This is a genomic window from Anabaena sp. WFMT, assembly GCF_051781005.1.
Lineage (GTDB): Bacteria > Cyanobacteriota > Cyanobacteriia > Cyanobacteriales > Nostocaceae > Anabaena.
Window position 1 is genome coordinate 115,343 of record NZ_JBPWOA010000034.1, and the last position, 57,671, is coordinate 173,013.

General features: G+C 39.8%; 52 protein-coding genes and 3 pseudogenes. 27 read left to right on the forward strand and 28 right to left on the reverse strand.

Features of this window, described 5'->3' with window-relative positions:
* Positions 1–109 precede the first annotated feature (109 nt).
* Positions 110–427 (forward strand): DUF2605 domain-containing protein, encoded by a 318-nt coding sequence (locus tag ACSQ6I_RS23045; RefSeq protein WP_438892588.1) that lies wholly within the window; start codon positions 110–112, stop codon positions 425–427.
* 232 nt (positions 428–659) lie between these two features.
* Entirely contained in the window at positions 660–989 is a 330-nt protein-coding gene (locus tag ACSQ6I_RS23050; protein ID WP_438892589.1) for a DUF2973 domain-containing protein, read from the forward strand.
* A gap of 349 nt (positions 990–1,338) precedes the next feature.
* Here the strand turns inward: ACSQ6I_RS23050 and ACSQ6I_RS23055 are convergent, their stop codons facing one another.
* The gene (locus ACSQ6I_RS23055) at positions 1,339–3,618 is read right to left on the reverse strand and encodes an amylo-alpha-1,6-glucosidase (protein ID WP_438892590.1); all 2,280 of its coding nucleotides are present in this window, start codon (positions 3,616–3,618) and stop codon (positions 1,339–1,341) included.
* Positions 3,619–4,295: 677 nt separating this feature from the next.
* On the opposite strand from ACSQ6I_RS23055, the gene ACSQ6I_RS23060 reads away from it, so the two are divergent.
* The 7 genes and pseudogenes from ACSQ6I_RS23060 to ACSQ6I_RS23090 form a co-directional block, all read left to right on the forward strand.
* Positions 4,296–6,305, forward strand: coding sequence for a DICT sensory domain-containing protein (locus ACSQ6I_RS23060; protein WP_438892591.1), 2,010 nt, complete (start codon positions 4,296–4,298; stop codon positions 6,303–6,305).
* A 282-nt stretch (positions 6,306–6,587) separates the two neighbouring features.
* Complete coding sequence (locus ACSQ6I_RS23065; RefSeq protein WP_438892592.1) at positions 6,588–11,291, forward strand: P-loop NTPase fold protein; 4,704 nt, start codon at positions 6,588–6,590, stop codon at positions 11,289–11,291.
* A 308-nt stretch (positions 11,292–11,599) separates the two neighbouring features.
* Positions 11,600–12,019 (forward strand): photosystem I reaction center subunit II PsaD, encoded by a 420-nt coding sequence (locus ACSQ6I_RS23070; RefSeq protein WP_438892593.1) that lies wholly within the window; start codon positions 11,600–11,602, stop codon positions 12,017–12,019.
* Positions 12,020–12,109: 90 nt separating this feature from the next.
* A complete protein-coding gene (gene trpE, locus ACSQ6I_RS23075; protein ID WP_438892594.1) occupies positions 12,110–13,624 on the forward strand; it encodes an anthranilate synthase component I in 1,515 nt (504 codons plus the stop codon).
* 51 nt (positions 13,625–13,675) lie between these two features.
* Positions 13,676–13,909 carry a hypothetical protein gene (locus ACSQ6I_RS23080; RefSeq protein WP_438892595.1) on the forward strand — a complete coding sequence of 78 codons (234 nt, stop codon included), beginning with the start codon at positions 13,676–13,678 and terminating at the stop codon, positions 13,907–13,909.
* Positions 13,906–14,361 carry an HNH endonuclease gene (locus tag ACSQ6I_RS23085; RefSeq protein ID WP_438892596.1) on the forward strand — a complete coding sequence of 152 codons (456 nt, stop codon included), beginning with the start codon at positions 13,906–13,908 and terminating at the stop codon, positions 14,359–14,361. The genes ACSQ6I_RS23080 and ACSQ6I_RS23085 overlap by 4 nt, the downstream gene beginning before the upstream one ends.
* A 73-nt stretch (positions 14,362–14,434) precedes the next feature.
* Positions 14,435–14,584: pseudogene (locus ACSQ6I_RS23090) on the forward strand (chorismate-binding protein); the annotation flags it as partial.
* A gap of 32 nt (positions 14,585–14,616) precedes the next feature.
* Here ACSQ6I_RS23090 and ACSQ6I_RS23095 read toward each other — a convergent pair.
* The 8 genes from ACSQ6I_RS23095 to ACSQ6I_RS23130 form a co-directional block, all read right to left on the reverse strand.
* The gene (locus ACSQ6I_RS23095; protein WP_438892597.1) at positions 14,617–15,231 is read right to left on the reverse strand and encodes a hypothetical protein; all 615 of its coding nucleotides are present in this window, start codon (positions 15,229–15,231) and stop codon (positions 14,617–14,619) included.
* A 269-nt stretch (positions 15,232–15,500) separates the two neighbouring features.
* Positions 15,501–15,773, reverse strand: a complete 273-nt coding sequence (locus ACSQ6I_RS23100) for a hypothetical protein (protein ID WP_438892598.1) — start codon at positions 15,771–15,773, stop codon at positions 15,501–15,503.
* A gap of 108 nt (positions 15,774–15,881) precedes the next feature.
* On the reverse strand, positions 15,882–16,238 hold the full coding sequence (locus ACSQ6I_RS23105; RefSeq protein WP_438892599.1) for a hypothetical protein: 357 nt from the start codon (positions 16,236–16,238) through the stop codon (positions 15,882–15,884).
* 247 nt (positions 16,239–16,485) lie between these two features.
* Positions 16,486–16,920, reverse strand: coding sequence for a helix-turn-helix transcriptional regulator (locus ACSQ6I_RS23110; protein ID WP_438892600.1), 435 nt, complete (start codon positions 16,918–16,920; stop codon positions 16,486–16,488).
* Positions 16,921–16,995: 75 nt separating this feature from the next.
* Positions 16,996–17,421 carry a DUF6932 family protein gene (locus tag ACSQ6I_RS23115; protein ID WP_438892601.1) on the reverse strand — a complete coding sequence of 142 codons (426 nt, stop codon included), beginning with the start codon at positions 17,419–17,421 and terminating at the stop codon, positions 16,996–16,998.
* Between the two features lie 197 nt (positions 17,422–17,618).
* On the reverse strand, positions 17,619–17,969 hold the full coding sequence (locus tag ACSQ6I_RS23120; RefSeq protein WP_048868763.1) for a DUF1257 domain-containing protein: 351 nt from the start codon (positions 17,967–17,969) through the stop codon (positions 17,619–17,621).
* Between the two features lie 146 nt (positions 17,970–18,115).
* A complete protein-coding gene (gene ycf46 / locus ACSQ6I_RS23125; protein WP_438892602.1) occupies positions 18,116–19,627 on the reverse strand; it encodes a stress-responsive protein Ycf46 in 1,512 nt (503 codons plus the stop codon).
* 95 nt (positions 19,628–19,722) lie between these two features.
* Positions 19,723–20,070, reverse strand: a complete 348-nt coding sequence (locus ACSQ6I_RS23130) for a hypothetical protein (protein WP_438892603.1) — start codon at positions 20,068–20,070, stop codon at positions 19,723–19,725.
* 211 nt (positions 20,071–20,281) lie between these two features.
* Here ACSQ6I_RS23130 and ACSQ6I_RS23135 point away from each other — a divergent pair, with 211 nt between their 5' ends.
* The 4 genes from ACSQ6I_RS23135 (at position 20,282) to ACSQ6I_RS23150 (ending at position 26,316) form a co-directional block, all read left to right on the forward strand.
* Entirely contained in the window at positions 20,282–20,926 is a 645-nt protein-coding gene (locus ACSQ6I_RS23135) for a hypothetical protein (RefSeq protein ID WP_438892604.1), read from the forward strand.
* Between the two features lie 77 nt (positions 20,927–21,003).
* On the forward strand, positions 21,004–22,158 hold the full coding sequence (locus ACSQ6I_RS23140) for an NAD-dependent epimerase/dehydratase family protein (protein WP_438892605.1): 1,155 nt from the start codon (positions 21,004–21,006) through the stop codon (positions 22,156–22,158).
* Positions 22,159–22,299: 141 nt separating this feature from the next.
* On the forward strand, positions 22,300–23,436 hold the full coding sequence (locus ACSQ6I_RS23145; protein ID WP_438892606.1) for a glycosyltransferase family 4 protein: 1,137 nt from the start codon (positions 22,300–22,302) through the stop codon (positions 23,434–23,436).
* A gap of 303 nt (positions 23,437–23,739) precedes the next feature.
* Positions 23,740–26,316, forward strand: coding sequence for a GAF domain-containing protein (locus tag ACSQ6I_RS23150; RefSeq protein WP_438892607.1), 2,577 nt, complete (start codon positions 23,740–23,742; stop codon positions 26,314–26,316).
* 42 nt (positions 26,317–26,358) lie between these two features.
* Here ACSQ6I_RS23150 and ACSQ6I_RS23155 read toward each other — a convergent pair whose 3' ends face one another.
* Positions 26,359–26,643, reverse strand: a complete 285-nt coding sequence (locus ACSQ6I_RS23155) for a DUF7219 family protein (RefSeq protein ID WP_438892608.1) — start codon at positions 26,641–26,643, stop codon at positions 26,359–26,361.
* Between the two features lie 630 nt (positions 26,644–27,273).
* On the opposite strand from ACSQ6I_RS23155, the gene purC reads away from it, so the two are divergent.
* The 8 genes and pseudogenes from purC to ACSQ6I_RS23195 all read left to right on the forward strand — a co-directional run.
* The gene (purC, locus tag ACSQ6I_RS23160; RefSeq protein WP_438892609.1) at positions 27,274–28,038 is read left to right on the forward strand and encodes a phosphoribosylaminoimidazolesuccinocarboxamide synthase; all 765 of its coding nucleotides are present in this window, start codon (positions 27,274–27,276) and stop codon (positions 28,036–28,038) included.
* Between the two features lie 119 nt (positions 28,039–28,157).
* Positions 28,158–30,647 (forward strand): BamA/TamA family outer membrane protein, encoded by a 2,490-nt coding sequence (locus ACSQ6I_RS23165; RefSeq protein ID WP_438892610.1) that lies wholly within the window; start codon positions 28,158–28,160, stop codon positions 30,645–30,647.
* Positions 30,648–30,777: 130 nt separating this feature from the next.
* Positions 30,778–31,644 (forward strand): UDP-3-O-acyl-N-acetylglucosamine deacetylase, encoded by an 867-nt coding sequence (lpxC, locus tag ACSQ6I_RS23170; RefSeq protein WP_438892611.1) that lies wholly within the window; start codon positions 30,778–30,780, stop codon positions 31,642–31,644.
* A 59-nt stretch (positions 31,645–31,703) separates the two neighbouring features.
* Positions 31,704–32,219 (forward strand): 3-hydroxyacyl-ACP dehydratase FabZ, encoded by a 516-nt coding sequence (gene fabZ / locus ACSQ6I_RS23175; RefSeq protein WP_438892612.1) that lies wholly within the window; start codon positions 31,704–31,706, stop codon positions 32,217–32,219.
* 189 nt (positions 32,220–32,408) lie between these two features.
* Entirely contained in the window at positions 32,409–33,227 is an 819-nt protein-coding gene (gene lpxA / locus ACSQ6I_RS23180; protein WP_438892613.1) for an acyl-ACP--UDP-N-acetylglucosamine O-acyltransferase, read from the forward strand.
* 154 nt (positions 33,228–33,381) lie between these two features.
* Entirely contained in the window at positions 33,382–34,542 is a 1,161-nt protein-coding gene (lpxB, locus tag ACSQ6I_RS23185; protein ID WP_438892614.1) for a lipid-A-disaccharide synthase, read from the forward strand.
* Entirely contained in the window at positions 34,497–35,861 is a 1,365-nt protein-coding gene (locus tag ACSQ6I_RS23190) for a DNA cytosine methyltransferase (RefSeq protein ID WP_438892615.1), read from the forward strand. Before lpxB ends, ACSQ6I_RS23190 begins: the two co-directional genes overlap by 46 nt.
* A 35-nt stretch (positions 35,862–35,896) precedes the next feature.
* Positions 35,897–36,013 (forward strand): annotated as a pseudogene (locus ACSQ6I_RS23195) (Uma2 family endonuclease); the annotation flags it as partial.
* 49 nt (positions 36,014–36,062) lie between these two features.
* Here the strand turns inward: ACSQ6I_RS23195 and ACSQ6I_RS23200 are convergent.
* Positions 36,063–37,247, reverse strand: a complete 1,185-nt coding sequence (locus ACSQ6I_RS23200; RefSeq protein ID WP_438892616.1) for a hypothetical protein — start codon at positions 37,245–37,247, stop codon at positions 36,063–36,065.
* A 226-nt stretch (positions 37,248–37,473) separates the two neighbouring features.
* Between ACSQ6I_RS23200 and nfi the strand changes: the two genes are divergently transcribed.
* From nfi to ACSQ6I_RS23215, 3 genes are all read left to right on the forward strand, one after another.
* The gene (nfi, locus tag ACSQ6I_RS23205; protein WP_438892617.1) at positions 37,474–38,139 is read left to right on the forward strand and encodes a deoxyribonuclease V; all 666 of its coding nucleotides are present in this window, start codon (positions 37,474–37,476) and stop codon (positions 38,137–38,139) included.
* A 283-nt stretch (positions 38,140–38,422) separates the two neighbouring features.
* Complete coding sequence (locus tag ACSQ6I_RS23210; protein ID WP_438892618.1) at positions 38,423–38,977, forward strand: FHA domain-containing protein; 555 nt, start codon at positions 38,423–38,425, stop codon at positions 38,975–38,977.
* 49 nt (positions 38,978–39,026) lie between these two features.
* Complete coding sequence (locus ACSQ6I_RS23215) at positions 39,027–40,994, forward strand: FHA domain-containing protein (protein ID WP_438892619.1); 1,968 nt, start codon at positions 39,027–39,029, stop codon at positions 40,992–40,994.
* A 96-nt stretch (positions 40,995–41,090) separates the two neighbouring features.
* On the opposite strand, the gene ACSQ6I_RS23220 is transcribed toward ACSQ6I_RS23215, so the two are convergent.
* Positions 41,091–42,314 (reverse strand): glycoside hydrolase family 10 protein, encoded by a 1,224-nt coding sequence (locus tag ACSQ6I_RS23220; RefSeq protein WP_438892643.1) that lies wholly within the window; start codon positions 42,312–42,314, stop codon positions 41,091–41,093.
* 659 nt (positions 42,315–42,973) lie between these two features.
* On the opposite strand from ACSQ6I_RS23220, the gene ACSQ6I_RS23225 reads away from it, so the two are divergent.
* The gene (locus ACSQ6I_RS23225) at positions 42,974–43,702 is read left to right on the forward strand and encodes a GDSL-type esterase/lipase family protein (RefSeq protein WP_438892620.1); all 729 of its coding nucleotides are present in this window, start codon (positions 42,974–42,976) and stop codon (positions 43,700–43,702) included.
* 191 nt (positions 43,703–43,893) lie between these two features.
* On the forward strand, positions 43,894–44,328 hold the full coding sequence (locus tag ACSQ6I_RS23230; protein ID WP_438892621.1) for a hypothetical protein: 435 nt from the start codon (positions 43,894–43,896) through the stop codon (positions 44,326–44,328).
* 54 nt (positions 44,329–44,382) lie between these two features.
* Here the strand turns inward: ACSQ6I_RS23230 and ACSQ6I_RS23235 are convergent.
* From ACSQ6I_RS23235 to ACSQ6I_RS23245, 3 genes and pseudogenes are all read right to left on the reverse strand, one after another.
* A pseudogene (locus ACSQ6I_RS23235) lies at positions 44,383–47,070 on the reverse strand (DNA methyltransferase).
* Positions 47,071–47,353: 283 nt separating this feature from the next.
* On the reverse strand, positions 47,354–47,812 hold the full coding sequence (locus ACSQ6I_RS23240; RefSeq protein ID WP_438892644.1) for a DUF29 domain-containing protein: 459 nt from the start codon (positions 47,810–47,812) through the stop codon (positions 47,354–47,356).
* An 89-nt stretch (positions 47,813–47,901) separates the two neighbouring features.
* The gene (locus ACSQ6I_RS23245) at positions 47,902–48,264 is read right to left on the reverse strand and encodes a helix-turn-helix domain-containing protein (protein ID WP_438892622.1); all 363 of its coding nucleotides are present in this window, start codon (positions 48,262–48,264) and stop codon (positions 47,902–47,904) included.
* A 374-nt stretch (positions 48,265–48,638) separates the two neighbouring features.
* On the opposite strand from ACSQ6I_RS23245, the gene ACSQ6I_RS23250 reads away from it, so the two are divergent.
* Complete coding sequence (locus ACSQ6I_RS23250) at positions 48,639–49,085, forward strand: hypothetical protein (RefSeq protein ID WP_438892623.1); 447 nt, start codon at positions 48,639–48,641, stop codon at positions 49,083–49,085.
* Between the two features lie 9 nt (positions 49,086–49,094).
* Here the strand turns inward: ACSQ6I_RS23250 and prfA are convergent, their stop codons facing one another.
* The 13 genes from prfA to secY all read right to left on the reverse strand — a co-directional run bounded on the left by prfA (position 49,095) and on the right by secY (position 57,622).
* On the reverse strand, positions 49,095–50,189 hold the full coding sequence (prfA, locus tag ACSQ6I_RS23255) for a peptide chain release factor 1 (RefSeq protein WP_438892624.1): 1,095 nt from the start codon (positions 50,187–50,189) through the stop codon (positions 49,095–49,097).
* A 95-nt stretch (positions 50,190–50,284) separates the two neighbouring features.
* On the reverse strand, positions 50,285–50,521 hold the full coding sequence (rpmE, locus tag ACSQ6I_RS23260) for a 50S ribosomal protein L31 (protein WP_323312332.1): 237 nt from the start codon (positions 50,519–50,521) through the stop codon (positions 50,285–50,287).
* A gap of 111 nt (positions 50,522–50,632) precedes the next feature.
* Positions 50,633–51,049, reverse strand: coding sequence for a 30S ribosomal protein S9 (gene rpsI, locus ACSQ6I_RS23265; RefSeq protein WP_015215937.1), 417 nt, complete (start codon positions 51,047–51,049; stop codon positions 50,633–50,635).
* Positions 51,049–51,504: a 50S ribosomal protein L13 gene (gene rplM, locus ACSQ6I_RS23270; protein WP_438892625.1), complete on the reverse strand. Its 456-nt coding sequence runs from the start codon at positions 51,502–51,504 to the stop codon at positions 51,049–51,051. The genes rpsI and rplM overlap by 1 nt, the downstream gene beginning before the upstream one ends.
* A 46-nt stretch (positions 51,505–51,550) precedes the next feature.
* Positions 51,551–52,378, reverse strand: coding sequence for a tRNA pseudouridine(38-40) synthase TruA (gene truA, locus ACSQ6I_RS23275; RefSeq protein ID WP_438892626.1), 828 nt, complete (start codon positions 52,376–52,378; stop codon positions 51,551–51,553).
* Positions 52,379–52,493: 115 nt separating this feature from the next.
* Positions 52,494–52,844, reverse strand: coding sequence for a 50S ribosomal protein L17 (rplQ, locus tag ACSQ6I_RS23280; RefSeq protein ID WP_015215934.1), 351 nt, complete (start codon positions 52,842–52,844; stop codon positions 52,494–52,496).
* 32 nt (positions 52,845–52,876) lie between these two features.
* Positions 52,877–53,821, reverse strand: coding sequence for a DNA-directed RNA polymerase subunit alpha (locus ACSQ6I_RS23285; protein WP_015215933.1), 945 nt, complete (start codon positions 53,819–53,821; stop codon positions 52,877–52,879).
* Positions 53,822–54,166: 345 nt separating this feature from the next.
* Positions 54,167–54,562 (reverse strand): 30S ribosomal protein S11, encoded by a 396-nt coding sequence (rpsK, locus tag ACSQ6I_RS23290; RefSeq protein WP_015215932.1) that lies wholly within the window; start codon positions 54,560–54,562, stop codon positions 54,167–54,169.
* Positions 54,563–54,616: 54 nt separating this feature from the next.
* Positions 54,617–54,997: a 30S ribosomal protein S13 gene (gene rpsM / locus ACSQ6I_RS23295; RefSeq protein WP_015215931.1), complete on the reverse strand. Its 381-nt coding sequence runs from the start codon at positions 54,995–54,997 to the stop codon at positions 54,617–54,619.
* Positions 54,998–55,108: 111 nt separating this feature from the next.
* On the reverse strand, positions 55,109–55,222 hold the full coding sequence (gene rpmJ, locus ACSQ6I_RS23300; RefSeq protein WP_015129703.1) for a 50S ribosomal protein L36: 114 nt from the start codon (positions 55,220–55,222) through the stop codon (positions 55,109–55,111).
* Positions 55,223–55,337: 115 nt separating this feature from the next.
* Positions 55,338–55,562: a translation initiation factor IF-1 gene (gene infA / locus ACSQ6I_RS23305; RefSeq protein WP_006276978.1), complete on the reverse strand. Its 225-nt coding sequence runs from the start codon at positions 55,560–55,562 to the stop codon at positions 55,338–55,340.
* Between the two features lie 192 nt (positions 55,563–55,754).
* Positions 55,755–56,309 carry an adenylate kinase gene (locus ACSQ6I_RS23310; RefSeq protein WP_438892627.1) on the reverse strand — a complete coding sequence of 185 codons (555 nt, stop codon included), beginning with the start codon at positions 56,307–56,309 and terminating at the stop codon, positions 55,755–55,757.
* Complete coding sequence (gene secY / locus ACSQ6I_RS23315; RefSeq protein WP_015215929.1) at positions 56,309–57,622, reverse strand: preprotein translocase subunit SecY; 1,314 nt, start codon at positions 57,620–57,622, stop codon at positions 56,309–56,311. The genes ACSQ6I_RS23310 and secY overlap by 1 nt, the downstream gene beginning before the upstream one ends.
* Positions 57,623–57,671: the final 49 nt, after the last annotated feature.

Here is a 57,671-nt window from a genome sequence, read left to right on the forward strand (position 1 = left end):
AGTTACAAATTCTTCATTTCACATAACCTGATGAGAGATATAAGAAAATTGTTAAGAATCGTAAATAACGCTAATATTAAAAAGAAATTAGGAAATATGCTTCTCATATATGGGAGACTCAAATTCACCAAGTACTGAATTGCTCAAAACAGTCTTGGAACCGTTGTTAGAGGATTTTCAATATTGGTTGGAGCGATCGCGTCAACTGCTGGAAAATGAGAAAATCCAATTTATGACTGAAGAAGAGCAACTTGACCTATTACAACGCGTCAAGGAAGCGCAGGCAGAACTTAGCACAGCCAAGATGTTATTTGCTGCCACTGATAGACAAGTCGGGATTGATATGGCGACATTAATGCCTTGGCATCAATTGGTAACCGAATGTGGAAATGTGGGAATGCGCTACCGTCAGTCAAAACAAGAATGACTTCACTGTGTGACAAAACTGTATATAAGTCGCAAACATAGAAAAGAAAACTTAACATTATTTTCATAAAAAAATAATGTATCCCATGTTACCGTAATCTGATATAGGATTACAAAATATCAAATCACAAATAGATAATGTAACATTTGCCAGCACGTAAATCACGGGTTAGCAAATGTCAATCACTTAACGATATAAAGTTTTAAAACCTGTTGCCCTGGAGGATAATTCGATGCTACACCTACTCTACATTTTAGCTTTCACAGTCCTTGCATTTATTGCTGTGGGTAATTTAATTCGCAATCTGGTCATGTTCAGTTTTGATAGGGAGCGTCCTTATCCAGCAAATTCCTCCTCAATGGGTAATCAAGGCAGGTATGGCTATTATGGAGCTAAACAGCAATTTGTACCCCATCCAGAACTATTAGATAATGCAGGTAATTTAATTAAAGAACCACTGTTGGTCATGCGTTCAATCAATGTGGAAGATGCACGCGAACAGTTAGATGCTCTTTATGAATCTTCTCCTGGTCAAAAAATTGAGCGTTCAGAAGAAGCCTAATTTGTAATTATTATAATTCGGTATTCAGTAGGGGTTTAGCATTGCTAAACCCCTATTTTTTTCTGCTTCATTCCCAACAGACTGGTAATACCTATAGTAAAACTTAAAAATTGGGTAATAAATCTGCTTGTTTACAAATTGCATTGGCATAGCAAATAAATCATATAGTTTGAAAATTAATTGTCCTGTTCATAGAATTACCTTAAGTTAAAAATTTGGAAATTAGAATCTAGTGCAATTATACAATCAGGAATCAATGACATCGAGATTTTCTGAAAATCATCAATATGTAATCGAAAAATAAGGGTTTAGCATTGCTAAACCCCTACAATCATTGACTATGTTCTATTTACGCTTCAATTACCACCCGCAGATTACCGCGTTTTTTCGCCACCCGACAAGCGGTAGTGCTACCAACTCGCTCAAATTCCAAATCGAGAATAGTGCCACCAACACGCAAATTATGTAAAGATAAACGATTGATTGAATCTGGCAAAGCAGGGTCAATGATTCGCAAACAATTATTTTGCGCGTCTGGAACTAAATTCACCATCATTTGCAACAATTGAAAAATGCTACCTGTAGCCCAAGCTTGGGGACTACAAGCAACGGGATACTGTACGGGAGCATTATCACCGTTAAGTTCGTAACCGCAAAACAGTTCTGGTGGACGTTGATAAGACTGATGGTTAGTCATGTCGAACAAACCTTGAAATAATTCCAAAGCTTGATCTATTAAACCGAGCGATCGCAATCCCATCCCAATCAGAGAATTATCATGAGGCCAAACAGAACCAGTATGATAACCCATAGGATTATATGCAGGAGACAAACTACTTAAAGTTCTAATCCCCCAACCATTAAACATATCAGGCGCTCGCAACCTTTCTGCCACACTGTAGGCTTTTTCTGGTGTAAAAATCCCCAATTGCAGACAATGACCCGGATTAGAGCTAATACTATCTACTTGATTTCCTTCCCCATCTAAAGCTAAAGCGCAGAAATCTTGGTCTTCAATCCAAAAATCTTTGTTAAATCTAACTTTGAGATTTTGAGCTTCTTCTTGCCAACGATCTGCCAAATCTAGACGCTTTTTCATCTTAGCAATTTCTGCTAATTTAATTTTGGCAGCATAGACATAAGCTTGCACTTCACAAAGAGAAATTGAACCATGAGCTAATTCCCCTTTTCTGTTGACAATACAATCACCAGAATCTTTCCAACCTTGGTTAGTCAAACCGCGTTTTGATTTCCGGTGATAGCTGAGATAGCCAGTTTGTTTGAGATTCCGATCAATCCAATCCATTCCTGCTAAAGCATTTCGCCAAAGTTGCTCTAGGGTGTCTTGATCATGAGTCCAAGCGTAGTAATCAGCATACAACATCAACCACAAAGGAGTCGCATCAACTGTCCCATAGTAAGGTGTATGGGGAATTTCTTGACAACGTGCCAATTCTCCCATTCGTAACTCGTGTAAAATCTTACCTGGTTCTTCTTCCCGCCATTCATCTTCTTTTTTACCTTGATATGTTGCTAACAGCATCAAAGTTTCTTTGGCAATTTGGGGATTTAACATCAGAGTTTGGGAAGCGGTAATAATAGAATCCCTACCAAACAAAGTTGAAAACCAAGGTACACCAGCCGAAACAGTTTTATACTTTCCAAAAGACTGACGCAACAAATACAAATCTTGTTCAGCCCTTTCAATCACTCGATTGAAAAGACTTTTATCAGAACTAATGCGAGTAATTTGTTGTACCCAAATTTGCTCCTCCATCAATTCAGAAGCTTTTGCTTGTACCAGAGTAATAGCTGCATTCACGGTGGAACTAGTCTGGTTATTGGTGAGCATATTCAGCCGATAACCTAGCTTTTGGGTTTCGTGAGAAGCTAAATCTAGCCGCCAAACCGCTGTGTAACCTTTGAAATAATCTGGTTGTCGGTGCTGGAATTGGATACGGGATTCCATGATTGCACCATCCAAACCTTGATAAGCCAGTGTCAGAGATTCTTCTCGGTGTGATGGATTTGCTAAAGGTGCTGCAACACCATCAGCTATTTCTTCTAAATGTGTTGGCTCTGCTAACCGCAACAATCTACCCCGTTTTTCGCGGTTATGACCACGGACTTCAAATAAGTCAACAAAATCCGCATCAAAGCTGAGACTGAGTTCAAAACTGATGCTAGTGGTGCTGTAGTTAGCTACTTCTATTTCTTCAAAAAGTGCGCCATTAAGTACTATTTCCCGACGAATGCCAATGGTATCAGCATTTAGGTGATTCTCAATTCTGGGATTAGTACACAAAACCGAGAGAGCAAAGCCCTTATCAGCGGTGCTACTCAGTAAAACAGGCGATCGCCCATCAATCTGCAATTCTAGACGACTCAAAAACCGTGTATCACAGCAAAACAGCCCCATGCTAGGATTCCCGTCATTCAAGGAACAACCAGAAATGTTTCCTATGGTATCTGTCACCAAAAATAAATCATCATCTTTAACTGTCAAAGTTGGCTGTGGTCTTTCAATAACCACACAAGGCCATTCTGGAATAGGTATCTGTTCTGCGGGAATAAAAGTCTTTCCATCCAATAAGATTTTTTCCGGGGTCATTAATGTATCCGGTGTCATGAGCTAAAATTCCCTATACAGGTCTAGATTTGCAGGACTGGGGCTTGGGATTGGGGAGGATGCGGGAGATGGGAAGAATATTTATCTTTCTCCTGACTTCTGACTTCTGACTCCTGCCTCCAATCACCAAATCCTTATCAATTTATCTGTTCTCTCTTTGAAGTCAAGGCTGGAAATTGGGGATTTTTACCTGGTTTATTCGTTGATGAGCATTAAGAGATGGTATACGTAGAAAATGCTTATCCTCGTGTTCACTTAAAAATTTTTTGAGTTTTACTAAGCCTACTAAGTATACAAAATAACCAAGCCGTTTTTTGGTTTTTTCGGCGATTCCTAGGTCGCGCTTCTCTACGAGACGCTACGCGAACCCTATCGCGCTCAAAAATTAGTAAAGCTTTAGCAACTTAGCTTTCAGCAGTATCCCATACTGTGGTATTTTTGCTGTATTTGCTGAAAAAGCTACAAGTTATCTTGGCTAGGCTAGATGATGGAAAAGCTAACCAAGAATGTATATTGGCCATAGGAACTTTGATTAATTTAAAGGGACTGGTAATGGGTGATGGGTGATGGTTAAAAGTTTTACCAATGACCAATGACCAATGACCAATAACCAGTTTTAATTTGTACAATTCATTTGTGAAGTGGATCTTGTCTAGATTGGGCGTTTAACGATATTCATGAGCATTTCGACTTCCGTGCTGAGTGATTTGCTACAGTCACTACCCTACCTGCGTCCCCAGTTATATTTCAAGGCTTCACTAACGGCGCTCTCCCATGCAATGGAAGATCAGGTTTTGGCGGCCACCTTGGATCAGCCCCTGATTATTGCTAGTTTTCAAAGAGAGCGATTCTACCGCCAAGAAGCTCATCGCTATCAACGGCTTTCACTACGAAGTAATCAAATATACGTATTGTCCGCGCCAGAAACAGAGTTTGCTAATAGCTCGGAATACTATGAAAAGGTAGCTTTTGAACCAAATGATGCTTTAAGTCAAGAGTGGCATTTGGTTGTTGTTGCCGATAATTATGCTACCTGCTTGGTGTGCCGGGAAAGCCTTGGCTCTATTGCCAAAAATCAGCAGTTACCAGAGGTTAGTCCTGGGCTAGATATGGACACAGCGCGAAGATTTGAGGGAATTTGGACTTCGGAGAGAGGAGTCAGTCTCAAAGCGGCAGAGTTGATATTAAGCAGGATTGAGGTTTATAGACCGGATTTAGCGGACAAAATTGGTCAGGCACGTCAGAGGTTTGGACTTGGTAAGTCAAGAAGAGAACTGGGAACAGTCCAAAACGAATATGCTTGTGATATTGATACTGACCCGTTTGTACAGCGCTTGGTAACTTACCTGCAAGCTAGTCAGTATAAATTGCATAAAGCCTACCGTTCGATCGCTCTCCAAGCCCGCAAAGAACGCCTGGTTAACTCGATTGGAACAGCTATTAGGCGATCGCTTGATCCGCAATCAGTTCTCCAAGTAGCTGCTCAAGAATTGGGTCAACATCTAGAAGCAGGACGCTGCTTAATTTATCGCGCTCAAGCTACTGATGACCAAGCTGTGATTGAACACGAATTTTTGAGTCCTGGTGTGGTGTCTGTACGGGGACAAACTTGGGAATTAGAACAAAATCCTCTGTTTCAGGAAATCACCCAACTAGGTGAAGGAATCTGTATTTCAGATACTTTAACTGACTATCGTGTCACCAGTTCAACTCCACTTTCTTTGATTGTCAAAAAGTTCGCCATTCGTTCTTGGTTGATGGAACCAGTGTTTTCTCAGGGAAGGCTATTGGGGATTGTCGAGTTACATTATTGTGATTTACCTATCCCAGAGTGGCAACCAGGAGAGTTGGATTTGGTGAAAGCGATCGCTACTCAAGTCGGTGCAGCCCTGATTCAAGCTGAAGCTTTCGCTAATTTAGAAGAACTGAACAAGCAGCTAGAAGCCCTAGATCGTACCCGCAGTAACTTAATAGCCATCACTGGGCATGAACTCCGTACCCCCCTATCTACCATTCAAGTTTGCCTCGAAAGCCTCGCTAGTGAGCCGGATATGCCTTTAGAGTTGCAGCAGGTGATGCTCAGTACAGCTCTTTCCGACTCCGAACGAATGCGGAAACTGGTACAAGATTTCCTCACACTTTCTAACTTAGAAAGTGGTCGAGTCCAATGGCATCCAGAAACCCTAAGTCTACAAGAATGTATAGATTTAGCTCTCAGCCGCTTGCGTACACGATCATCAACAGAAAAGATCCCCCAAATTAAAACGCAAATTCCGAAAAATTTACCTTTGATTAGGGCTGATGGTGATTGGCTAGTGGAGGTAATAGCAAAGCTGATAGACAATGCCTGTAAATTTACACCAGCAGAAGGAGAGATTAACATTAAGGCAACTACTCGCAACCGCACTCAAATGGTTGAGGTAACAGTAGCAGACACTGGACGAGGTATAGAACCCAACCGCCTAGAAATCGTCTTTGACCGCTTTTATCAAGAAGAGGGAGCATTACGACGGACTGCCGGTGGTACAGGTCTGGGTCTAGCAATTTCCCGACAAATTGTAACTGGTTGGGGCGGGAAAATTTGGGCAGAGTCCACAGGTAAAGACCAAGGCAGTAAGTTTCATTTTACCATTCCCATCGTTCAGGGTAGTGCAGAGGAAAAGCAGTCGTTTGTTAAAAGCAAATAGGTCAGGACTTACGCACGACGATGTTACCGGAAGCCTGATTCTTGAGTAGCGGTAATTCATGTAGCTCGCTTCCCCAAGGGTATTACCGCTACTTTCATTATTCAGACAATAAAAATCACGATACCAACAAACATCGTGTAAATCCTAAAATCCTGTAAATCCTGATTCAGACAAATTTGCTGATAATTACTGTAAACAAACGTATAAAAGTATTTACAACCAAACAGCGGCATAGTAAAACCAGTAACACCCACACACAACTAAACTGGTGACACCACTGGCATGGAAGCACCCCAAGGTCAACAAGAAATCAGCAACCAACAATTAATAATCCCAGAAATCGAAATTGGCATAGAAGCAGACCAAGAAGCAACAACCCCAGAACCTAAAAAACCCTTTGCCGAGTTCCAGAGTGCAGTACGGGCAGTAGCTATATCACCCCAGGGACGAAGACGCATTGTTATGGGTTTAGAAGATGGCACCATAGAAATTTGGGATGTGCTAACTGGACAAAAGTGGTTAAGCTGCAAAGGTCATACAGAACCTGTCAGGTCAGTAGCCTTTAGTCCCGACGGGAGTATGGTTGCCAGTGGCAGTCATGACCAAACAGTGCGGTTGTGGGATGTCCATACAGGAGAAGCCATAGGTCAAACATTCTCAGGTCATACAAGTTATGTTAACTCAGTAGCCTTTAGTCCCGATGGCAGTACGGTTGTCAGTGGCAGTTGGGATAACACAGTACGGTTGTGGGATGTCCATACAGGAGAAGCCATAGGTCAACCATTCTCAGGTCACACATATTCTGTTAATTCAGTAGCCTTTAGTCCCGACGGGAGTATGGTTGTCAGTGGCAGTAGAGACAACACAGTACGGTTGTGGGATGTCCAGACAGGAGAAGCTATAGGTCAACCATTCTCAGGTCATACAGAACCTGTCAGGTCAGTAGCCTTTAGTCCCGACGGGAGTACGGTTGTCAGTGGTAGTGAAGACCACACAGTGCGGTTATGGAATGTCAATACAGGAGAAGCTATAGGTCAACCATTCTCAGGTCATACAGAACCTGTTAGGTCAGTAGCCTTTAGTCCCGACGGCAATACGGTGGTTAGTGGCAGTTGGGATAACACAGTCCGGTTGTGGGATGTCCAGACAGGAGAAGCTATAGGTCAACCATTCTCAGGTCATACAGAACCTGTCAGGTCAGTAGCCTTTAGTCCCGACGGGAGTATGGTTGCCAGTGGCAGTCATGACCAAACAGTGCGGTTATGGAATGTCAATACAGGAGAAGCTATAGGTCAACCATTCTCAGGTCATACAGAACCTGTTAGGTCAGTAGCCTTTAGTCCCGACGGCAATACGGTGGTTAGTGGCAGTTGGGATAACACAGTCCGGTTGTGGGATGTCCAGACAGGAGAAGCTATAGGTCAACCATTCTCAGGTCATACAAGTTATGTCATGTCAGTAGCCTTTAGTCCCGACGGCAGTACGGTTGTCAGTGGTAGTGAAGACCATACAGTCCGGTTGTGGGATGTCAATACCGGACAAGCCATAGGTCAAACATTTTCAGGTCATACAGAACCTGTCAGGTCAGTAGCCTTTAGTCCCGACGGGAGTATGGTTGTCAGTGGCAGTTGCGACAACACAGTCCGGTTGTGGGATGTTAACACCGGACAAGCCATAGGTCAACCATTTTCAGGTCATACCAGTTCTGTCAGGTCAGTAATCTTTAGTCCCGACGTGAGTATGGTTGTCAGTGGTAGTTGCGACAACACAGTCCGGTTGTGGGATGTTAACACCGGACAAGCCATAGGTCAACCATTTTCAGGTCATACAAGTTATGTCAACTCAGTAGCCTTTAGTCCTGACAAGAGTATAGTTGTCAGCAGCAGTTGGGACAAGACAGTACGGTTGTGGAATGTCAGTACAGGACAAGCCATAGGTCAACCATTTTCAGGTCATACCAGTTCTGTCAGGTCAGTAGCCTTTAGTCCCGATGGTAGTACGGTTGTCAGTGGCAGTTATGACAAGACAGTACGGTTGTGGGATATTTCCGACCCCCAGCGCAAGCGCCAAATAGAAATAGGAAAACAAGAAAAGGTTTATTCCGTTGCTTTTGACCCACTGGGAGACTACATTATCAGTGCTGGTGAAGATGGTATCAAAGTTTGGCGTTGGCAAAGATTTAATATTCGTCGTGTTCCCCAGGCTTTCCGCAATGACCAACCCAGCGGTGAAGACTCTCTAGATGTGGCTAAGGAACTGCAATCTCTAGCTGATGTATTAATGTTGCGGAGTCTTCAACCTCCTTTAGCAGTGGCGATTTTAGGCAGTTGGGGTAGCGGAAAATCTTTTGGAATGCACCTCATTGAAAAACAAATTACCAAAATTCGCTGTCAACAAATAACTGCAAAACAGACATGGGGACAAAAGGGAGATGAACCAAATCTTTCTCCTTATGTTGGTCATGTTTACCAAATCAAATTTAATGCCTGGAGTTATGCTAAATCTGATCTGTGGGCAAGTTTAATGCAGACTATTTTTGATCAACTTGACCGCCAATTAACTTTAGAAAAGCAGCTAGAAAAAGTTTCTAATTTGCTGGCTGGAGGTGATATTTGGCGTGTTGTCAATCAGATGAATGATGGTGATAGAAAGGCAATATTAGAATCAGAATTAGGTAAAGACGTATTTGCTAAATTGGAAGATGGTAATGCGCTTTGGGATATTCTCAGTGAAGTTAGAGAGGAAGAACAGAAAAAGTTAGAACAAACGGAACAGGAATTACAAAGCTTAGAAACAGAAGTGCGAAAAGAAAATGAGAAAATAGCAAAAGAAGTAAATCAAGAATTTGAAAATAAATCAAGAATCATTGTCTTTTTAACTCAACTCAAAGAACTAAGTAAAGACAAATTTGGTAAATCTATTCTCAAAGATTTTCTTAATACCTACGATTTCAAAGATAAAAATGATTTAGAAACTCAATTTCCGATTTTTAAGAATTTGGATAAATTAGAGGAATCTCATTTAATTGAAAAAGTTGAAGATTTGATTAAAACTAGAGATAGCAGAATAGATAATATTATTAAAAAGTCAGAGAAAATTAAGAATTTTGTAGAAGAACAACCTAGTAGAATAGTTGGGTTAATAGAATTTATTAAGAAAGATAAAAAAATATTAATCATTTTTATAATTTTAACGTCTTTACCATTTATATCTTATTTTGTCATTGTTTATATTTTACCTAATCTTTTACCAGCAATAGCACGAATAACTTCAGTTTTAAAATTGTGGTTAATTACAATTTCTACACTTCCTGCTACAGGTATGGGAATTAAAATATTAAAGAAGTTAAGGATTTTTCAAGCTAAAACTAGCAGATTATTCAAGGTAGCGAAAGAAAGCGTAGAACAGGAAAAACAGAAACTTGCTGTTGAGAAGGAAAAGAAAATTCAGGATGAAATTAAAAATAAGAATTCTGAAAACCAGCAGAAAATCGAAAACCTCCAAGCACAAATCGAACGACAAAAGCAGCGTATTGGTTTAACTGCTCAATATAAATCATTATTGGATTTTGTCAACAACCGTTTAGAGGATAATTCTTATCAAAAACTTTTAGGTTTAATGCACCAAATTCAAGATGATTTAGCAGATTTATCCGACCATTTAACCTATAAATCAGGAAATACAAATCCTGAAAAACTCGAAGTTCTTAAAAAACATTTCCCCAGGGGACCAGCAAGAATAGTTTTATATATAGATGATTTAGATCGTTGTCCTCCTGATAAAGTTGTCCAAGTTTTGGAAGCTGTGCAATTATTGTTAAATACGGAAATATTTGTCATTGTTTTAGCAATAGATGATCGTTATATTGGTCGGGCTTTAGAACAAATTTACAGAGGAGTTTTAAAACGTGGTGGTACTCCTTCCGGTGTTGACTATTTAGAGAAAATTATTCAAATTCCCTACCGAATGCGACCTATTAGTAAGAATGTAACAGTTAGTTATTTAAAATCTTTGGTAGATATTGAAGAAGAGTTTAAAAAAGACTGTCGAGAAAATTCCACAATTTTACAACAAGTAACCAATCAAAGTAGCTTTTTGCAACAAACTACAGGGAAAGATATTATTTACTTACAACAACTAACTGATGAAAGTAGCACTTTCCAACAAACAACAGGAGAAGATAATATCCCTTTACAACAAGTAAATGATGAAAGTAGCTTTTTACAAGAATTAAAACAATTTCCAGAAAAATCATATCAAGATGAAATTGAGGAAATACCTGTTGATACTGAAGAACAAACAGAGGAAAATTATAATTTATCAGTATCTACTGCTACTAAAAATCTAGATGTTAAAGGTATTGCTGAACCAATAATTAAAGAAGATAATAATAGAAAAATACAATATTCTTCAAATACTGACCCATTAGTTAGTTTTGAAAGGTTTACTGCTGAAGAGTTCGCATGGATATCAGAATCTTGTCAGCACGTAGATTTAACTCCGAGAACCGCAAAACGACTAATTAATATTTGCAAAATTATTAAAATTATCTGGACTCCAGTACCTCATGATACAACATGGAAACAAGAACCCAAACCAGAATACAAACAAACATTAATTGCATTTTTAGCTTTAGCTGGTAGATATCCCAAAGAAATAAGAAAAATCATAGCAGAGATTTATTTAGAATTTGAAGAAACAGATGAAGATACGATAATAATTGAAAAAGATGATTTTCTGAACCGCTTACAAAACCAAGATGGATATATGGATAGCTATAATAAAAGGGAGTGGAAGAAGTTTAAAAATGACTTCCTAAAAATGTCACCCCAGGATAATTGTTATTTTGAAACTAGAACTTTCAATTTAGCGATTTCTTTCTGTTTTGTCGGTGATATAGGCTATGACCCCGATGATAGTTATAATCGTGAGAATAGATTTGAAGATAATAATAAAGATGATGGTTTTTATAGAGAAAATTTGTAATTCTATCGCAATTCGATAAGTATTATTCCATAATCCAAAATTGAATGACTATTATTAGATTTTTGTTGGTTATAGTTTGCGGTTTGCACTTAACAAAATGTAGCTTATGTAAAGAATTTTAAATTTATGTAATTTAATGTTAATTGTACATTGATTCTCAAAAATTGTTCTATTGTTCCTTGATGTAACATTCTGAACCCTTTAGCCAGACTCAATCACTAAAAACTGTTACAGTCTATGACGCGATCGCAATATAAGCTTGTAGGGGGTGTTAGTATGCCCTAAAAACGTTGAAGGACATTTTTTTTATGGCAGAAAAACTGACTGGAAAAACTCCCCTCTTTGGTGGTAGCACTGGTGGATTGCTCAAAAAAGCAGAAGTAGAAGAAAAGTACGCTATTACCTGGACTAGCCCCAAGGCTCAAGTTTTTGAAATGCCTACAGGTGGCGCTGCGACAATGAACCAAGGCGAAAACTTGCTATACTTGGCTCGTAAGGAGTATGGCATCGCTTTAGGCGGTCAACTGCGGAAATTCAAAATCACAGACTACAAAATTTACCGGATTCTACCCAGCGGTGAAACCACTTTCATTCACCCATCTGATGGTGTGTTCCCAGAAAAAGTTAACCCCGGTCGTGATAAAGTCCGCCACGTACCCCGCAGAATTGGTCAAAACCCCAGCCCTGCACAACTCAAGTTCAGTGGTAAAGCTACTCACGATGCTTAATTAGTAATGAGTGCTGAGTGCTGAGTGCTGAGTGAAAATCAGGAGTCAGTACTCAGCGCTTAAATCAGCAGCTAAATATAAATAATAATTATGATTTTTCCCGATTTTCACCAATTTACAGAACTAGCTAAACAAGGTAACTTTGTCCCGGTTTATCAGGAATGGGTAGCTGATTTAGATACTCCCGTTTCTGCTTGGTATAAAGTATGTGCAGATCAACCTTATAGCTTTTTACTGGAATCGGTGGAAGGTGGAGAAAAAATAGGGCGTTATAGTTTATTAGGTTGTGATCCTCTATGGATTTTGGAAGCTAGAGGTGATCAAACTACCCAAACACACCGCGATGGTTCTCAGGAAGTTTTTACAGGTGATCCTTTTACAGTTTTAGCCGAATGTCTTGCACCTTATCACCCAATCAAGTTACCGCAACTACCTTCAGGAATTGGCGGTTTATTTGGGTTTTGGGGTTATGAGTTAATTAATTGGATTGAACCGCGTGTACCAATTCATTCCCAAGATGAGCGTAATATCCCTGATGGATTATGGATGCAGGTAGACCACCTGTTGATTTTTGACCAGGTAAAGCGGAAAATTTGGGCGATCGCATATGCTGATTTACGTGACCCAGAAGTTAACTTAGAGGTAGCCTATCAACAGGCGTGCGATCGCATTCAGGAAATGGTCAGCAAGCTATCTTTACCCTTATCGCCACAAAATACTCAATTAGCTTGGACAGCGCCTGGAAACAAGCCGAAAGCGGGAATAGAGGAATACACCAGCAACTTCACTCGTCCCGATTTCTGCACCAGTGTCGAAAAAGCTAAAGAATATATCAAAGCTGGTGATATCTTCCAAGTCGTCATTTCTCAACGCCTATCTACCGAATATACAGGGAATCCCTTCGCCCTTTACCGTTCACTACGCCAAATCAATCCTTCACCTTACATGGCGTATTTTAACTTTAAGGATTGGCAAATTATCGGTTCTAGTCCTGAAGTCATGGTGAAAGCAGAATGCGACCCTGATGGGGGTATAATCGCCACAGTCCGCCCCATTGCAGGAACTAGACCAAGAGGGAAGACAACCCAAGAAGATGCGGCTTTCGCTGAAGATTTACTCCAAGACCCCAAAGAAATCGCCGAACACGTCATGTTAGTTGATTTAGGACGCAATGATTTAGGGCGTGTGTGCGAAAGCGGTAGCGTGAAAGTTGATGAATTAATGGTAGTTGAACGCTATTCCCATGTCATGCACATTGTCAGTAATGTGGTGGGTAAATTAGCAAATGATAAAACAGCCTGGGACTTACTTAAAGCCAGCTTCCCAGCCGGTACAGTTAGCGGTGCGCCGAAAATCAGGGCAATGGAAATCATCAACGAATTAGAACCAAGTCGCCGGGGGGTGTATTCAGGTGTGTATGGCTATTATGATTTTGAAGGACAATTAAATAGTGCGATCGCTATTCGGACAATGGTATTGCATAATCATACCGTCACAGTCCAAGCAGGTGCTGGTTTGGTAGCTGATTCAGAACCAGAAAAGGAATACGAGGAAACGCTAAATAAAGCTAGAGGACTTTTAGAAGCAATTCGTTGTTTGCGGTGAACTCTATTTCCTACGAAGAAGGGAAATTAAAATCAACACTGGAGCTAAACTATGATACCAGCTATTAGCAAACCTTCAACATTACTTGGTCGGATTAAAGTTGAAAAGGTAGATAAATTCAATTTATTTAAATTTAATGATGAACTCCAGAAGCGAATGGAAGAACTTTTGGATAGAAAAAAAGCTGATTTACTGACTTCAGAGGAAGTTATAGAACTGGAAGCTATTGGAGAGTTAGACAGAATTTTCACTCACATAAATGCGATGTTAGTAGCTCAAGTATGACTATTGACGATACTACTAGGGAATTAGTGCGTAAACGAGCAAAATATCTATGTGAGTATTGTCACTCTCCTGAGCGCATTTCTACAACTCGATTCACCTTAGATCATGTAATACCTAAATCTTTGGGTGGTGCTGATGATATTGATAATCTAGCTTTAGCTTGTCGTCGGTGCAATGAACGCCGCTACAACTTTTTAGCAGGAATTGACCCAAAAACACAAGCCATTACCCCTTTATTTAATCCCCTTCAACAAAAATGGTCTGATCATTTTATCTGGAGTGCTGACGGTAAAACCATTTTAGGAACAACTCCCACAGGTAGAGCTACTTGTAAACGACTTGATCTTAATGATGATCGATATACAGAAGATGATTCTATCCGCAGTGCGCGAGGTTTTTGGGTAAAAGCTGGTTTACATCCTCCTGATGAAGATCCGCGTCAGGTATTATAGAGATGATTTTGAAGGATAATTGAATAGTGCGATAGAGTTCGCGTAGCGTCTCGTAGAGAAGCGCTCCTAAGGAATCGCAATTCGGACAATGGTATTGCATAATCATACCGTCACAGTCCAAGCAGGTGCCGGTTTAGTAGCTGATTCCGAACCAGAAAAAGAATACGAAGAAACGCTAAATAAAGCTAGAGGATTATTAGAAGCAATTCGTTGTTTGCGTTAAATCAGTTATCAATGGGTAAATGTTGTCATAATTCATGATCCAGAAATAATACTTATAAGGATTTTCATAAGTGTTGATAAATCTTCTGGAACTCGATAACGTTTTTGATCTTGAGTTACTTGACGACTTGTGCGGTTATAAACTCCAAAACGCCAATCTTCACCAGTCGTAACTGCTCCATAAATAAGCTCAGAAGTAGATTTTGTCCATTGATCAAGTGCGATTAATTCAATAGCAAGTTGAGTAAATCCCCTCACTAAATCTGATTGTTTTGCTTCAATAACTAATAAATTTTGAGGTGCAGCAATATAATAATCTACAGTTCCTTTCAAATAATCATTTACTGCAATGGAATATTCTATATTCAGTCGCTGATTAGTTAAATCACATACCTCAAACAAAATGGGACCAATTAAAGCCTCACGTCTAGCAGTTTCATTCACTAAATCTATGTGAGATAAATTACGCTGAATCTGGTGCTGTAAAAACTCTAAATTTAAAGTTTCTGAAGATTCAGGTAATGTTAAATCTTTCCTTTCAATAGTGCAGTTTAATTCCGCTACAATATCGTCAATAGTAAAAGATAACTCAAAATATCGGCTGAAAGGATAAGATTCACCAGCTTTCAGAATGCGACGGGAACTCATAAAAAACCTAAGCCAGATTTACATTCATCTATTTTATAACAAAATAAGTATAGTGATATAAACTGTCCTTTATTTATTTTTTAGTAATACCATAAATATAATAATCATGCTGTTGCGCTGCATCATAGGGTAATTGCTGAAGTTCATCTTCAGTAATTTCTTGAGCAATTTTCCAAATATTTTTATTAGTTAATTCTTGATTTTTAACTTTATCATTAGGTTGTAATTGAATAATATTTTTTAAAAATCATTAGTGTCTAAAAGATACATCACTCAAAAGGATTAATACGATTATTAATTTTCACTTTACCTCTGGTTTCAGAGACTAACTCCAGACATTCTTCTAAGTCGTCCCCTACCCATGTACCAGCATGACGTAAAATTGAAAGTCCTGAAGCTGGCCTATAGTTAGTTTTTTCTGATAAATTTGTTTCTTGTTTATATTTAATAAATTCGACAAATTCATCAATCAATTTTAAATTTTCGGGTGAAATAGTTAATAAATTTTGTTCAATTTTTTGTCTTAATTCAAGAGAGTTCATAATTTTGACCTCCTAATTACAATTAACATATTTTAAAAAAATTCCCTATAATTTTACTATTAAATAAAGCGGTGAGTAATCATTTTCGTAAAGTTCTGTTTATGTCACTTATGTTAATTCATTTTTAATTTGATTTATTGCGTTTTTTAGATCACCTGAATTACTCCAATTTACAAAACCACCATAAATTAAGTGTCCATCATTATCAGCTAGAAAAATATGGTTAAGTCCAATTACGTTTTTACAAGTTTTAACTACAGTACCATCTTTAAGCACAAATATAGGTCTAGACCATTTAAAATCTCTGTCGTGACACTGCACTATACTAGGTACAGCATCTAAAATTTCTATAGCTTTCTGTGCAAATTTTGAAATAGTAACTGCTTTTTCAGCTTCATAAAGCACATCATCAGTAATGTAGTTAATTACTTTCCCAAATACAGATACTTCAAAAACTTCCCACATGATTTTTTATCCTATTACATTAATTAGATTTTAAAATTGTGGCAATATTATCCTTATTAAGGATTACTACTTGCATAAGGTATATAAAGTAAGTAAGATTTTTACTAGAAACTTTGCAAATAATGCCTTTTCATTAATGCACTTAGTAGCTATTATTGAAATAATTTTTTATTATAGGAGATAGCAAATAAACAATTTTTATTTGCAAAATTTATTTATACAAAGCTGTGATCAAAAGTGGAGGAAGTTATTTAAAAATTACCTCCTCCCGAATTTCAATATTCAAAGCGCGTTGAACTTTCAAAATCTTTGTGAAACTAGAATTAGCATATTGATTAGCCTCATCACGTTGTACCTGTTGTTCCTTAACATTTAAACGTTCAGCTAATTGTTCTTGAGTTAATCCACGAAAAATCCGTGCTTTAATTAATGCTTCAGGCAATTCTTCTAAAGAACTACATTCCAACCTATCTATTTTCCTTGCTTTGAGGTTTTCATATTCTTCGACTTGTTCTAATAGTTCTTCTATTTCACCATTAAGTGAACCTAAATATGATTGATGTCGTAACTTTTCATTTTCATTATCTTGTGGAGGTACTTTTTTTTCTAGATTTTCTATTGCTAATTGAAATTTTTTAATCTGAGCTTTAGTAATCATATATTGGCGTTCATTTAAAATCATAGTCAACTTCCTTTTTTACTATTAATTTTAGTCAGAATATTACCCAAATTAGAGTAATATTCTTTGGTTAATGTTCTACAAATCTATTGCAATTATCCCTCTATTATTAAGATTTTTGTCTTTTTGAAAATATTCAATAAAAGTTTCATAATCATTGGCGTAAAGATAAGCTTGAAAAATTTCACCTCCATAAATCTTTTTTTGCGCTAATCTTTTATTTCTGCCAGCATTAAATAAATTTATATCTAAAGACTGTAAGATTTTAAAATCTACACTCTTATCATCCCATAGAAGGTCAAAGTCTTTTGGATATGTTTTTCTACTAACAAAACTACCACCAATATAAATTCTATTACATCCTGCTTGTTTTAATATTTCACTGACTCTTGTCATACCTTCTAAAAGCTGTTGACGACGTTCATTAAAAGCTAGAACATCTTTAATTTCTTCCCAGGTGGAAGGATGAATACCAGCAGGTAAATTTCCATTTTGCTCGAACATTGGGATCATTTTTAGTTGTCCTAGTGTTTTTAACTACATTTGGCATATCCATATCAATCCTTGTTTGTGTATCAGTCTAATCATAACACAATAATTTTGTTGTGTTTACTCTGATGGAAAATTTACCCATAAAAAAAGCGGGCTAACCGCTATTACATGGTTAACCCGTTCAGCTTTGGGAACGCGCAGAGAAATTATTATTGCAATACCAACTTGACATTGGCGTTTTGCAGACCGCGCTGTTTTACTTCAGCCAAAGTCTTGTTAACGGCGTATTTTTGGTTAATAGAGTTGATCAACTCGGTTTGGTTGTGCTTCTTAGCAACGCCCCACAAGTCAGCGATAAGGTCAAAAGAACCATCACTGTTGCGAGACCAACCTAAATCGTACTCGCCTTCCAATACAGCAACGATGTCGGAACGTACACGCTGACCGTTATAACCACGAACATCAGCTTCTGTCTTTACGCTAATACCTAAGTCGCGCAAAGAAGACTTCAGAATTTCGGCATCGGTGATTTTGGTACGCAGAGTGCTAAAGTGAGACATTTGGGTTTCCTCCAATGAGAAGATTGATGAGAAAAACGACAACGGTTTCTTTTCAGCCAAGCCGCATTGATTGGGAGCGGCTTTTTTCTTCTAAACTGTTAGCTTCGTAGCTAACCTTTCCCCCCTGACATTGCAGGAGAAAGCTTTTAAAACTCCATGCGCTGATATTCAGCGACGGAGGATGCTGCGGGTCTAGCACGCTGTCTGGCCCAGTCTCTTAAAGCTGTGACCTGTTCTTGCATCGTTCGTGACAGCGGTAAAGTTGACTTCAATGCAGCAATAATATCTAATTGGGTGAACTCCCGATCTTGGGCGAAGGCTTCATACATAGCCGCAATGATCGCTTGTTCAATTTCTGCCCCAGAGAAGCCGTCAGACATTTTAGCTAGTTGTTCCAAATCAAATCTAGCAATATCTTCGCGCCGTTTGGTTAGGTGAATGTTGAAGATATCCTGACGTTCTTCAGGTGTGGGCAGATCCACAAAGAAAATTTCATCAAAGCGACCTTTCCTCAAAAACTCTCCAGGTAGGCGTTCTACGCGGTTAGCAGTCGCCATTACGAAAACTGGAGATTTCTTTTCTTGCATCCAGGTGAGGAAAGAGCCGAAAATTCTACTCGATGTCCCCCCATCGGAATCACCAGAACCTGCACTACCCGCGAAAGATTTATCCAACTCGTCGATAAACAGAATCGTTGGGGAAATTGATTCTGCTGTTTTTAGGGCGTTCCGCAGATTTGCTTCACTTCGACCCACCATTGAGCCGTCGTATACCCGCCCCATATCTAACCGCAAGATTGGTAAACCCCATAAACGGGAGGTAGTTTTGGCAATTAGTGACTTACCACAACCGGGAACACCGAGAATCAACATTCCCTTGGGTTGAGGCAGACCATACTCTCTCGCTCTTTCTGTGAAGGCGTTAGAGCGTTGTTTGAGCCACTTTTTCAATTCTTCCAAGCCACCAATAGCATCTATGGTTTCATCTTCTTCGATGTATTCTAGGATGCCATTGCGCCGAATCAGTTGTTTCTTCTCAGATAGAACTATATCTACTTCATCTTCCGTTAGTCGTCCGGTAGTTACCTGCGCCTTACGGTATACTTTTTCAGATTCGTCTTTAGTTAGACCTAAAGCTGCTCTGAGAAGTTTTTCTCGGGCTTCGGTTGTGAGCCGACGGCCACGATGCTGTTCTTGGTGGTTGGTTAAAACTTTGTTCAACTCAACCATATCTGGGAGTTGGAAGTCTAGGACAACAACCTCTTTTTCTAGTTCGATGGGAACTTGTTGCATGGGAGACATCAAGATGATGTTCTTTTGCATTCCTTTGAAACTAGCGATCGCATCCCGTAGCGATCTGGTTGTTGCTGGTGCATCAATAAACGGATGTAAATCTTTAAGAATAAATATACCGGGTTCTTTCTGGCGAATAATCCACTCAATCGCTGCCTCTGGAGAAACAGTATTATGTTGAGTCACATTCCGGGGTTGACCGTACTCGACGATACCGTGAGTTACTGTCCATACATATACCCGGCGTTGGGGCTTTAATAATTGAGCGATTGTGTTAATTGCTTGCTCTGCCCGCTCTTCCTCGGAGGTCACAAGGTAGATTAGAGGGTATTGAGCTTGAATGAGGATATTGAGCTCTTCTTTCATACAATCGACCTACTTGAGACCTTATAGAGACAGTACAGTCATCGCCGCTTGTTATAGATAACTAAAACTATGAACTACTTATTCATAATTCCTATCTAGCAAGGAACTAATTCTTCCTCACCCTTGGGATGGGTTTCATCTTGTTCCATTTCGTCAATGGATAGATGATCGTGACCTATTATTCCTGGTTGATTACCTAAAGCTACTAGTTCGGCATTACGTAAGGTAAGTGAACTTTCACAAGTAGGACACGAATAAACTCTATGTGTTCGCCCATAAGCAGACGCTTCTAACTCTTCTACTAATTCTGAATTTGTCAGGTAGAAATTAAGGGCGCGTTCTGCGAGTTCTGACATCGGTTCAGAATCAACTGCTGATCGAATCTTCAATCTTCTGTGCAGTTCTGGCGATAGATACAAAGTAACCTTTTGCTTAGTTTGCATATGACTAAATAGCGGTCTTACCCGGGTATGTAACTAACGTTATCGACTCTTTGATTTCTTGTCAAGATGGTAAAACGTTTTAACAGCTATTTTGTTACATATCTTAATAACTGATGCTGACAATTACTCACAAAATCATTAACTAAGTGATTTATGAAACAATAAATCTAGTGGATAAACCGGGACTAAAAGAAATTAATTCCTCTCAAGAATGAGGATGAAAGCTGATCTAACTCTACTATCGGTAAATTGGGTAAAGGGTGTAATTATGTCTATTGCTGCGGTCAAAACATATAATTTGAGACGAATAATTGTGGCTTTAGTCTCCGGTATTAGCACAGCGATGATTTCTTCAGGGTGTAGCGGTACTAGTTTCCCAACCTCCACACTGACATGGGAGACTTACCAAAATCCTCGTTATGGGTTTGAGTTTCCCTATCCCAGTAATTGGACTTCTTTAGCACCACCAGACAACAACGATGGAGTTACTTTTATTTCACCACAAAACCAAAATACAGAAATTCGGGCTTGGGCAAGCAAGGAGTTACCAGAGTCAATTACCCAAGACCAAGAGACGATAAAACAGATAGATCATAACTTTGAAACTGCTCAAGGCGTTTCTGGAGTGATGGTTGTAGAAGTTGGTCAACAGATGAGTTCTATGACACTGACCATAACTCAAGGTCAAGTGAAATATTATTGGCAAGGACAAAGCAACAGCAAAGAATTTAAAGAACACTATCGCTTGTTTTATTACATTGCCCAGCAGTACAAGATTAAGTTATGGATGAGAAAATCCTGGCAGGATGACTCAGTACCGAGTACTCAGGACTCAGTACTCAGTACTCGGTACTGACTAATGACCAGAATTAATGAGTGAGAGGGGACAGAAACCTGATAGATTTAGCTATCAGCGAGTAAAAACTGGTAAAAATGAAAGTCCTGGTTATTGGTGGCGATGGGTATTGCGGTTGGGCAACTGCACTCTACCTTTCTAATCGAGGTTATGAAGTTGGAATTTTAGACAGTTTGGTGCGGCGACATTGGGATAATGAACTCGGTGTTGAGACTCTGACCCCAATTGCATCAATTCAACAACGTCTCCAGCGATGGCAAGATTTGACTGGTAAATCTATTGACCTATTTATCGGCGATATTAACAATTACAGTTTTCTGCACAAAGCCTTACACCAATTTCAGCCAGATTCCATAGTGCATTTTGGTGAACAGCGTTCGGCTCCCTTTTCGATGATCGACCGCGAACACGCAGTTCTCACTCAGGTAAATAATGTAGTTGGTACATTGAACTTGCTGTATGCCATGCGGGAAGATTTTCCTGATTGTCATTTGGTGAAGTTGGGGACAATGGGTGAATATGGGACACCCAATATCGACATTGAAGAAGGTTATATCACCATTGAACATAACGGACGCAAAGATACTTTGCCCTATCCTAAGCAGCCGGGTTCAATGTATCACTTGAGTAAAGTGCATGATAGCCATAATATTCAATTTGCTTGCCGGATTTGGGGCTTACGGGCAACAGATTTAAATCAAGGTATAGTTTACGGCGTTCTCACCGAAGAAACGGGGATGGACGAACTATTAATTAACCGTCTTGATTATGATGGCGTTTTTGGTACAGCATTGAACCGTTTCTGTATTCAAGCTGCGGTAGGACATCCTCTCACGGTTTACGGGAAAGGTGGACAAACTCGCGGCTTTTTGGATATTCGGGATACGGTGCGATGTATTGAAATAGCGATCGCAAATCCTGCCCAACCTGGAGAATTTCGCGTATTTAACCAATTTACCGAACTATTCAGTGTTGGTGATTTGGCAATGATGGTGAAAAAAGCCTCGAATTCACTGGGCTTGAATGTGGAGATCAATAACATTGATAACCCCAGAGTTGAAAAAGAAGAACACTATTTCAACGCTAAAAACACTAAACTGCTCGATTTAGGCTTAGAACCACATTTTCTCTCTGATTCTCTACTTGACTCGTTGTTAAACTTTGCCGTTAAGTATCAGAAACGAGTTGATAATAACCAAATTTTGCCTAAAGTTTCTTGGCATAGAAAGTAGGTGAGAGTTCTGAGTACCGAGTACCGAGTACCGAGTGGTTGAGGATTATTCCTACTCATTACTTGTTACTCATGGCTCGGTACTGACTTGCTTCTCCTGACTTGCTCCTCCTGACTCCTGACTCCTGCTTTCCAGTTTTTTATGAGAATTGCCCTATTCACGGAAACCTTTTTACCCAAGGTTGATGGGATTGTTACCCGTCTACGTCACACTGTTGATCATCTGCAACGGGATGGTAATCAAGTCTTAGTATTTGCTCCTGAAGGTGGCATAACTGAACATAAAGGCGCGAAAGTTTACGGCGTTAGTGGCTTTCCTTTACCTCTGTATCCAGAGTTGAAAATGTCACTTCCCCGCCCTTCTATTGGTTACGAATTAGAGCGGTTTCAGCCAGATATTATTCATGTTGTTAATCCTGCTGTTTTGGGACTATCGGGGATTTTTTATAGTAAAGTTCTCAAACTTCCCTTGGTGGCTTCTTACCATACACATTTACCTAAATACCTGGAACATTACGGACTAGGAATGTTAGAAGGTTTACTTTGGGAATTGCTCAAAGGCGCTCATAATCAAGCTGAATTAAATTTATGTACATCCACAGCAATGGTGGAGGAACTATCTGCACATGGGATTGAGAGAGTAGATTTGTGGCAGCGGGGTGTGGATACAGAATTATTTGATCCTGATTTGGCAGATCCAGAAATGCGATCGCGCCTGACTCAAAATCATCCTGAAAGTCCCTTACTTTTGTACGTAGGTCGTCTTTCCGCCGAAAAAGAAATTGAGCGCATTAAACCAATTTTAGAAGCCATTCCTAATGCAAGATTGGCATTAGTAGGGGATGGACCCCACCGTCAAGCACTAGAAAAACACTTTGCCGGCACAAATACTTATTTTGTCGGTTATTTAATGGGGAAAGAGTTAGGTTCGGCCTTTGCTAGTGCTGATGCCTTTATTTTTCCTTCCCGCACAGAAACATTGGGATTAGTCCTACTAGAAGCAATGGCAGCTGGATGTCCAGTAGTTGCAGCCCGTTCTGGAGGAATTCCTGATATTGTCACAGATGGGGTAAATGGATATCTTTTTGATCCAAAAGCAGATATTCAAGAGGCGATTGATGCTACAGTTTGTCTATTGCAATACCAACAAGATGTAAATATTATCCGTAAAAATGCCCGTAAAGAAGCAGAAAATTGGGGATGGGCAGCTGCTACACGCCAATTACAAGATTACTATCACAAGGTAGTCACATCTAAAAAGATTACCAAAGCTTTCTAAACGGGCTTTTTTCATTGAAGGCGGGCAAATCCGCCCCGCATTGAGCAGAAAAATGAAGAAGGAGTCAGGAATCAGAATCAAGACGCTCGTTCCTCGCTAACGCTGCGCTATCAGTCGGGGATACCCTGCGGCCAAGCTACAGACCCGCAACTGATTGTAGACCACCAAATCTACGATTTGGTGGGGTCTTAAACCCGGTTATTCATCCGCCACTCGCACAGAATACCCAACTGAATTCTGACTCCTGAATTCTGTTCGATAAATAATACATAACTCATCTAAAATCCCCAACCCTAAATTACCATGACACTCCCAAACGCAGGTAGCGTCTTGGCTACATTAACTGAACTGACTCAAGTTAATCGCACTCAAGCCCTACTCAGTCGTGTCAAAGACCTTTCTGTTAATGAATTTGTTTGCTTACTGGACTTTATCACGGCTGAGTTTCAGCAATTTCTCAGAGCTATTGATCTGATCAATAATGAGGCTCTAGAAAGTATGTTGGAGAAAGTCCTAGAAGCCATTACACTCAAAATTGGTCAAATTCTCCAAGCGGAACATACAGCTATTTTTTTAGTTGACTATGACAAGGCTCAACTGTGGTCAAAAGTTCCTCAAGATAATAGCCAAAAATTTTTAGAAATCCGCACTCCCTTAAATGTGGGAATTCCTGGTTATGTGGCTAGTACAGGCAAATATCTCAACATTGCAGAAACTATTACTCACCCTCTTTTTAGCCCAGAGTTAGAAAAACAAATGGGCTATAAAATCCGTAATCTTTTATGTATGCCTGTTGTTAGCAGCAAAAAGCAAACTGTAGCTGTAGTTCAACTGGCTAATAAAGCTGGGGATGTACCTTTTAATCAGGATGATGAGGAGTCTTTTCGAGACTTTGCCGCTTCTATTGGTATTATCCTGGAAAGTTGTCAGTCTTTCTATGTGGCAGCTCGTAATCAACGGGGTGCAACGGCTTTGTTGCGTGCGACTCAGACTTTGGGGCAAAGTTTAGATTTAGAAGCAACTTTGCAGATAGTGATGGAACAAGCCCGGATTTTGATGCAAGCAGACCGCAGCACACTGTTTTTGTATCGCAAGGAAATGGGTGAATTGTGGACGAAAGTAGCCACAGCTAATGACAAAAATTTGATAGAAGTCCGTATTCCTTCTAATCGGGGTATTGCAGGCTATGTAGCCTCCACTGGTCAAGCACTCAATATCCCTGATGCTTATCAAGATCCCCGCTTTGATCCGACTACAGATCATAAGACTGGATATGTAACTCGTAATATTCTGTGTTTGCCAGTTTTTAATTCTGCTAATGAATTAATTGGTGTGACACAATTAATTAATAAACAACAAGGTAGCTTTAGTACTTCCGATGAAGAATTTATGCGGGCTTTTAATATCCAGGCGGGAATAGCTTTGGAAAATGCTCGTTTATTTGAAAGTGTTTTGTTGGAAAGACAGTATCAAAAAGATATTCTTCAGAGTTTATCAGATGCTGTAATTTCTACAGATATGCAAGGTCAAATTGTGACCATTAATGATGCAGCACTAGAGTTACTGGGTTGTCCGTTGAAGTCCGGCAATGGTAGAAGTAACAAGCTGTTGTGGAAACAAAATTTACTGGGTCGTCAAGTTTGGGAGGTAGTACCGATTGAAAACCTGCAAGTGCGGCTGGAAGATAGTTTAAAATACGGGGCTAGGCATTATGTGCCAGAGCAAAGTTTGCTGGTGGGATTATATCAAGGAGAGAGTGGTGAAACTCAAAACTCAGAAGCGATCGCTCAGAAGTTAATTTTAGCTGTGCGCGATCGCACTAACCCAAATATTTTTGTGCCTTGGAATCAACTTCTCACTGCCCAGTCTGAATTACTCAGTGCTGATGATTGCAAAATCTTAGAACGTAGCATCAATCTTACAGTCAATCCCTTAACTAACCCCGAAGGTGGAGTTAGGGGTGGTTTGGTGGTCTTGGAAGACATCAGCCGAGAAAAACGCCTTAAAAGCACTATGTACCGCTATCTCACACCCCACGTAGCCGAGCAAGTTATGGCTTTGGGCGATGATAGCTTAATGGTGGGTGAGCGCAAGGAAGTAACTGTCCTGTTTTCGGATATCCGTGGTTACACTACCCTGACGGAAAACCTGGGAGCAGCTGAGGTGGTATCCTTGCTGAATCAATATTTTGAGACGATGGTTGAGTCAGTTTTTCAATATGAAGGAACTTTAGATAAGTTTATTGGTGATGCTTTAATGGCTGTATTTGGTGCGCCACTACCATTGACTGAAAATCATGCTTGGCGAGCAATACAATCAGCTTTGGATATGCGTTACCGACTGAATGAGTTTAACCTGAGACGGATTATTCAGTCCCAACCACAAATTCGGATTGGGATTGGTATTAGTTCTGGGGAAGTGGTATCTGGGAATATTGGTTCACATAAACGGATGGACTATACGGTAATTGGAGATGGGGTGAATTTGAGTTCCCGCTTGGAAAGTGTAACTAAGGAATATGGTTGTGATATAATTTTGAGTGAATTTACTTACAATTTGTGCTGCGATCGCATTTGGGTACGTCAACTTGATAGAATTCGTGTTAAAGGTAAACATCAGGCTGTAGATATCTATGAATTAATTAGCGATCGCTCTACTCCCTTAGATGCCAACACCGAAGAATTTTTGCATCATTACAATGCAGGACGCGTTGCTTATGTATCACGGGAATTTACCCAAGCGATCGCTTGCTTTGAAATTGCTCAACGTCTCCGACCCACCGACCAAGCTGTTGATATCCACCTAGAACGTGCCTACAATTACCAAAAAACACCACCTCCAAAATCCTGGGATGGTGTCTGGACAATGATGACAAAGTAGTTATTGGTAATTGGGCATTGGATAAAATTTTTTCCCTATTACCTAATCTTCCGAATCTTCCGATTCAGAGTCATTGTTTTGGAAAGGTTCTTCACCTATTCTTAGTTGCTTTTTCGAGCGTTTTAACTGCTTCCACAGCAGCTTGATTTGTTTGTAAGCTTCATCTGGTGGCAGTTTACCACCTGTTTCCAAGTTGCAAATATAACTTATGCGCTGGGCAAATTCTTGTAAATTGGCGTTGAAAACTAAATTCTCAGGCTGTACATGACCGTAGTAGCGACCACGAGGATAGAGAAAATCACCTTTGTCCATTATTTTTTTCTCCATGTTTTTAACACTCCTGCTGATTTTCTTGTTTGCAGCAGAACCACTAGCTACTCTTCATCTCTATTTTTTGAGGACAGGAGAAAGCAAATGATTACACTTTAAACGATGACAATCTATTTATGGCAACCCGTTACAGCTGTTGGTCAATTTTAACTTTGACAAGATAATCAAGACATAAGTTAAGTCATTAAACAGGGGTTTGTAAAAAAGTTATGTCAAAGCGACCAAAGCTATTGACGAGCAATCACCCGATATATCTTCTTGTAAAGAAATATTACAATCTCCTAAAAATTAGGTTTCACCAATGCTCCTATGCTCGCAACTATTTCATTTTATTCCTTCATCCATAAAAATGGGTTTTAATTAACTTCAACAAAAAATTATTAAAGGTATTAATCTATACTTTTTAGATTATTATATAATTTTATTTACCAAAATTACAAAAAGTTAACTAAAAATCTCAGAGGTTTTATGTAGAGTTGACCCGTTTCACTGAAAAGACAGGGGAATAGGGAACATGGAAGAGAAAACACAATGAAATTAGCACCTTGTTAACTCATCACCAATGGCTAATAACTAAAGATAAAATGGTTAAGCCTAAGATCACTGCCTAGAACTGTACCTACCATTATGTCTGTTAATACCAAGCTATACGAAGGCAAAGCGAAAATTCTATATACCACAGACGATCCTGAAGTCTTGTTGGCTGATTTTAAAGATGATGCGACTGCATTTAATGCTCAAAAGCGGGGCAGTATTCAGGGAAAAGGAGGCATAAACTGTACTATTTCCAGTAAATTGTTTCAACAGTTAGCAGCCTATGGCATCAAAACTCATTTTATTGATTGTCCAGCCCCCAATCAAATGCGAGTCAGAGCCGTGAAGATTGTGCCATTAGAAGTAGTTGTCAGAAATATAGCTGCGGGTAGTCTATGTCAACAAACAGGGCTGCAAATAGGTACAGTTTTGCAACAGCCTTTGGTAGAGTTTTATTACAAAGACGACCAACTAGGAGATCCACTGCTCACACGCGATCGCTTGCGGCTGCTGAAACTAGCCACTGAGGAACAAGTTGATAGCATTACCCATCTTGCATTGCAAATCAATGATTTTCTCAAGCAATTTTGGCAACAGTGTGGCATTACCCTAGTAGACTTTAAACTCGAATTTGGTGTGGATTCACAACAGCAGTTGCTCTTGGCCGATGAAATTAGCCCTGATACCTGCCGTTTGTGGGATATAGCAGAAAACGATCCTAACCGTCGAGTCATGGACAAAGACCGTTTCCGTCGAGACTTAGGGAATGTAGAGAATGCCTACCAGGAGGTTTTACAAAGAGTATTACAAGTAGTAGAAAACCAAAATTATAGCAAAGTACTGAGTCCTGAATCCTAAGTATAAAACCAGTTTTTTCAAGGCTTTGAGCGATTATAACTGCGAGTGAGTAGTCCTTTGTCTTTTATGGCTAAAGACTCATAACTAATTTGTAAAGGTGTGTGGTAGTGAAGAAGAATATGAAAAAAATGCATTTATCTCCTGTATTGCTGGCAGTTATTGCGATCGCTGCCCCTTTGGATAACTCAATGAGTGCGATCGCTACGCCCAACCCAAGCATCTCCCAAACGCCTAATGTCCAGCAGCAAGTAACAGAAATTTCCACTCTAGAAACAAACCAGCTGTTACAACAGGAAACTAGTCAAAATAGTGAAAACCAAGAATCTGATTTAACTGCAAAAGCAGTAGTCATCAAAACTGAACCTCATCAATCTGCGACCGAGGTCAAAGTCTTAACAGCTAACTCAACATCAATAGCGGCACCAGAGGTAATTTTACCAACGGCTACGACAACGGCAAACACTGCACAAGCATTAAAAGCAGCACTATCTTCCCAGTCAAAATCAGTAGCAACACCAGAAGTAATTATTCCAACAGCTACAACAACGGCAAACACTGGACAAGCATTGAAAGCGGCACTATCTCCCCAGTCAAAATCAGTAGTAATTTTACCAACAGCTACGACAACGGCAAACACTGCACAAGTCGCCCAAACAGAACCTTCCCCAACCCCTGACACCGTTCCTACTCAGGAAAATATCGATCCACCCATAGCCGAGCCTGTCTTCCCTGCTACTCCAGAAACGACAGAAACAGCTGAACCCCGTGTATTAGTTTCAGAGGTAGCTGTCCAATCGCCAACGGGGCCACTCTTACCCAAACTGGAAGAAGAAGTTTATAAAGCCATTCGTACTCAACCAGGACAGACAACAACCCGTACCCAATTGCAACAAGATATTAATGCTATCTTTGCCACAGGCTTTTTCTCCAACGTGCAAGCAGTTCCAGAAGATACACCTTTGGGTGTGCGGGTTAATTTCGTTGTTAATCCTAATCCCGTCTTGACTAAGGTAGAAGTAGATGCTAACCCTGGTACTGGTGTTGCTTCCGTAATTCCTGCTACTGTTGTCAATGAAATATTTGAAAAACAGTATGGACAAATCTTAAACTTGCGAGATTTGCAAGAAGGTATCAAGCAATTAACTAAACAGTATCAAGACAAGGGTTATGTACTGGCTAACGTAATTGGAGCGCCAAAAGTCTCAGAAACTGGAGTCGTCACCCTACAGGTAGCGGAAGGTGTAGTTGAAAATATTAAAGTCCGTTTCCGTAATAAAGAAGGACAGGAGACAGATGATAAGGGACAACCAATTCGCGGACGGACTAAAGAGTATATTATTACACGGGAAGTAGAATTAAAGCCGGGTCAAGTATTTAACCGCAACATAGTACAACAAGATTTGCAAAGGGTTTTTGGGCTGGGATTATTTGAAGATGTGAATGTCTCCCTTGATCCTGGTACTGACCCTAGCAAAGTGGATGTAGTATTAAATGTAGCTGAACGTAGCAGTGGCTCAATTGCTGCCGGTGCAGGTATTAGTTCGGCTAGTGGATTATTTGGTACTATCAGCTACCAGCAGCAAAATCTGGGCGGTAGAAACCAAAAACTAGGAACAGAGATACAGCTAGGTGAAAGAGAACTGCTGTTTGACCTACGCTTCACAGATCCTTGGATTGCAGGTGATCCTTACCGCACTTCTTATACAACCAACATTTTCCGCCGCCGCTCAATTTCTTTGATTTTTGAGGGCAAAGATGACAATATTGAAACCTTTGATCCAAACAATATTACTAATGAAGATCAGCAGGATCGCCCCCGCATTACCCGTTTAGGTGGTGGTATATCCTTTACCCGTCCCCTTTCCGCCAATCCCTATAAAAAGCCAGAGTGGGTTGCGTCTGCGGGCTTGCAGTATCAAAGGATTTCCGGCCGTGATGCTGATGGCAATCTCCGAAAACAAGGGGCAATATTTGATGATGATGGTAATATCATCAGCCCGCTAATTCCCCTAACCCAATCGGCAACAGGCGAAGACGATTTGCTATTATTGCAACTGGGCGCACAACGCGATCGCCGTAATAATCCTTTACAACCAAGCAGCGGTTCTTACCTCCGTGTCGGAGTTGATCAGTCTGTACCCATAGGACAAGGTAATATTTTTCTTACCAGATTACGGGGCAATTACAGCCAATATTTACCCGTTAAATTCCTCAGTTTTGGTAAAGGCACACAAACCCTAGCATTTAACCTCCAAGGAGGAACAGTTCTGGGTGACTTACCTCCCTACGAAGCCTTTACTCTTGGTGGTAGCAATTCTGTTCGGGGTTACGACGAAGGCAGATTAGCTTCTGGACGCAGTTATGTGCAAGCATCTGTCGAGTATCGCTTCCCCGTTTTCTCTGTAGTTAGCGGCGCTCTATTTTTGGATTATGGTAGTGACCTGGGAACTAGTACTAGAGCAGCTGAAGTGTTAAATAAAAATGGTAGTGGCTACGGCTATGGTCTAGGTGTACGTGTACAGTCACCATTGGGGCCAATTCGCATAGACTATGGCATGAGTGATGATGGCGATAGCCGCATCAATTTTGGGATTGGGGAAAGGTTTTAAATTAGTACCGAGTCCCTAGTACTTGCCAATTTTCACTTTTGCCTTAATACTATTTCCGTAAAGGTCATCAGGGTTTCTACTAAAAACAGTACATGAGCAATATTAACGAAAATAGATCAGTTTTTCGCCTATGCACCAGCACACTTTAGCGGCAGAAATTACCCAAACGGGTGTGGGGTTGCATAATGGTGTGATTACCCATGTGCGGATATTACCAGCAGAGGCGGGAAGCGATCGCTATTTTGTGCGGGTGGACTTACCAAATTCGCCCATTATTCCTGCTCAAGTTGCAGCTGTTAGTCAAACGATGCTTTCAACTCAATTGGGGGAAGGTGATGTCTCTGTCCGCACGGTAGAACATTTGTTGGCAGCTTTGGCTGCTATGGGTGTAGATAATGCCCGCATTGAAATTGATGGATCAGAAGTACCACTTTTAGATGGTTCAGCTCAGATATGGGTTGAAAGCATTGCCGCAGTTGGCTTGGTATCACAACCAGTTAGCAACACACAAGCACCTGTAACTATTAAAGAACCAATATGGGTTTATCACGGTGATGCTTTTATTTGCGCCCTACCAGCACAAGAAACCCGCTTTACCTATGGTATTGATTTTGAGTTGCCTGCTATTGGTAATCAATGGTACAGTTATTCACTAATTACCAATTTAGAAACCGCCGAAAATACGTTTATTACAGAAATTGCTCCTGCCCGTACCTTTGGTTTATTGCATCAGATCGAACATCTTCAGCAGTCGGGTTTAATCAAAGGTGGTAGCTTAGATAATGCCCTGGTTTGTGGATCTGAAGGTTGGCTAAATCCACCATTAAGATTTGCAAATGAACCAGTTAGGCATAAAATTTTGGACTTGGTAGGAGATATGAGCTTGCTGGGCAAATTTCCTGTTGCTCACTTCTTAGCATACAAAGCTAGTCATAATTTACACGTTCAACTGGCACAAAAAATTTTAGAATTAAACCCAAAATTAACTAAAATTTAAGATTGTATGCTATTTTTTAGCCTACTTTATTTCCCCATTCCCAATTAACTAAATTACCAATGTCAACTCTCACCCAAGCTAACTCTACTGAAGTGACTACATCTGAAGGAGATGGACTCAACAGCAATACACCTGAAATTAAAACAACGTTCACAGTTGAAGAGATTCAGCAACTATTACCTCATCGCTATCCCTTTTTGCTGGTAGACAAAATTATTGACTATGTTCCTGGGAAACTAGCAGTGGGCATTAAAAATGTCACTTTTAATGAACCTCAATTTCAAGGTCATTTTCCCGGACGTTCACTGATGCCTGGTGTCTTAATTGTGGAAGCAATGGCACAGGTAGGCGGAATTGTCATGACGCAAATGTCTGATTCACCTGGTGGTCTGTTCGTATTTGCAGGTATTGATAAAGTTCGTTTCCGCCGCCAAGTAGTTCCGGGAGATCAGCTAGTTATGACCGTGGAACTGTTGTGGGTAAAACAGCGTCGTTTCGGTAAAATGCATGGTCGAGCCGAAGTTGACGGACAACTAGCTGCTGAAGGGGAATTGATGTTTTCTTTAGTTAGCTAAAATTTTATTTTGCTGGTCTGGGCATAACCGTGAACTGCCCTCAGTCAATCCTAAAAAAGCGTAACAGTAAAAACAAAAAACCACAATAGTATTTACTGATTTCTGGATTTTCGCCCCTCACACGTTGTTTGCCCGACACTTTTTTCACTGAACATTTAATACACAGCACTCAGTTCTGGAGAGTCACCTTTGAAAACGCTTATTCATCCAACTGCTGTAATACATCCTAATTCTGAACTCCACTCAACAGTGCAAGTCGGTGCTTATGCTGTGATTGGAGCGAATGTCAAAGTCGGTGCGGAAACTGTGATTGGCGCTCATGCAGTGCTAGAAGGCCCATGTGAAATTGGGGCGCGAAATCATATTTTTCCCGGTGCAGCTATCGGTATGGAACCCCAGGATCTCAAGTATGTGGGAGAACCAACTTGGGTAAAAATTGGGGACAATAATTCCATTCGTGAGTATGTTACTATTAACCGCGCTACTGGTCGAGGTGAAGCGACGGTCATTGGGAATGGTAATCTACTCATGGCTTATGTTCATGTGGGTCATAATTGCTTGATTGAGGACTCGGTGGTAATTGCTAATTCTGTAGCTTTAGCGGGTCATGTTCACATTGAGTCAAGAGCTAGATTAAGCGGGGTTTTGGGTGTCCATCAATTTGTACATATTGGTGGTATGTCGATGATCGGTGGTATGGCACGTATTGATAGAGATGTTCCTCCTTATATGTTGGTGGAGGGTAATCCTTCAAGGGTGCGATCGCTCAATCTGGTGGGTCTAAAACGCTCAGGAATGTCGGTTAAAGACTTCCAAATTCTCAAAAAGGCTTTCCGTATTCTCTACCGTTCTAATTTCCTTTTTAAGGATGCTTTGGCAGAGTTGGAACAGATCGGAGATACTCCACAATTAGAACATTTACGCCGTTTCTTGTTACTGGCAAAAATGCCGGGAAGACGCGGTTTAATTCCCGGAAAGGGCAGAAAAAGCACAAGTGATGAGTCTTGATCATTCATTTGATTAGGGAATATGGCAAATACTCCCTAATCATTGGAAGAAGAATATGGATTAATTGAACCACGAAGACGCGAAGAGCGCGAAGGAAGAGAAAGAGGAAGAGGAAGAGAGCAAAACACAACATCTTAAATTTAATTAAATCTAAATGCGGATATTTATTAGTACGGGTGAAGTCTCTGGCGATTTGCAGGGATCACTTTTAATTGCAGCACTTCAGCGTCAAGTTGCAGCTGCGGGTTTGAAGTTGGAAGTTGTGGCTTTGGGTGGGGAGAAGATGGCCGCAGCCGGAGCGATGATTTTGGGTAATACTAGCGGTATTGGCTCGATGGGTATCATTGAGGCTCTACCTTACTTTATACCTACTGTTCAGGTACAACGCCAAGCGATCGCTTATCTAAAGCAAAATCGACCTGATTTAGTTGTGCTGATTGACTACATGACCCCTAATATCGGGATTGGTAGTTATATGGAGCAGCATTTTCCTGATGTGCCTATAGTATATTATATTGCACCGCAAGAGTGGGTGTGGTCAACGAGTTTTGAAAGAACGAAGCGGATTATTAGCTTTACAGATAAGCTATTGGCAATTTTTCCCGAAGAAGCCCGTTATTATCAGCAGAAAGGGGCTAACGTTAATTGGGTAGGTCATCCTTTGATTGATAGGCTGGAAAATACTCCTAGTCGGGAAGCAGCGCGGACAATTTTGGGAATTAAAGGGGAACAGATTGCGATCGCTCTTTTGCCAGCTTCTCGTCAACAAGAATTAAAATACCTGTTACCAGCAATTTTCCAAGCTGCTCAAAATATCCAATCTAAATTACCAGAAACCCATTTTTGGATTCCTCTATCTTTGGAAACATTTAGACAACCTATTGAGAAAGCCATTCAAGATTACGGGTTAAAAGCTACAGTTGTATCAGGTCAACAACAGGAAGTTTTTGCAGCGGCTGATTTTGCTATTACTAAATCTGGAACTGTCAATTTAGAATTAGCTTTATTAAATGTACCGCAAGTAGTTGTTTATCGTCTGAATACCATTACTGCTTGGATTGCGCGGAATATTCTCAAAGGTTCTATTCCTTTTGCTTCTCCAGTAAATTTAGTTGTGATGCGGGAAATTGTGCCAGAATTGTTACAAGAGCAAGCCACAGCCGAGAATATTACTCAAGCAGCAATGGAATTATTATTAAATCCTGAGCGTAGACAGCAAACTTTGGCAGATTATCAGGAAATGCGGCGATGTTTGGGAGAAGTGGGAGTATGCGATCGCGCTGCAAAAGAAATTTTACAAATGCTACCCAATTAGAACTTTTTGATGAGGAATTAGTCAAAAAAAATAAATATAAAAGACCAATAGCTGTTGAATTATTTGCTGGTGCTGGGGGAATGACTCTTGGTTTTGAACAAGCAGGTTTTGATGTTCTCGCAGCAGTAGAAATTGACCCTGTTCATTGTGCAACCCACGAATTTAATTTCCCTTTTTGGCAGATTTTTTGTAAAAGTGTTGTTGAAATTACAGGAGAAGAAATTAGGAAATTATCTAAAATAAAAAATCAAGAAATTGATGTTTTATTCGGTGGGCCACCCTGTCAAGGATTTTCTTTAATAGGTAAACGGCTATTAGATGATCCTAGAAATTCTTTAGTTTTTCATTATATTCGTTTAGTTCTAGAGTTACAGCCTAAGTTTGTAGTTCTAGAAAATGTCAAAGGAATGACTTTAGGTAAACACCGTGAGTTTATTTTAGAAGTTATTTCTGCCTTTGAAGCAATTAATTATAAAGTTTGCAAAGATTATCAAGTTTTAAACGCAGCTAATTATGGAGTACCACAAAACCGAGAAAGATTATTTTTATTAGCTTGTCGTCAAGATTTAGATTTACCAAAATATCCCCAACCAATTACCATACATATTAGAAAAAAGAAAAATATTAATAATCAGCTTTTATTAACTCCTACAGTTAAAAAAGCACTACAAGATTTACCAATAATTGAAAATTATCCAGAATTATATGAGCAAGATTGGATATTAGCGGATTTTGGTAAAAGCAGCAGGTATGTTAAACGACTAAATGGGTTTAATTCTAAGTTTCAAAACTACAGTTATAAACGTATCTATGATCCCAAAATGCTCACTTCTAGTTTAAGAACCAAACATACAGAAGTATCAATTCAAAGATTTGCAGAAACTTTACCAGGCAAAATTGAACCAATTAGCCGCTTTCATAAACTTGATTATAAAGGTATTTGTAACACACTTAGAGCCGGAACTGCTAGTAATAAAGGTGCGTTTACTTCTCCTCGTCCAATTCACCCATTTATTCCCAGATGTATTACTGTAAGGGAAGCTGCACGTTTACATTCTTATCCTGATTGGTTTAGATTTCATGTCACAAAATGGCATGGTTTTAGACAAATTGGTAATTCTGTTCCTCCTTTATTAGCAAAGGCTATAGCATCAGAAATTATTAAAGCTTTAAATGTAGTACCATCTAGACCTAGAAGTATTAAACATCTTGGAAATGAGAGCTTATTACATTTTAATATGTCAGAAGCAGCTAAATATTATGATGTAAATGCAGATATCATTGAACCTAGAATCAAAAAGCAATTAACTACTTTCTGATACAATAAATTTAGCAGTTAATAGAAACAAACATTATGACTGTTAGCAAACCTGTATCATTAACACTAGATGAATTTCTCAAATTACCAGAAACTAAACCACCTAGTGAATATATCAACAGTGAAATTATTCAGAAACCAATGCCAAAAACTTGACATTCTAGACTTCAGGGTAAATTAATTAATTGTAATTTAAATTTATTCATTTACTACTATTAGCATTTTTATAAGCGTAGTTAAGATTCTGCTGGTACTCTAGAATCTTTTTTTGTGCTACTGCATAATTAGGACTAGAAACTGGGACACTTTTCATCATGTCTATAGATTTCTGCCACTCATTTGCAACTGTCTTCCAGTCATTCTGCGATTTTATTAATTGGGTAAGGTTTGCTGCATTAATTGCTTGATTTACAGCTTCTCGAAAATTATCAGAGTGCGGTGATATATCAGGTGTTAATGCTTCTGTTTTAGATGGTAATTGTATTTGAGAAGCAATAGGAATAAATTGGTTATTTTGTTGAAAATTTAGTAGTTTAGGAAAAAATAATATTCCTATGGTGACTAAAAGAATGAAGCTAAAAAAAACTATTTTTTTCTTTGAAAACAAATTATTTCTTTGAGGCTTTTTTGATAGTGGTACTATTTTTTGATATCGTAATTTACCTTTTTTTACTTCAGTTAAACCCATATCACCACGTAATCTATCAAGCTCTATATCTGTAGTATCAACACTATAAGTCTTAGGTTGACGTTTATTTTGATAGTGTTTAATTGCTAATCTTAATTTGGGTATTAATCTCTTCTTAAATAGATGTTCAGCTTGGTAAAGATATACAGTAATTAAAATCCAAATTGTAAACCAAGGTTTATTTATAAAATTATTGATTTCAATGCTAGTAAAAACTGATTTTGCAGCACGTCCAGTCATTCGTCCAGCACAACTACTTGCACTAATTTGATAAGATGATTCGCAATCTAAAAATGCTAATTCTGAAAACATAGTTAGGATTAATATAAATGATATTCCTATAACGATAGTGGCATAGAAACCTTCCCAAAGACTATTTGAATGAGGTATCCATTTTGGTAAACGTTTGTATGATTCTTGCTTCTTCCAAATAAACCAAAAAAGGTGGTAAATAAAAGCTAAAAAAATTGTTGGTATTAGCAAGCCAAATAAAACTGAAAATATAAATAATAAGGGCTTATTTCCAATAACTGATAGAATAACACCAGTAAATCCCCAAAATATCAACCGTGCGCCTGGTAAAGCTATCGGAACTAGGATAGCGGCTCTAAACCATGAACTAGGATATGGAAACCATACAGGCCAATATGATTTTTGCTCATTGTGTTTAGTTGCTTCTGGGAAGTTAGGTTTTGTCATAACCAGTCACTAATAAACTTGATATTTACATCATTTTAACATGATTTATTAAGGTAACATTTTTTAATTTAAAAATCTCTAAATATAGCAAAAACACCCAAATTAATTAGGTGTTTTAAATAAGAATGTTCTATTTGGTGGATAATATCATCATCAAAGGTGTTGTAAAATCTATACTCAGTTTCCTAGTTTATTTGAGTATGTAAATTAATTACTTGCTTTAAATATGAAAATTCAACAAATTCATTCTTGGCCTAGCACAGTTGAAGAAGCTATCACAATTCAAGAAACCCTGCAAAATCAAGTAATTACTACAGACGTACTTAAAGAACCTATCAAGTACGTTGCAGGTGTGGATATGGGTTTTCTCGAAAATGGTACAATGAGCCGTGCAGCAGTAGCAGTACTGAGTTTTCCCGATTTGCAAGTAGTCGAAACGAGTTTAGCATACCGTCCCACAACCTTTCCTTACATACCTGGGTTCCTCTCCTTTCGGGAAATACCTGCCCTTCTCGATGCCTTAGAAAAGATTCAAACTATACCTGATATAATATTGTGTGATGGTCAAGGAATTGCTCACCCTCGAAGATTAGGAATAGCTTGTCATTTAGGGGTAATCGTGGATATACCGACAATTGGCGTAGCTAAATCTTTGCTGATTGGTAAATATGAAGAATTACCAGAAGCTAAAGGTAGTTGGCAACCATTAATACATAAAAAAGAAACTATTGGCGCAGTTTTACGCACACGCACCGGGGTAAAACCTCTCTATATATCTAGTGGACATCGCATCAGTTTACCAACAGCAATTGACTATGTATTACGTTGCACACCAAAATATCGGTTGCCAGAAACTACCCGCATTGCTGATAAATTAGCATCAGACAGATAAAGTGTAGATTATGTAGATAAGTCTTTAAGGGAACACCAAAAAATAAATTACCCAAAACAAAAATTGTAGGGTGGGTATGGCTTATAGGACAGTAGTCCGTAACCCACCATAAACTTAAGGGATAATGGGTGGGTTACGCTGCGCTAACCCACCCTACAAATTAGAGCTTTGTTATCTGGAAGTCCTTAAAGTTAATTTTCAAGACTTGCTTACTAACACCCAATTATGTTAGGAATCGCACGGTAAGAAGTTGAAGTAGCTAAATAAAAGTTACCTAAGAATAATGAATGCACTAACTTTACAGTGGCACGACGCAGATCAAAATAAAACTCAGCAAATTTACGAGCAACAACAAAGTAAAAATCCTGGTAGTGTCCGTATTGGTCGTGACCCTTTACGGTGTGACATTGTTTTAACTCACCCGACTGTATCTGGATTACACGTTGAAATATTTTTTCATTCTCAACAGCAACATTTTTATATTAGAAATTTGCGGGAATCAAACCCTGCTCAAATAGATGGTAAGTCATTAATCCAAGGTGAAGTTATTTTAAATAAAGGGAGCATTATTTATTTAGGACAGCAACAACTTCAAGTTACTGAAATTTCAATTAACAGTATTCCTGCCACAGTTTTAGTTCCACCCCAACAACCACCCGCACAACCGGGATATAACCACCATAAAAAGTCACTCCCGACACAACCAAAACCTGTTTATGGTTTGCAATGTTCCAGATGTCATAAAGTTTCCCCACCAGAAAATCTACAAGTAGGTTGTCCTTGGTGTGGTACATCTTTAGCAGCGGCTGTAAGTGTACTAGTAGCACCGAAGAATTGAGTGCTGGATCAATATTCTCCAATGACCAATGACAAATGACTCATGACCAATGACTAATTTACAAATTCAATTAAGTTGGGAAGATCCAGCAACGGGAGAACGACGGGAACCTAAGTTAAGTGTACCTATCGCTTTTGGTCGAGAATTTTCTCGTTTACCAACAGAAATTAGGGGTCAACGTGTTTCGCGAATGTTACTAGATAGTAATGAAGTATCTCGCTATCACGTTCTGATTGATTGGGAACAAGATTGGGAACAAAATCATTTTTTAGTAATTGACCAAAATAGCGTTAATGGTGTGTTGGTCAATGGTCAACGTCAAACACGCTGTCAGTTAGCTAATGGGGATACTTTGCAAATTGGCCCCTATATTATGACGGTGCAATTTGGCCTTAACACTACTATTCCTACTCCTAATAACCCTTCGACAATTCAATTTAATCCTCATACTAATCTCCCAGATCCTAGTTTATCGTCAGTGCCTCCTGTCACACCTTTAGGGAGTAATTTTCCACCACCAGCTTTTCAGGATGCAAAAGTTGATTTGCAGGCGCTTCATGCTACTGGTTTACCTGTTGATGAATGTGATTATCTAGCAATTGGGGCTGGTTTGGGTAGTTTTATTTGGGTTGATTTATTAAGAGTTAGTGGAATTAAAGCTGAGAAAATTATTGCTGTGGGACTAGAAGCGGAACCCTATGCTCGTTATAAACGGCTTTGTCTGAATTCGCAAATTCCGTTACATGAAAGGTTACGTTCTAATTCTGATTCTTGTCCTGATAATATTTGGGGTTGGCCTAGTTATGCTTTAAGGGAATCTTGGCATGATTTGACTAAAGGTCAGCTAAAATCGGCTTTTAAATATTTATGGCAGGTTTTTGGTGAACCAACTTTTGCGGAAACTTATACTCCTCGTGCTGGTAATGTTTTTGATTCTATAGATAGGGAAGCAAGCCGGATTAATTGGCATCAAATTTATCGTTATGGAAGAGTAAGGGCGATTCGTAAAACTGAAGATGGTAGGTATTGTGTTGCTTATTCTCGCAGTCCGGGAAATTATGCTTTTTTAGTTTGTCGTTATTTACATTTGGCTACGGGATATCCTGCTATTCAGTTTCTCCCAGATTTGCAAGCTTATAGAGAAAAATATCAAGATTTTAAGTCTGTTGTGAATGCGTATGAAGCACACGATCATGTATATGAACAGCTAGAACGCCAAGGTGGTACTGTTTTGATTCGGGGACGGGGTATTGTGGCTTCGCGGATTTTGCAGCGGATTTATGAGGCTAGAAAGCAAAATCGCAATATTACAGTTTTGCATTTAATGCGATCGCCTAAACCCCAAGGTAACAAATTCCAAAAAGCCCAGCGTACCGTCAAAAATCACTACGAATTTCAACCCTTTAACTGGCCTAAAGCCTGTTGGGGTGGTGAACTCCGGGTCATGTTAGAAAAAGCCACCCCAGAAGAACGTCAGCGTCTATTAGCCGACTGGGGTGGAACTACTACCGCAGACCGTCAAGATTGGCAAAATATCACTGAACAAGGCATTAAAGAAGGTTGGTATCAAATTACCTTTGGTCAGGTGATGAATGTAGAACGAGACAACCAAAATCACACCATTACCCATATCCAAGAAAAAGGTTTTGGGGAAATGAAATTAGTCGCTGATTTTATTATTGATGCTACCGGATTAGATGCCAAAGTTGATGCTAATCCGTTGTTAGAAGATTTGGTTCAACATTACAATTTACCTCTAAATCATTTAGGACGGTTAGTAGTAGCAAATAATTTTGAATTAGTAGAAATGCGAAATACCAAGGGTCAAATGTATGCCGCAGGGGCGATAACTTTAGGTGGACCCTATGCAGCAGTTGATAGTTTCCTTGGTTTGCAATATGCGGCTTTAGTTGCTGTTGATGGATTATACACAGCCCGTGCGCCGGGAGTTGGGCGTTTAAATACCTTTAGTTCCTTTGGGCAATGGCTAAAATGGGTGTCAAATCAATCACCATAATTCGTAATTCGTAATTCGTAATTCGTAATTCGTAATTCGTAATTCGTAATTCGTAATTCGTAATTTTACTCCAATCACCAATTACCCATTACCCATTCACTCAATTGCTAATCGCAATGCAGGATAGGGGAAAAGACTTTGAAATCCTTTTAAACGCTGACTTAATGACTCTGAAGAATTATTCCAAAGACTTTCATAATAAAAGAAAACTACACCTAATCCACGCTGTTGTGCGGCTCGTACTTGAGCTTTAATTTGATTTATGGATACGGGTTTTGTTCTTAATCCTGCCATAATTCCGACTCCAGTAGGAATTATTTGCTGTACTTCTTGCATTTCGGGGCGGGAAATTTTGGCGTTAAATTGATCTAAATTGTCTCGATAAACTTGTACAATTAGCTCATTTACGATGTTTAAGCGCACCCATTTGAGCCAGTCTTGTAGTTGAAACTTGTAAGCAAAATCGTAGTAATTAGGTGAAACTGAAAAAATTGCTTTTGGTTTTACTTGCTTAACTCTTTCGTTAAGTCTAACCATGAAATCTGTGATTTTATTTGCACGCCAGCTTACCCATTCTGGGTCTTGAGGATCTGCTGGAGGATTCTTTTTGGTTTCTTGGCGGTACAAGGCAACTGTATATTTATCATAGCCAAATTCATGAGGTAAGCTCATGTGATCATCAAACTGAATACCATCAATGTCATAGTTATTGGCAAGTTCTAACAACAAATTGGTGATGAAATTCTGTACTTCTGGATGAAAGGGATTTAACCATGAAACTTCACCAGCCGCACTAATAGAAGTTTGACTACCGTTCCGTTTTTGTGTAAACCATTCTGGTTTATTTAATGCTAGTTCCGAGGTAGGAGGAGCCATAAAACCAAACTCAAACCAAGGAATTACAAGTAAATTTTGACGATGGGCTTTATTAATTATATCAGCAAGAATATCATGTCCATCTGAACCACGAAAAACAAAAGGTTGAATATCTAGACGTTTAGCTACATTGCTAGGATACATCACATAACCAGAATTCCAAACTACGGGATAGATGGTGTTGAAGTTAAGCGTTCGCATTTTTGTAACAGCATCTTGGACTTTTTCACGATCTTTGAAGATGTTAAGATCGTTGTTGGTAATCCACACTCCCCGAATTTCTTGACGAGGTGTTTGGGCGTTCACAGAAATGAAGGTATTTGCCCATAAAACTGTGACAAAGGAAATTAAAAATAAAAACGGAAACAGAGTTTTCAGTAATTTAGAATACCAATTTATTCTTTGTCCACGCTGCGAACCAAAGGAGAAGAAATTTATTTTCATCCTGGTGAAAGATGTATTGATTGAAGATTTATGCAGCCGCATCAGATTTTGACAGAACCTACGAGTCATATGATCTAAGAACATTAGGAATTTCGAGTTGGTAGTTGTTTATTCAATGCAATGCATTGTGTTGGGCTAGAAAATTCATCCCATCTGATTGAGTAAATGTAGATTTGTTGACGTAGCTAATTAAAAGTAGTGCCTGGTTTAGATATTTTTTTGGATAAAGCCATATCAAATTAATTTTTCAAGGTTTTTAGATCAAAAGAATTCTGATTTCTTATGTTAAGCATTAAAGAGATGTCAATTTTGTAAAATTCAAACTCATTTTGATAAATTTGCCAAATTCAAAGTTAAATTGCCGAAATTTTTGATATATCTTTGTATTTATACAAATTTAATACTCTATCTATAATATATTTACTGTTGACTTTAAAGAAGTAATATGGTTTGCAAATAATTCAAGGTATTAAGTTGTACTGTTGGCATAATTGCTGGAAAATTTTTTTGTATCTCCTTAAGTTCAAAGTCCAGTAAAACAGTCCAACAGAGTTAATTTACCGTGTTTCAGATGAAAAGATAAAAAAGATACCATACAATAGTGCAAAGATGTATAGAATCTTGTAAAGACATAAATTACATTTACACTGCTGTTTAAGATGCAAACCTTGAAGCCTTCCTCCTCAATGCTATCTGTAGCGCCAAAATTATGCCAGCCTCTAAAGATTGTCGCCTTGGGAGATAGCTTAGTATATGGATACGGCGACCCGGAGAAAGGCGGTTGGGTGGAACAACTAAGACGGTGGTGGATGTTGCCGGATAGTGTTGGTCATGTGCTATATAATTTGGGGGTTAGGGGCGATCGCACTCAACAAGTTTCTCAAAGGCTAGAAATAGAATTTCGCAATCGAGGAGAAATCCGCAACCGTGTCCCAGACCTGATTATTTTATCTGTCGGAGTTAACGACACACCCCGCTTAGGTCGTCCCAACGGCAAAAATTACACAGATTTCTCTCAATTTGAAACCCAAATCGCGGCATTATTAGACCAAGCACAACAACTGTGTCCCGTCGTCTTTGTGGGTATGGTTCCCGTCGATGAAACCAAAATGCCATTTCTTGATTGTTTATATTACAATCACACCGACCAATACCGCTACAAAGAAGCCACCCGCATAGCTTGTAACCAACGGCAAATACCCTATTTAGATATTTTTGACCAATGGATGGAACGCAGTGCAGATTGGAGAGAAAAACGCATTACGCCAGATGGACTCCACCCCAATACTCTCGGTTATCAAGACCTATTAGAAGCTGTTCTTAACTGGTCAGAATTAGCAAAATATCATTGCCAAGTAGATTACCAACTGCAATTAAAAAATTCATAAATTTTAATTTGTAATTAAGTATTTCCAAAAATTTATTGTGGTGCGGGCAAGATGCCCGCTACGAACTAATCCAGGACATAATTTCCTAATATCATAGCCCCCTCCTCGCTTGCGGGGAGGGGGTTGGGGGAGGGGTTCTTAGAAACGCTATAAATATTGATTTTAATTCTTGAACTACACAGTATTTATTTATGACTCCAACTTTATTTGGTCGTTGGCAAACTCGATTATTATTATTACTAACCGTCGGAATATTAGTATCTATACCTTTTGCTATTGGTTTAATTGGCAACCGTCCTCACACAGTTTATTTTTGGATAATTGCCTATGTTGCCATCTTTGGTTTAGCTTGGGATATCGTTTATAATTATCTTCAAAAATCCCGTTGGGATAGGGACTGGCCAGCAGCTTATCAACTTTTTGCAGGTATTTGGGAAATGGTTTTTGTATTTTGTGGAGTGAAGATTTTTGGATTTTTACCCATACCTATGCCTAAAGAAGAATTACCAGTAGGGATATTTTTTCTCCATTACAGTATTGTTTGGTTCGCGGTTTTTATAACTTCGCAAAGTTTAATGAGGATTATTTTTCCCCGCTGGCGTTTTCGGGGTGGAGAGTGGTTTTAAAATTCGGAAATTCTTTTTCTCACGCAGAGACGCAGAGACGCAGAGAGAAATATTCTAATTTGGTGACCAGGGTCCGACAATTTTTATTCCTTGTTGTTCTTTTTGTGCAAGTTCTGTGTTTAAGTTGAGGAGTTTTTCTAGAATATCATCGTTATGATGAAAATCATAAGCTTGCATTACTAGTTTATCTAGTTGTTGATGTAGTTTATAAAGTTGGCTAGTTGGTTCGTGAAAGAATTTATTATAAAGTGTGGTAATTCCCCACTGTTTTGACTCCATTTGTTCTGTGCGATATTGATGAAGTTCTTCAGCTTTAGCGCGAATTTGTTGTACTATTTTAATGTCTGCTGTTTGGGGAAATGGGAACGTTTCAAAACAGGTGTTGTGTGTGTAACGAGTGTCTCCTTTTAAAGTAGAACTTTGCGCTTTCACCCAAATGCGATGTATGTTAGATGTGATAATTCCTAGAATGTAAAAATCCTCTGATGTAACAACTGTTGTTGAATCACCTGGTAGCCAATTAGAATTAGCAGGAATAAAAATAAACCACTTAGAATGTCTGGGAATATTAAAATACAATGATAAAGATGCTATTCCTTGACGCATTTCTTGACGTACACGCCAGAATTTCCACCAATATTTAACAGCTTCAGGATCTTTAGTTTCTTCACGCTGTTGCTTAACAGTAGCCTTCACATATTCTAAAATAGGCAAATGATTGTTAGCTTCCTCAAAATTCATATCATTGAAGTCAATTATCCATCTTTTAGGATTACCGTGAATAGCTTGAGTTAAGCTTGTTGCATCTGAAAATTTTTTCAGTATTTTTTGATTATTAGTATCAGCTTTAATCCATATTTTGGCTTGAATTTAAGTCACTATAAAGCCTGCACCACGAGGAGTTACACCCTGAAAGCATTTATTGAGATTTGCTTGTAACCGCGCAGCTTGAGAAACATCAATACTAGATTTTAGGGAAGAATTGATTTGCAAAACTATCTGATTATCTAAATAGTATTTTTCCGGTTTACTCTTACACCAATTGACAATACTTACATGAACTTTAGCAGCACCAGACCAAGGTTGTGTAGAAATTGCTTCATGAATATAACCACCATTTTGAGTAATATAATCTAAAGCAGCAATTCGGCTTTTACCTTGACTAATCGAATTAGTCGCAACTAAACCTACTCTACCCTTTTCACCCAGATTATCATGAGCTATTCTAAACCAATAAGCACAAAAATCTACAGAATCTTTGACTTTAGGAAAAGCTTGAAAAATTTTATCTACATATTTATCATTTAAATCCATCCTCATGTTTTTTCCACCTAAAAATGGTGGATTTCCAATAATTGCATCTGATTTGACCCATTCACTAAACAAAGCATCTTGACAAACAATATTATTATCTAAAGTATCTAACGGTAATGCAGGTTCAGTTAAATTCAAATTATCAATTGCAATCTTCCGCGCAATCATCAAAGTCACCCGTGCTAATTCCACAGCAAAAGGATTTGTATCCATTCCATAAAATTGTAATGGAGTCACTAAACCCATTTGCATTTGCTTATCTTCAGATTTTCGTTTTTGTTGCATTTTCTCTAACAGCAAAGTTTCAATCCTCTTCAACTCCTGATAAGCCATATAGAGAAAATTACCCGAACCACAAGCAGGATCTAGAACACGATAACTTTGCAACTCTAATTGCAGTCCTGAAAGTTCCTTAATTGTATTTGCTTCTTCAATTCTTTCTTCCCAAAAACGGCTAATAGTCGGGCGGACAATTTTCATAATATCCGCTTCGGAAGTATAATGAATTCCTCTAGCGTGACGCTCTTTTTTATCCACCGTCCCTTCAAACAAATTCCCGAAAATAGCCGGACGTACCTTACTCCAATCCTCTCGCGCAGAGACATCCAAAAAATTTAATTCTTCTCTCGTTAAATCAATTCCATGAATTTGCGAAAACAACCCACCGTTGAAATAATCTACTCCTTGATAACGTCCCGCTGGGGTTTTTCCCAATTGATTCATTTCCCGAAATAATCCACCCAAAATATCATAAGAACTAGCCCCGTTCATGCAATCCTGCACACAAGAAACAAACATATCACGAGGTAAAAGTTGTCTATCTTCTGCAAACATCGCTAACACACATTGCAAAATAAAACGCTGTGCTGTTAACTTCTCAATTCCTCGTTTTTCCAACTCTAATAATAATTCTCCCATACGCCATGCAGCGCGTTCTGTCACCTCAACCTGATTATTTTGGAATACAGGAGTTTTTTGCCCTAATTCCATAAAGACCAAAGCTCCTGCCCGTTCTGGCAGTTGCTCCAGTGCAATCTTATCTACAGGTGTATCTAACTGAATATCAAAATCAAATATCCAAAACTCATCAAAGTTGCACAAAATTACATATTTAGGACGATTTGGAACCAACCGCGTCCAATAATCAAAAGCCTGAGAATAATGTTTACTTAAATCTTCTCCCCGCTTTTTCATCTCAATTAAAACGCGCGGTTTCCAAACCAAATCAGCAAAACCAGTTTTCCCCTGTTTGCTACTTTTTTTAATCGCTTCCTCGTATGTCGCCCCCGCTTCCAGCGCCCCTTCATGTCCAAACGCCCGAAAAAATCGGTCTAAAAACGTCTGTGCTTCCTTCCGTTCCTGTCCCGTAATGTGCTGCTGACAAAAACTCACAAACTTCGCCAAACTTTCCGGTGTAGCTGCTACCATTTTTGCTGGAGAATTATCTTAAGTACCTTCAATAATCCCCATGTTACAAATTAATCAACCAAAATAGTAAAAGCATTTCAATAAATACCCAAACTCATCTTCTTCCTTCTTCCTTCTTCCTTCTTCCTTCTTCCTTCTTCCTTCTTCCTTCTTCCTTCGCGCTCTTTGCTTCGCAACGCTAAGGCGAACGCGTCCTTCGCGGTTCAATAAATCCAGATTCTTCTAATCGCAAAAGATTAAACATTGCTAAAAAAAGAGAAAAAATCAACCAAAATAACAGAAATTAACCTTCCCAATCCTGACTAGTATCACACAGAAAATTATCTGAAATGATATCATCGAATAAATAGGAACAATGCTCAGGAAAAGTTCTTAATGGTAAATTAGTTTCTCTTAAAGCCAAATCAACTCCTGCCTCAAAGCCATCTAACAAAGCTTCCTCTGTGCGAGACTTTAAGCTTGGGTTCTGTCGCAAATGCCTGTGAATGGCGCGACGCTGTTCTCGAATTGTTAAAAACCAACTTCGAGAGCGTTGTTCAGGTTGATACTCCCACTTCAAAATATGACCAATTAATACACTCAGACGACTCACCAATTCCCGATACTCCTGTCGTCCCAAAGCTTGAACTTCCTCTTGCAAGTGTTGCCAGTCTAGCTCCTGAGCTAGCTTCTGTTCCAAAGCTTTAGCCTGTTGTTGTGTCCAAGCATAGAAATCTTGTTCATACAAAAAAGGCTTGTCCATATCCATAGAGTTAAATCTTTACACTAAGGGATAGCACAGTTAATTAAAGGATATAGCAGTTAAATTAGTAACTAGTAAATTAAGTTAATTTAACCCGCTTTTGCTTCATCACTAGAAGCTTCAGCCACAGCAGCCAACCTATCCGCTGCCGCTTGCACAATTTGCGCCACTTGACTCAGAGGCATATGTTGGATTTGCCTCAAAATCAAAATCAAATCAGAGGTTTCTTGTATTGGCTTGCCTTCTAAACAACTGAGTAATTCTTCTAGTGTGTAACCCGCTCTTGCTGCGATTTTCGCCAAATTCTCTGTATCTGGTACTTTTACGCCTTTTTCCCACATCTGAACAGAGGTAGCAGAAACACCCAAAAGCTTGCCAAACGCTCGCTTACTCATTTCACCACGAGCTAATTTGATAATCTCAATCAGTTTTTCCCTACTTTCAATATTCACTGCTTATATTAGGTAATTAGTCTGTTCTATTTAGGACTAAAGCTACATTTCACACTCAATGTCTTTTGTAGAGTGCGTCAAATGTCGAAAATCTGTTGATACTAACCAATTTATAGGTATGAAGCACTCTACTAATAGGCTAGTTGCGTAAGCCCTGCTATTGACAACTTTATTTTTAATACTACAACTTTTTTAGTTTTATATTGACATCTACCTTTTTTGGAATTAAACTATAACTAAAGTTATTATATATTAACTATAAGAACCACAAGTGTGGTAAATTATCTAAACTAGGTTGAACTAAAATGATCTAGCTAGTGAGAAGAATTTAGCTACCAACTCTGAATTTCTGCAAATCCCATAATAGGTGCATCATGTCTCGCCATTCACGCGAAATTAATAAATATCGCCGCAAAGGTAAAAACCTTATTAGCTCTAATAAAATTAGACCACAACAGTGGGACATTTCGGAAGCCGAAGCCAAAGAAGCTCTACAAGCCAAAGGCTACGATGTGAAGCAAATCAAAAAAATCCACTGCCTCAAGCATCAGGTGTCTATTTCTTATTGGGATAATCAAGGTAATATTTGCAGCAGTTTTTTCAGCTATCGAATTTTTGCCCGTTGGCACAAAGAAGTAGAAAAGTTAATTGACCACTGCCCAAATCTCAAGGAATGGACGAGATTAAACTACGTTATAGGTTATGAGTTTGTCTATTACCATTATCTGAGTGCGATTGAAGATGCACTCCATCAGTCATTAGAAAACCGCTTGTCAGAGTTAAATATAACAGAAGAACAAGCGGTTTCTCAGGGTATTTAAAGGTGAAGATTAGCTGCCAGAGGTAGCTAATTCAGCTAAACGCTCTTGCTGGTCTTGAGAAATACAAGATTGGACTACCGTTTCTAAGTCGCCTTCCAATACAGGGTTAAGGGTGAAATTTTGACCTAAACGATGGTCAGTCACCCGGCTATCTTTATAATTGTAGGTACGAATTTTTTCGGAACGGGAACCTGTACCGACTTGCGATCGCCTCATAGAAGTGACAGCCTCTTGTTGTTCCCGTAACTTTATCTCATAGAGTTTAGCCCGCAGAATTTGCATAGCCCGTTCTTTGTTTTGCAACTGGCTACGTTCTTCTGTACAGAAAATTCTGATTCCTGTCGGTTTGTGGAACAAGTCAGCGGCTGTTTCCACTTTGTTGACGTTTTGTCCACCAGCACCGCCAGAACGAGCAGTACTCATTTCAATATCTTTCGGGTCAATATGAATTTCTACATCATCCACTTCCGGCATAATGGCGATAGTGGCTGTAGAAGTGTGAACTCTTCCCCCAGCTTCTGTTGCAGGAACGCGCTGTACACGATGTACTCCCGCTTCAAACTTCAGCTTGCTATAAACGCTGTCGCCTTGAATTTCTAGAATCACTTCTTTGAAGCCGCCCATCTCACCCAGAGACTCGCTAACTAGCTTCACTTTCCATCCCTGAGTATCAGCGTAGCGGGAATACATCCGCAGTAAATCACCAGCCCAAATACTCGCTTCATCGCCACCAGTCCCAGCGCGAATTTCCAACATGATGTTTTTATCATCATTGGGGTCACGGGGTAGCAGCAAAACCTTCAAACGACTTTCTAAGTATTCCAGCTTTTCTACTAATTCACTAACTTCCAAAGCTGCCATTTCTTGCAACTCAGGATCACTATTTGCTTCTTTGAGTACTTGACGTGCGCCAGTCAAGTCTTCCTGAGCCGTCTTCCAAGTTTCATAAGTATTTACTACCTCTTCCAAGGAAGAACGAGACTTGGCAATCTTTTGATACTCGTCAGGATTTTTAGTCGTATCAGGGTCGCCTAACCGACGTGTTAATTCATGAAAAGTTTGTTCAACAGATTTAAGTTTCTCCAGCAGGTATGATTCAGCCATGAGTAGGATTCCTTAAAATAACAAATTGGCTCAAGCATTAAATGACAATCGACCCAGCAGATGCAGGGTCGTCGTTAACAGCTACAGCCAATCCGCTACTTTGTAGTTTCGCCAGTTTCTTGAGTACTGCTCATGCCGTACTTGCGGAGGAAACGTTCAACTCGACCCTCAGCGTCAATCATCTTCTGAGTACCAGTGTAAAAGGGGTGATTTCCAGACCAAACATCTACGTGCAGTTCAGGTTTGGTTGAACCTATGGTCATGACAACTTGACCGTTGCAGTAGACTTTAGCCTCTGGATACCACTTGGGATGAATATCAGATTTAGCCATTGTTCCTTTTGTGGTGAATCTATACAAATTATAACTTTTAGCCTTGGCAGGCTGGTATAACTTTAGATTTTAGAATTTCCTATCAATCCAAAATCCAAAATCCAAAATTGATTACCGTTTGGAGTACTGAGGAGCTTTCCGCGCTTTGTGTAAACCGTACTTCTTCCGTTCTTTAGCTCGTGGGTCACGAGTTAGGTAGCCTTCGGTTTTCAAAGGTGGGCGATTATCTGGATCTAGTTGGCACAAGGCACGGGCTACTCCCAAGCGAATGGAATCTGCTTGTCCTGTTAAGCCGCCACCTTCTGCTTTGACTAAAATGTCATATTCACTTTCTAGTCCCAAGGTTTCTAAGGGCGCTTTGATAGCTCCTAAGTAGTTAGCATTAAATTGGAAATATAATTCTCCATCTTTGCCATTGACTACAAACTTACCTTCACCTGGAACTAGACGTACCCGCGCTACTGCGGACTTACGTCGGCCTGTACCCCAGTAAACGGCGCGACCGCTATTAGCTTCTGCTACTTGCATTAATTTTCTCCAGGAATTGTATTAATTACTAGTTCTTTGGGTTGTTGAGCTGCGTGGGGATGAGTAGGCCCAGCGTAGACTTTCAATTTGGTGAATAATTGCTTACCCAAGCTATTTTTAGGCAGCATCCCTTTAACGGCGTGTTCTAAAATCCTTTCGGGTAGGCGCTGTTGCAGCTTGGCAAAGGTTTCTGTTTTCATTCCACCGGGACGACCAGAATGGCGACGGTAGATTTTTTGGGTACGTTTTTTGCCTGTAACTGCCACTTTTTCGGCATTGATGACAACTACGAAATCACCTGTGTCCATGTGAGGGGTATATTCAGCTTTCTTTTTCCCTCTGAGGATCATGGCGATTTCGCTGGCCAGACGGCCGAGGCGTTTATCGGTGGCATCTACTACGTACCAGTCACGCTCAAGGGTTGCTTGAGGAGGAAGGTATGTTTTACTACTCATTGTTATTTGTCCTTTGTTTTTTGTTCTTAGTCAGTTGTGCTGATGACTAATGACTAAACACTAGATATGGCAGGGTGTCGTACCAAATTTCGCTGGGAAAGGGAAAATCGGGATAACCGACTCTCAATAAACATAAGCCCTGGGGAGGTGCGGCATATTTCACTTCTTCCCGGCGTTCTTCTTGCCAGATTTTTGTAAAATTATTCAGCGTCCTTTGTCCAGAACCTACTTCTACCAGCATCCCTACCAATAGGCGTACCATGCCATATAAAAATCCATTTGCTTGAATTTCAATATGGATAAATGGCCCACTGCGATGACATTCGGCTACTTGTACTTCTACCCAGGAATGCGATCGCGCAGATCCTGCACGGTGAAAAGCAGCTAAATGATGTTTTCCCAGCAGAGGTTCAAGGGCAGCTTGAATTAAAGATTCATCCAAGGGAGCATAATAATAATGCCAACTGAAGGGGGTTACGAACAAGTTCGGTAGTGCTTCAGTATAGATGGTGTAGCGATATCGTCGAGATACTGCACTAAAGCGAGCGTGCCAACTGTCACTTACACCGGCCGAAGCCCTGATTAATATATCTGGGGGCAGATAGCTGTTCAGAACTGTTGCCCATTTGTGAGCCGGAATTAAACCTGTGGCATCAAAATGAGCTACTTGGGCAGCTGCGTGAACTCCGGCATCGGTTCGCCCTGCGCCGTGGAGTGTCACATGATACCCCAGAACAGTAGCTATAGCTGTTTCTATCTCTTCCTGGACAGTTCGCTGCGCCTTTTGCCTTTGCCAGCCATGAAAGCGAGTGCCTAAGTACTGAATGACTAAGGATACTCTGTGGGTTGGGATAGGCTGGCGGCTTTCTAACATACTGGTTTTTGTCAGTGGCAAGAGGCAAGAGGCAAGAGGCAAGAGTTTTTAGATTTTTAATTTATTTTTCCCTAATTCCCTATTCCCTATTTCCTATTCCCTATTCCCTATGACTTTAAACTAGTTCAATAATCGCCATTTCAGCATTATCGCCCCGACGGGGGATTGTATGCAGAATGCGAGTATAACCTCCTTGACGGTTAGCATACCGGGTGGGAGCTTGCTCAAACAGAGCATGAACCAGTGTTTTGTCGAAGATGTAGCCTAGGGCTTCCCGACGTGCTGACAAGGAGCCATTTTTAGCTAGGGTAATCATCTTATCCACTTCACTCCGCAGGACTTTAGCGCGGATTAAGGTGGTGGTAATTCGACCATGACGGATTAGCTCGGTGGTTAGCGATCGCAATAAAGCGCGGCGCTGGTCAGCTGGTTTACTGAGTTTTTTGACTCGACAACGGTGACGCATAATAAGGCACTATGAATTATTAACGATTGTAGTTAGGTTTGCTTAGAACCTCTTTCTTGCGGTAAGGTAATGCCTAAACGTCGCTGTAAAGCTTCCACTACCTCTTCCGCTGACTTTTGACCAAAGTTTTTGATTTCTAGGAGGTCTTCTTGGGTGTAATCCAACAAGTCTGCCACTGAGTTAACTTGCGCTCGTTTGAGACAGTTATAAGCCCTGACAGAAAGTTGCAACTCTTCAATGGGAATCTGAGCAGTGGGATCGTCTGGAATATCTGAACCTGTATCTGTTGGTTCCAGGGAGATATCTTTCAACGGGTTGAATAAATCTACCAAAATTCCGGCTGCTGAAGATAGAGCTTCTTGAGGAGAGAGACTGCCATTTGTCCAAACTTCTAATAGCAATCTGTCTTTCAGCGATCCATCCCCACGAGCTTCCTCAACACTATAGTTGACTTTCCGCACTGGCATAAACACTGAGTCAATTTGCAGAAAGTCCAACGATGTGGCTTCTTCCCGTCCTCTCTCTACAGTGCGATATCCTTTGCCTCTCTCAATCCGAAATTCCATTTCCAGTTTTCCACCATCTGCTAAGGTGGCTACATACTGAGTCGGATCAATGACTTCTACTTCACTGGGTAAATCAAAATGCGCCGCAGTAACTGTTACTGGACCGTTAACGAGTAACCGACCAATCTGAGGTTGGGAGGAATAGTTTTTGAGGATGACTTCCTTCATTTTCATGAGGATTTCCAGCACGTCTTCTCGCACGCCTGGAACTGTGGCAAACTCGTGACTAACTCCGGCAATACGTACTGCTGTAACTGCTGTACCTTCTAGATTAGAAAGTAAAACCCGCCGCAGCGCGTTGCCTACCGTTGTTCCTTGACCGCGCTCTAGAGGTTCCAGAACAAATTTACTGTAATGACTTCGACTTTCCTCAGTATTTGACTCTACACATTCAATTTGAAACTGCGCCACGGAGTAGCCTCCCTTTTTAAGGTGCTGCTAGAAGACAAATCAATTGCCTCTCGAATTTACTTTATTGCCTGATCTGTGTTTGAGGTGTATCAAACTGCCAAGATTTAAATTTGGTAAAGTTTAGATGCCCCCAATTCCAGTCGCAGGCGCTGATAATGTTGTTGATTTTCAAAAGTTGAGCAGCCTTTCCTGTGGGAAGGGCTGACGTGCTTTATAGCTACGCAATGGGTCTAAAGTTGGCAAGCATTAAACTCTGCAAAGTTTAGACTCTATACGCCCCAGAAGGCATTGCAGATGTTTTTTCTGAGCTTTAACTTCTAGCTTTCATCGCTCAACAGGTTTTATCTAAACGCGACGGCGCTTGGGAGGACGACAGCCATTGTGAGGAATGGGAGTAATATCCCGAATCAGGGTAATTTCTAGTCCTGCTCCTTGCAATGCTCGGATAGCAGTTTCTCTTCCCGCACCTGGCCCGCTGACCATGACTTCAATTTGGCGCATCCCTTGATCGATCGCTCGACGGCCTGCGCTTTCAGCGGCGGTTTGCGCTGCAAATGGTGTACCTTTTTTTGCCCCTTTAAATCCACTAGAACCAGCGCTTGCCCAGGAGATGACATCTCCATTTTGATCGGTAATTGTGACAATGCTATTGTTGAAAGTAGACTGAATGTAGGCCATACCATTAGGTACGTTCCGTTTCTGCTTTTTGCTCCCGGATTTTTTAGTTGGTTGTCTCGCCATATTTGTTTAGTGAATTTAAGGTGAATCTTGCTGTTATTAGCAAGCCAAAAAACTTTATTTGCCAGGGGCTTTTTTCTTACCAGCCACTGTCTGCCTTCTTCCACGTCGGGTTCTGGCATTGGTGCGAGTTCTTTGTCCTCTGACGGGTAAGCCCATGCGATGACGACGACCTCTGTAACTGCCAATATCAACTAAGCGCTTGATATTCATCGCCTCTAAACGCCGCAAGTCACCTTCGACTTGATAGTTGCTTTCTATTTCGCCGCGTAGAGCTGCAACATCAGCATCACTTAAGTCTTTAACGCGGGTGTCTGGGTTCACACCGGTCGCCGCTAGGATTTCTTGCGACCTTGATAACCCAATTCCGTAAATGTAAGTCAGACCAATCTCGACGCGCTTATCGCGTGGAAGGTCTACTCCGGAAATCCGTGCCACAATTAATGTCTCCCTCTTTTGTTCGTAATCGCAGTTGATAAAACGTGATTAATCGCGTCTTTTCGTTTCTATGTTGATATTATGCTGCACTAAGCTCTAGTAGTCAGATATTTATCCTTGACGTTGCTTGTGCTTCGGGTTAACACAAATCACCATGACGCGACCACGGCGTTTAATCACGTTACACTTTTCACAAATTTTCTTGACTGAGGCTCTGACTTTCATGCCTTTTTACTTGACTCCAAATAGTAAATTATAGCATTTCTAGAGAAAATAATTCAGTTAAGTAAATGGGTAATGCCCAAAAAAGCTGATTTATGGTAGGATTTTCTACATAGTTTTACTTTTTCCGTAGTCTATAGGTAATTCTACCTTTTGTCAGGTCATAAGGAGTTAATTCCACTTTGACGCGATCGCCAGGTAAAATTTTGATGTAATTGCGGCGAATTTTGCCGGAAATGTGTGCTAGGACATTAAAACCGTTGTCCAAGTCAACACGAAACATTGCATTGGGCAATGATTCGGTGACTGTGCCTTCCATTTCAATCAAATCTTGTTTAGACAATTTGTTTTTTCCTCAACTCAACAATCTCATGTGACCCTGCCGCATATTCATCTGCACAAGAACACAGTTGGAGAAATATATCAACAGTTTATTAATATATCTTAGCTAAAATCGATCTACACTCTGGATCAAAACAGGGGAGTAGGAAATCAAGAAAATCCTTGTTTTTACTCTCCCCCTAATTCTAGTTAGCTAGACAGCTATGACATTTTCTAATTCGGTGGTGACTTCTTCTGGGGACTGATTACCGTTAACTGTCAAGAGTTTCTGGCGATCGCTATAATAGTTAATTAAAGGCGCAGTTTCTTCTCGATACACTTCTAAACGACGACGAATTACTTCTTCGTTATCGTCTTTGCGTCCTCGTCCAAGTAAACGAGTAATCACAATTTCATCAGGTGCATCCAAGTTAACTACTTTTTCGCCAGCCTGGCCTATTTTTGCCAGTAATTTCTCCAAAAAAGCTGCTTGTGTTACTTTGCGGGGAAAGCCATCTAGAATCCAACCATTTTGAGCATCTGGTTGATGAAGACGTTCTTTGATCAGATCTTCAACTAGTTGATCAGGAACTAACTCTCCCTTATCCATGTAACTTTGTGCTTTTATGCCCAAAGGTGTTTGGTCTGTAATGGCTTGCCGTAAAATGTCACCTGTAGAAATATGGGGAATATGCAAAAATTCAGCCAAGTTTTTAGCCTGAGTTCCCTTACCTGCTCCAGGTGGTCCCAAGAAGATTAGTCGCGTCACTATTGTTTCACCATCCCTTCATAGCGCTGAGATATAACATAAGTTTGGATTTGTTTGGCAGTATCAATTGCTACGCCGACTAGAATTAACAATGATGTAGCACCCAATCCTTTAAAGGTTGGCACTTTCAAAGCACTTTCCACAGCGGTGGGAATAATCGCCACTAAGCCTAAAAAGATCGCTCCCAAAAAGGTCAGTCGGTTAGCTACACGCTCAATGTACTCACTTGTAGCCTTACCAGGGCGAATACCAGGAATACTAGAACCCATTTTCTTCAAGTTCTGCGCTACATCTACTGGGTTAAGAATCAGCGAAGAATAAAAGTAACTGAAGAAAACAATGGAAGTTAAGTAAACTAGAGCGTATACCCAAGGTGCAGAACCGCTAGGACTCAGGTAAGTGTTAACAATGTTGGCTAAGTCGGGGTTTTTGGTGAAATTGGCGATTAAAAGTGGCAAACTCAAAATAGCAGCCGCAAAAATAATCGGCATGACACCACCGGAATTTAAACGCAGGGGTAAATAACTGCGCTGTTCCGCTAAAACTCTTCTACCTACTTGACGACGAGCTGAAATAATAGGTATACGACGTAGACCTTCCTGCACAAAGACAATACCCACAATTGTCAGCAGGAATACTAATACTAAAACGATGACGCGACCAACGATTTCTCGTCCGCCAACTTGCACCAAGTCGATAGTATCGCCCAAAGATTTGGGTAAGGAAGCGACAATGTTGACAAAAATCAACAATGATGCGCCATTACCAATGCCTCGTTCGGTAATCAGTTCTGATGCCCACATCACAAACATAGAACCTGCTGTGAGTGCGATCGCTGTTTCCGCTACAAATATGGGTCCTGGGTTTAAGGCAAATTGTTGGAGGAATAATGCCGAAAAAGCCACACTTTGTATAATTGCCCAACCGACAGTTACATAGCGGGTAATTTGGGATATTTTCCGCCTACCTGCTTCACCTTCATTTTTCTGTAAATTTTCTAAAGAAGGAATTGCTGCGGTGAGCAATTGGATGATAATGGACGCATTAATAAAGGGCAAAATCCCTAAGGCAAAGATACCTAAAGTAGACAATCCCCGCCCAGAAAATATATCCAATAAACCAAATACGGAATTATTACCCGAAATGGCCTCAGCAAACCTAACTCTATTAATTCCTGGTATGGGTAAAAAGATTCCCAGGCGAACCAAAATTAAAATACCGACGGTGACAAGCAGCCTACCTCTTAGTCCAGCTGCTTGCGCCATCTGCATAAAAGTTTCTTGAGCCGTTGGGGCTTTGTCTCGACTGATCATAGAGTGCTACCTTTATAATAAACCAGGCGCTGGAAGCGAGTTGGCTGGC

Excerpts from the sequence above, each read along its gene's own strand:
- ACSQ6I_RS23200 (WP_438892616.1), bottom strand. The coding sequence starts at position 37,247 with ATGACAAAACCTAACTTCCCAGAAGCAACTAAACACAATGAGCAAAAA.
- ACSQ6I_RS23065 (WP_438892592.1), top strand. The coding sequence starts at position 6,588 with ATGGAAGCACCCCAAGGTCAACAAGAAATCAGCAACCAACAATTAATA.
- ACSQ6I_RS23225 (WP_438892620.1), top strand. The coding sequence starts at position 42,974 with ATGCAAACCTTGAAGCCTTCCTCCTCAATGCTATCTGTAGCGCCAAAA.
- ACSQ6I_RS23145 (WP_438892606.1), top strand. The coding sequence starts at position 22,300 with ATGAGAATTGCCCTATTCACGGAAACCTTTTTACCCAAGGTTGATGGG.
- lpxB (WP_438892614.1), top strand. The coding sequence starts at position 33,382 with ATGCGGATATTTATTAGTACGGGTGAAGTCTCTGGCGATTTGCAGGGA.
- trpE (WP_438892594.1), top strand. The coding sequence starts at position 12,110 with ATGATTTTTCCCGATTTTCACCAATTTACAGAACTAGCTAAACAAGGT.
- purC (WP_438892609.1), top strand. The coding sequence starts at position 27,274 with ATGTCTGTTAATACCAAGCTATACGAAGGCAAAGCGAAAATTCTATAT.
- fabZ (WP_438892612.1), top strand. The coding sequence starts at position 31,704 with ATGTCAACTCTCACCCAAGCTAACTCTACTGAAGTGACTACATCTGAA.
- ACSQ6I_RS23085 (WP_438892596.1), top strand. The coding sequence starts at position 13,906 with ATGACTATTGACGATACTACTAGGGAATTAGTGCGTAAACGAGCAAAA.
- ACSQ6I_RS23240 (WP_438892644.1), bottom strand. The coding sequence starts at position 47,812 with ATGGACAAGCCTTTTTTGTATGAACAAGATTTCTATGCTTGGACACAA.
- rplQ (WP_015215934.1), bottom strand. The coding sequence starts at position 52,844 with ATGCGTCACCGTTGTCGAGTCAAAAAACTCAGTAAACCAGCTGACCAG.
- ACSQ6I_RS23120 (WP_048868763.1), bottom strand. The coding sequence starts at position 17,969 with ATGTCTCACTTTAGCACTCTGCGTACCAAAATCACCGATGCCGAAATT.
- rpsK (WP_015215932.1), bottom strand. The coding sequence starts at position 54,562 with ATGGCGAGACAACCAACTAAAAAATCCGGGAGCAAAAAGCAGAAACGG.
- ACSQ6I_RS23080 (WP_438892595.1), top strand. The coding sequence starts at position 13,676 with ATGATACCAGCTATTAGCAAACCTTCAACATTACTTGGTCGGATTAAA.
- ACSQ6I_RS23215 (WP_438892619.1), top strand. The coding sequence starts at position 39,027 with ATGACTAATTTACAAATTCAATTAAGTTGGGAAGATCCAGCAACGGGA.
- rpmJ (WP_015129703.1), bottom strand. The coding sequence starts at position 55,222 with ATGAAAGTCAGAGCCTCAGTCAAGAAAATTTGTGAAAAGTGTAACGTG.
- ACSQ6I_RS23095 (WP_438892597.1), bottom strand. The coding sequence starts at position 15,231 with ATGAGTTCCCGTCGCATTCTGAAAGCTGGTGAATCTTATCCTTTCAGC.
- ACSQ6I_RS23210 (WP_438892618.1), top strand. The coding sequence starts at position 38,423 with ATGAATGCACTAACTTTACAGTGGCACGACGCAGATCAAAATAAAACT.
- ACSQ6I_RS23155 (WP_438892608.1), bottom strand. The coding sequence starts at position 26,643 with ATGGAGAAAAAAATAATGGACAAAGGTGATTTTCTCTATCCTCGTGGT.
- truA (WP_438892626.1), bottom strand. The coding sequence starts at position 52,378 with ATGTTAGAAAGCCGCCAGCCTATCCCAACCCACAGAGTATCCTTAGTC.
- prfA (WP_438892624.1), bottom strand. The coding sequence starts at position 50,189 with ATGGCTGAATCATACCTGCTGGAGAAACTTAAATCTGTTGAACAAACT.
- ACSQ6I_RS23140 (WP_438892605.1), top strand. The coding sequence starts at position 21,004 with ATGAAAGTCCTGGTTATTGGTGGCGATGGGTATTGCGGTTGGGCAACT.
- ACSQ6I_RS23165 (WP_438892610.1), top strand. The coding sequence starts at position 28,158 with ATGAAAAAAATGCATTTATCTCCTGTATTGCTGGCAGTTATTGCGATC.
- ACSQ6I_RS23060 (WP_438892591.1), top strand. The coding sequence starts at position 4,296 with ATGAGCATTTCGACTTCCGTGCTGAGTGATTTGCTACAGTCACTACCC.
- ACSQ6I_RS23250 (WP_438892623.1), top strand. The coding sequence starts at position 48,639 with ATGTCTCGCCATTCACGCGAAATTAATAAATATCGCCGCAAAGGTAAA.
- ACSQ6I_RS23045 (WP_438892588.1), top strand. The coding sequence starts at position 110 with ATGGGAGACTCAAATTCACCAAGTACTGAATTGCTCAAAACAGTCTTG.
- ACSQ6I_RS23110 (WP_438892600.1), bottom strand. The coding sequence starts at position 16,920 with ATGATTTTAAATGAACGCCAATATATGATTACTAAAGCTCAGATTAAA.
- ACSQ6I_RS23135 (WP_438892604.1), top strand. The coding sequence starts at position 20,282 with ATGAGGATGAAAGCTGATCTAACTCTACTATCGGTAAATTGGGTAAAG.
- ACSQ6I_RS23220 (WP_438892643.1), bottom strand. The coding sequence starts at position 42,314 with ATGAAAATAAATTTCTTCTCCTTTGGTTCGCAGCGTGGACAAAGAATA.
- ACSQ6I_RS23115 (WP_438892601.1), bottom strand. The coding sequence starts at position 17,421 with ATGTTCGAGCAAAATGGAAATTTACCTGCTGGTATTCATCCTTCCACC.
- rpsI (WP_015215937.1), bottom strand. The coding sequence starts at position 51,049 with ATGCAAGTAGCAGAAGCTAATAGCGGTCGCGCCGTTTACTGGGGTACA.
- rpmE (WP_323312332.1), bottom strand. The coding sequence starts at position 50,521 with ATGGCTAAATCTGATATTCATCCCAAGTGGTATCCAGAGGCTAAAGTC.
- ACSQ6I_RS23070 (WP_438892593.1), top strand. The coding sequence starts at position 11,600 with ATGGCAGAAAAACTGACTGGAAAAACTCCCCTCTTTGGTGGTAGCACT.
- ACSQ6I_RS23190 (WP_438892615.1), top strand. The coding sequence starts at position 34,497 with ATGCGATCGCGCTGCAAAAGAAATTTTACAAATGCTACCCAATTAGAA.
- ACSQ6I_RS23100 (WP_438892598.1), bottom strand. The coding sequence starts at position 15,773 with ATGAACTCTCTTGAATTAAGACAAAAAATTGAACAAAATTTATTAACT.
- ACSQ6I_RS23230 (WP_438892621.1), top strand. The coding sequence starts at position 43,894 with ATGACTCCAACTTTATTTGGTCGTTGGCAAACTCGATTATTATTATTA.
- ACSQ6I_RS23130 (WP_438892603.1), bottom strand. The coding sequence starts at position 20,070 with ATGCAAACTAAGCAAAAGGTTACTTTGTATCTATCGCCAGAACTGCAC.
- nfi (WP_438892617.1), top strand. The coding sequence starts at position 37,474 with ATGAAAATTCAACAAATTCATTCTTGGCCTAGCACAGTTGAAGAAGCT.
- ACSQ6I_RS23055 (WP_438892590.1), bottom strand. The coding sequence starts at position 3,618 with ATGACACCGGATACATTAATGACCCCGGAAAAAATCTTATTGGATGGA.
- rplM (WP_438892625.1), bottom strand. The coding sequence starts at position 51,504 with ATGAGTAGTAAAACATACCTTCCTCCTCAAGCAACCCTTGAGCGTGAC.
- ACSQ6I_RS23150 (WP_438892607.1), top strand. The coding sequence starts at position 23,740 with ATGACACTCCCAAACGCAGGTAGCGTCTTGGCTACATTAACTGAACTG.
- ycf46 (WP_438892602.1), bottom strand. The coding sequence starts at position 19,627 with ATGAAAGAAGAGCTCAATATCCTCATTCAAGCTCAATACCCTCTAATC.
- ACSQ6I_RS23050 (WP_438892589.1), top strand. The coding sequence starts at position 660 with ATGCTACACCTACTCTACATTTTAGCTTTCACAGTCCTTGCATTTATT.
- ACSQ6I_RS23105 (WP_438892599.1), bottom strand. The coding sequence starts at position 16,238 with ATGTGGGAAGTTTTTGAAGTATCTGTATTTGGGAAAGTAATTAACTAC.
- secY (WP_015215929.1), bottom strand. The coding sequence starts at position 57,622 with ATGATCAGTCGAGACAAAGCCCCAACGGCTCAAGAAACTTTTATGCAG.
- lpxC (WP_438892611.1), top strand. The coding sequence starts at position 30,778 with ATGCACCAGCACACTTTAGCGGCAGAAATTACCCAAACGGGTGTGGGG.